This is a genomic window from Kitasatospora sp. NPDC048296 (assembly GCF_043201815.1).
In the GTDB taxonomy this organism is placed as follows: domain Bacteria; phylum Actinomycetota; class Actinomycetes; order Streptomycetales; family Streptomycetaceae; genus Kitasatospora.
In genome coordinates this window covers 55911-99479 of the sequence record NZ_JBICZB010000001.1, presented here as the reverse complement: position 1 = coordinate 99479, position 43569 = coordinate 55911, and the positions used below count along the sequence as shown (strand labels likewise).

36 protein-coding genes, 5 tRNA genes and 1 riboswitch (1 of these 42 cut by a window edge) are annotated in these 43569 nt (G+C 73.5%); of the genes, 24 read left to right on the top strand and 17 right to left on the bottom strand.

The features are described 5' to 3' along the window. Nucleotides 1-97: 97 nt before the first annotated feature. Together dcd and ACGF12_RS00470 are read right to left on the bottom strand one after the other, a co-directional pair. Nucleotides 98-673: a dCTP deaminase gene (gene dcd / locus ACGF12_RS00475; protein WP_393023345.1), complete on the bottom strand. Its 576-nt coding sequence runs from the start codon at nucleotides 671-673 to the stop codon at nucleotides 98-100. A gap of 72 nt (nucleotides 674-745) precedes the next feature. After that, nucleotides 746-967, bottom strand: coding sequence for a hypothetical protein (locus ACGF12_RS00470; protein WP_393023342.1), 222 nt, complete (start codon nucleotides 965-967; stop codon nucleotides 746-748). A gap of 278 nt (nucleotides 968-1245) precedes the next feature. Between ACGF12_RS00470 and ACGF12_RS00465 the strand changes: the two genes are divergently transcribed. Next, nucleotides 1246-1319: transfer RNA gene (locus tag ACGF12_RS00465), tRNA-Gly, on the top strand. 80 nt (nucleotides 1320-1399) lie between these two features. Here ACGF12_RS00465 and ACGF12_RS00460 read toward each other — a convergent pair. Continuing rightward, entirely contained in the window at nucleotides 1400-2518 is a 1119-nt protein-coding gene (locus tag ACGF12_RS00460; RefSeq protein ID WP_393023339.1) for a nucleotide disphospho-sugar-binding domain-containing protein, read from the bottom strand. Nucleotides 2519-3276: 758 nt separating this feature from the next. Here ACGF12_RS00460 and ACGF12_RS00455 point away from each other — a divergent pair. Further along, on the top strand, nucleotides 3277-3738 hold the full coding sequence (locus tag ACGF12_RS00455; protein ID WP_393023337.1) for a hypothetical protein: 462 nt from the start codon (nucleotides 3277-3279) through the stop codon (nucleotides 3736-3738). Between the two features lie 462 nt (nucleotides 3739-4200). On the opposite strand, the gene ACGF12_RS00450 is transcribed toward ACGF12_RS00455, so the two are convergent. Both ACGF12_RS00450 and ACGF12_RS00445 read right to left on the bottom strand, forming a co-directional pair. Further along, nucleotides 4201-4833 carry a response regulator gene (locus ACGF12_RS00450; protein WP_393023334.1) on the bottom strand — a complete coding sequence of 211 codons (633 nt, stop codon included), beginning with the start codon at nucleotides 4831-4833 and terminating at the stop codon, nucleotides 4201-4203. Then, on the bottom strand, nucleotides 4830-6059 hold the full coding sequence (locus ACGF12_RS00445; RefSeq protein WP_393023931.1) for a sensor histidine kinase: 1230 nt from the start codon (nucleotides 6057-6059) through the stop codon (nucleotides 4830-4832). The genes ACGF12_RS00450 and ACGF12_RS00445 overlap by 4 nt, the downstream gene beginning before the upstream one ends. A 318-nt stretch (nucleotides 6060-6377) precedes the next feature. Between ACGF12_RS00445 and ACGF12_RS00440 the strand changes: the two genes are divergently transcribed. The 7 genes from ACGF12_RS00440 to ACGF12_RS00410 all read left to right on the top strand — a co-directional run bounded on the left by ACGF12_RS00440 (nucleotide 6378) and on the right by ACGF12_RS00410 (nucleotide 13016). Then, on the top strand, nucleotides 6378-6938 hold the full coding sequence (locus tag ACGF12_RS00440; RefSeq protein ID WP_393023332.1) for a heme-binding protein: 561 nt from the start codon (nucleotides 6378-6380) through the stop codon (nucleotides 6936-6938). A gap of 170 nt (nucleotides 6939-7108) precedes the next feature. After that, the gene (locus ACGF12_RS00435; RefSeq protein ID WP_393023329.1) at nucleotides 7109-7534 is read left to right on the top strand and encodes a hypothetical protein; all 426 of its coding nucleotides are present in this window, start codon (nucleotides 7109-7111) and stop codon (nucleotides 7532-7534) included. Between the two features lie 181 nt (nucleotides 7535-7715). Then, nucleotides 7716-8603: an NAD(P)-dependent oxidoreductase gene (locus ACGF12_RS00430; protein WP_393023326.1), complete on the top strand. Its 888-nt coding sequence runs from the start codon at nucleotides 7716-7718 to the stop codon at nucleotides 8601-8603. A 118-nt stretch (nucleotides 8604-8721) separates the two neighbouring features. Continuing rightward, complete coding sequence (locus ACGF12_RS00425) at nucleotides 8722-9300, top strand: flavodoxin family protein (protein ID WP_393023323.1); 579 nt, start codon at nucleotides 8722-8724, stop codon at nucleotides 9298-9300. 306 nt (nucleotides 9301-9606) lie between these two features. After that, nucleotides 9607-10794, top strand: a complete 1188-nt coding sequence (locus tag ACGF12_RS00420; protein WP_393023320.1) for an LPXTG cell wall anchor domain-containing protein — start codon at nucleotides 9607-9609, stop codon at nucleotides 10792-10794. A gap of 137 nt (nucleotides 10795-10931) precedes the next feature. Then, complete coding sequence (locus ACGF12_RS00415; protein ID WP_393023317.1) at nucleotides 10932-12161, top strand: hypothetical protein; 1230 nt, start codon at nucleotides 10932-10934, stop codon at nucleotides 12159-12161. A 78-nt stretch (nucleotides 12162-12239) separates the two neighbouring features. Continuing rightward, nucleotides 12240-13016 carry a MerR family transcriptional regulator gene (locus ACGF12_RS00410; protein ID WP_393023314.1) on the top strand — a complete coding sequence of 259 codons (777 nt, stop codon included), beginning with the start codon at nucleotides 12240-12242 and terminating at the stop codon, nucleotides 13014-13016. A 60-nt stretch (nucleotides 13017-13076) separates the two neighbouring features. On the opposite strand, the gene ACGF12_RS00405 is transcribed toward ACGF12_RS00410, so the two are convergent. Both ACGF12_RS00405 and ACGF12_RS00400 read right to left on the bottom strand, forming a co-directional pair. Next, complete coding sequence (locus ACGF12_RS00405) at nucleotides 13077-14165, bottom strand: helix-turn-helix domain-containing protein (RefSeq protein WP_393023311.1); 1089 nt, start codon at nucleotides 14163-14165, stop codon at nucleotides 13077-13079. A 97-nt stretch (nucleotides 14166-14262) separates the two neighbouring features. Further along, nucleotides 14263-14400 carry a hypothetical protein gene (locus ACGF12_RS00400; RefSeq protein ID WP_393023307.1) on the bottom strand — a complete coding sequence of 46 codons (138 nt, stop codon included), beginning with the start codon at nucleotides 14398-14400 and terminating at the stop codon, nucleotides 14263-14265. Between ACGF12_RS00400 and ACGF12_RS00395 the strand changes: the two genes are divergently transcribed. From ACGF12_RS00395 to ACGF12_RS00385, 3 genes are all read left to right on the top strand, one after another. Beyond that, nucleotides 14399-15085 carry an RNA polymerase sigma factor gene (locus ACGF12_RS00395; RefSeq protein ID WP_393023304.1) on the top strand — a complete coding sequence of 229 codons (687 nt, stop codon included), beginning with the start codon at nucleotides 14399-14401 and terminating at the stop codon, nucleotides 15083-15085. The two genes, ACGF12_RS00400 and ACGF12_RS00395, sit on opposite strands and share 2 nt — an antisense overlap. Beyond that, on the top strand, nucleotides 15082-16545 hold the full coding sequence (locus tag ACGF12_RS00390) for a hypothetical protein (RefSeq protein ID WP_393023301.1): 1464 nt from the start codon (nucleotides 15082-15084) through the stop codon (nucleotides 16543-16545). The genes ACGF12_RS00395 and ACGF12_RS00390 overlap by 4 nt, the downstream gene beginning before the upstream one ends. 259 nt (nucleotides 16546-16804) lie before the next feature. After that, complete coding sequence (locus ACGF12_RS00385) at nucleotides 16805-18010, top strand: hypothetical protein (protein WP_393023298.1); 1206 nt, start codon at nucleotides 16805-16807, stop codon at nucleotides 18008-18010. Nucleotides 18011-18106: 96 nt separating this feature from the next. Here ACGF12_RS00385 and ACGF12_RS00380 read toward each other — a convergent pair whose 3' ends face one another. Continuing rightward, entirely contained in the window at nucleotides 18107-19606 is a 1500-nt protein-coding gene (locus ACGF12_RS00380; RefSeq protein ID WP_393023295.1) for an aminopeptidase P family protein, read from the bottom strand. 126 nt (nucleotides 19607-19732) lie between these two features. Next, nucleotides 19733-21184, bottom strand: coding sequence for a PP2C family protein-serine/threonine phosphatase (locus tag ACGF12_RS00375; RefSeq protein ID WP_393023292.1), 1452 nt, complete (start codon nucleotides 21182-21184; stop codon nucleotides 19733-19735). A 621-nt stretch (nucleotides 21185-21805) separates the two neighbouring features. On the opposite strand from ACGF12_RS00375, the gene ACGF12_RS00370 reads away from it, so the two are divergent. Then, complete coding sequence (locus ACGF12_RS00370) at nucleotides 21806-22441, top strand: bifunctional DNA primase/polymerase (protein ID WP_393023290.1); 636 nt, start codon at nucleotides 21806-21808, stop codon at nucleotides 22439-22441. Nucleotides 22442-22657: 216 nt separating this feature from the next. On the opposite strand, the gene ACGF12_RS00365 is transcribed toward ACGF12_RS00370, so the two are convergent. The 4 genes from ACGF12_RS00365 to ACGF12_RS00350 all read right to left on the bottom strand — a co-directional run bounded on the left by ACGF12_RS00365 (nucleotide 22658) and on the right by ACGF12_RS00350 (nucleotide 26787). Further along, nucleotides 22658-23641, bottom strand: coding sequence for a DUF5926 family protein (locus ACGF12_RS00365; RefSeq protein WP_393023287.1), 984 nt, complete (start codon nucleotides 23639-23641; stop codon nucleotides 22658-22660). A 117-nt stretch (nucleotides 23642-23758) separates the two neighbouring features. After that, nucleotides 23759-24196 (bottom strand): ATP-binding protein, encoded by a 438-nt coding sequence (locus ACGF12_RS00360; RefSeq protein WP_387613539.1) that lies wholly within the window; start codon nucleotides 24194-24196, stop codon nucleotides 23759-23761. Between the two features lie 388 nt (nucleotides 24197-24584). Continuing rightward, nucleotides 24585-25409 carry a glycerophosphodiester phosphodiesterase gene (locus ACGF12_RS00355; protein ID WP_393023284.1) on the bottom strand — a complete coding sequence of 275 codons (825 nt, stop codon included), beginning with the start codon at nucleotides 25407-25409 and terminating at the stop codon, nucleotides 24585-24587. Between the two features lie 79 nt (nucleotides 25410-25488). Continuing rightward, a complete protein-coding gene (locus ACGF12_RS00350; protein WP_393023281.1) occupies nucleotides 25489-26787 on the bottom strand; it encodes a purine-cytosine permease family protein in 1299 nt (432 codons plus the stop codon). A gap of 106 nt (nucleotides 26788-26893) precedes the next feature. Continuing rightward, nucleotides 26894-27042, bottom strand: a riboswitch (TPP riboswitch). A 230-nt stretch (nucleotides 27043-27272) separates the two neighbouring features. Between ACGF12_RS00350 and ACGF12_RS00345 the strand changes: the two genes are divergently transcribed. The 6 genes from ACGF12_RS00345 to ACGF12_RS00320 all read left to right on the top strand — a co-directional run bounded on the left by ACGF12_RS00345 (nucleotide 27273) and on the right by ACGF12_RS00320 (nucleotide 34242). Next, the gene (locus ACGF12_RS00345) at nucleotides 27273-29198 is read left to right on the top strand and encodes a S1C family serine protease (RefSeq protein WP_393023278.1); all 1926 of its coding nucleotides are present in this window, start codon (nucleotides 27273-27275) and stop codon (nucleotides 29196-29198) included. Between the two features lie 63 nt (nucleotides 29199-29261). Then, nucleotides 29262-29349 (top strand) — tRNA-Ser (locus ACGF12_RS00340). A gap of 164 nt (nucleotides 29350-29513) precedes the next feature. After that, the gene (locus tag ACGF12_RS00335) at nucleotides 29514-30716 is read left to right on the top strand and encodes an MFS transporter (RefSeq protein WP_393023275.1); all 1203 of its coding nucleotides are present in this window, start codon (nucleotides 29514-29516) and stop codon (nucleotides 30714-30716) included. A gap of 122 nt (nucleotides 30717-30838) precedes the next feature. Continuing rightward, the gene (locus ACGF12_RS00330; protein ID WP_393023272.1) at nucleotides 30839-32203 is read left to right on the top strand and encodes an FAD-binding oxidoreductase; all 1365 of its coding nucleotides are present in this window, start codon (nucleotides 30839-30841) and stop codon (nucleotides 32201-32203) included. 455 nt (nucleotides 32204-32658) lie between these two features. Then, nucleotides 32659-32988 (top strand): hypothetical protein, encoded by a 330-nt coding sequence (locus ACGF12_RS00325; RefSeq protein WP_393023269.1) that lies wholly within the window; start codon nucleotides 32659-32661, stop codon nucleotides 32986-32988. A gap of 477 nt (nucleotides 32989-33465) precedes the next feature. After that, the gene (locus tag ACGF12_RS00320) at nucleotides 33466-34242 is read left to right on the top strand and encodes a pyridoxal 5'-phosphate synthase (protein WP_393023266.1); all 777 of its coding nucleotides are present in this window, start codon (nucleotides 33466-33468) and stop codon (nucleotides 34240-34242) included. 15 nt (nucleotides 34243-34257) lie between these two features. Here ACGF12_RS00320 and ACGF12_RS00315 read toward each other — a convergent pair whose 3' ends face one another. Continuing rightward, nucleotides 34258-35322 carry a DMT family transporter gene (locus tag ACGF12_RS00315; protein ID WP_393023263.1) on the bottom strand — a complete coding sequence of 355 codons (1065 nt, stop codon included), beginning with the start codon at nucleotides 35320-35322 and terminating at the stop codon, nucleotides 34258-34260. 394 nt (nucleotides 35323-35716) lie between these two features. On the opposite strand from ACGF12_RS00315, the gene ACGF12_RS00310 reads away from it, so the two are divergent. Beyond that, nucleotides 35717-37378 (top strand): long-chain fatty acid--CoA ligase, encoded by a 1662-nt coding sequence (locus ACGF12_RS00310; RefSeq protein ID WP_393023260.1) that lies wholly within the window; start codon nucleotides 35717-35719, stop codon nucleotides 37376-37378. Nucleotides 37379-37436: 58 nt separating this feature from the next. Here the strand turns inward: ACGF12_RS00310 and ACGF12_RS00305 are convergent, their stop codons facing one another. Beyond that, nucleotides 37437-40901: a PAS domain-containing protein gene (locus ACGF12_RS00305; protein WP_393023257.1), complete on the bottom strand. Its 3465-nt coding sequence runs from the start codon at nucleotides 40899-40901 to the stop codon at nucleotides 37437-37439. Between the two features lie 177 nt (nucleotides 40902-41078). On the opposite strand from ACGF12_RS00305, the gene ACGF12_RS00300 reads away from it, so the two are divergent. The 3 genes from ACGF12_RS00300 to ACGF12_RS00290 all read left to right on the top strand — a co-directional run bounded on the left by ACGF12_RS00300 (nucleotide 41079) and on the right by ACGF12_RS00290 (nucleotide 41515). Further along, nucleotides 41079-41169, top strand: a tRNA-Ser gene (locus ACGF12_RS00300). Between the two features lie 163 nt (nucleotides 41170-41332). Then, a tRNA-Arg gene (locus ACGF12_RS00295) sits at nucleotides 41333-41408 on the top strand. 31 nt (nucleotides 41409-41439) lie between these two features. Continuing rightward, a tRNA-Arg gene (locus ACGF12_RS00290) sits at nucleotides 41440-41515 on the top strand. A gap of 51 nt (nucleotides 41516-41566) precedes the next feature. Here ACGF12_RS00290 and ACGF12_RS00285 read toward each other — a convergent pair. After that, entirely contained in the window at nucleotides 41567-42769 is a 1203-nt protein-coding gene (locus tag ACGF12_RS00285; RefSeq protein WP_393023254.1) for a globin domain-containing protein, read from the bottom strand. A gap of 14 nt (nucleotides 42770-42783) precedes the next feature. Continuing rightward, entirely contained in the window at nucleotides 42784-43194 is a 411-nt protein-coding gene (locus ACGF12_RS00280; RefSeq protein WP_393023928.1) for a globin domain-containing protein, read from the bottom strand. Between the two features lie 344 nt (nucleotides 43195-43538). Here ACGF12_RS00280 and ACGF12_RS00275 point away from each other — a divergent pair, with 344 nt between their 5' ends. Continuing rightward, on the top strand, nucleotides 43539-43569 hold the start of the coding sequence (locus ACGF12_RS00275) for an Ig-like domain-containing protein (protein WP_393023251.1). 2312 nt of this gene lie beyond the right edge of the window; only the first 31 of its 2343 coding nucleotides appear in the window; its start codon is at nucleotides 43539-43541; the stop codon falls past the right edge of the window.

The window sequence follows — 43569 nt, the reverse complement described above, 5'->3', positions numbered from 1 at the left end:
GCGGCCCCCCCCCCCCGGGGGGGGCCCCCCCCCGGGGGGGGGCCCCCCCCCGGGGGGGGGGGGGCCCCCCCCCCGCCGTGCGTGCACTCTGCCGGGATCAGACCGCGGTGCGGTGGAAGTTCATGTAGGAGCGGGACGGCGTCGGGCCGCGCTGGCCCTGGTAGCGCGAGCCGTAGCGCTCGGAGCCGTACGGGTGCTCCGACGGCGAGGAGAGCCGGAACAGGCAGAGCTGCCCGATCTTCATCCCCGGGTACAGCTTGATCGGCAGCGTCGCGACGTTCGACAGCTCCAACGTCACGTGGCCGCTGAAACCGGGGTCGATGAAGCCGGCCGTGGAGTGGGTGAGCAGGCCCAGCCGGCCCAGGCTCGACTTGCCCTCCAGCCGGGAGGCCACGTCCTCGGGCAGCGTGATGACCTCGTACGTCGAGGCCAGCACGAACTCGCCCGGGTGCAGGATGAACGCCTCATCGCCGTCCGGCTCGACCAGCCGGGTCAGGTCCGGCTGCTCCTCGGAGGGGTCGATGTGCGGGTACTTGTGGTTCTCGAACACGCGGAAGAAGCGGTCGAGGCGCACGTCGATACTCGACGGCTGGATCATCGCCGGGTCGAACGGGTCGATGCCGACCCGGCCCAGGTCGATTTCGGTCCGGATGTCCTTGTCAGAGAGCAGCACGCTTCGAGGTTACGTGCACGACAGGGCCCCGGACGAATCCGCCCGGGGCCCGTTACGTCCTTCCGACGGCCGTCAGGCCAGGAACTCCGCGGCCTCCAGCCGCATCGCCCGCGCCAGTTGCGTCGTCGACAGCTCCCGTACGTCGGCCAGCACCGAGCTCCGGAGCCGTCCGCACTGCGGACAGCGGATCAACCGCCCGGGCCCGAGCCGCCCGGGACCGAGGTTCTGCATCGGGAACGTGGTGGTGCTGAACAGGTGCCCCTCGGCACAACGAACGACGGCGCGCTGCTCCATCGATCCCCTTCCCATCCCTAACCCAGTACTCACCCGTACTCATCGCGCCCCGGCGGCCAGGCCCCGGGACAGCGTCACATTAGGGGATGTTCCGGACATTCCACACCATGGCTCGCCGCCCCGACCCCACGCCCACCGGAGCACTCGCACGCGGCCCAAACAGTACGCCCCCCGCCCATCCCCACCCCGCTCCGCCACGGCCTCGGACCGGCCGTGCAACCACAGTCGCGGATGGGGTACAGTGACACTGGATCGAGCGGTCTCTGACAGCTCATCAGGCGGGCGTAGTTTAATGGTAGAACATGAGCTTCCCAAGCTTATAGCGCGAGTTCGATTCTCGTCGCCCGCTCCATACGGAAAAGCCGCAGGTCATCGACCTGCGGCTTTTCCTTTGCCCGGATACGGGCGGTTGCCGACCGTGGCCGGTGGGGGTCAGTGGGCGGTGGTGAGGGATTCGAGGGTGGGGACGAGGGCCGCAGGGGTGGGGAGGGCGGCGTTGTCGGCCTGGAGGCGGCGGGCGGCGGTGCGGAGGGCGGGGTCGGTGAGGAGCCGGTTGAGGAGGGGGGTGTCGACGGCTTCTGAGGTGGAGCTCAGGGCGGCGCCGGTGGCGGTGAGGGCCTCGGTGTTGTTGTAGTGGTCAGCGCCCTGGGGGAGGAGCAGCTGGGGCAGGCCGGCTTGAAGGGCGGTCAGCATGGTGCCCGAGCCGCCGTGGTGGATCAGCGCGTCGGCGCGGCTTAGCAGTTCGTTGAGCGGGACCCAGGGCAGTCCGCGGACGTTGGCGGGCAGGGTGCCGAGCGGGGCGAGGTCGGCGTCGCCGACGGCGAGCAGGAAGTCCGCGTCGACCTCGGCCGCGGCCTCGACCATGCGGACGACGGCCCGGACGCCGTCGAGTTCGGCGAGGACGGTGCCCAGGGTGACGACGACCCGCGGGCGGTCGGCGGGGCGGAGGAACTCGGTCGGGACCAGGCCGCCGCCGTTGTAGGGGATGTAGCGCATCCGCAGGCCGTCCGGGTCGCCGCCGAGCGGGCCGACGTTGAGCGCGGTGGCAGTGGTCGGCCCGGCCAGACCGTGCCGCTCGTAGAGGTCGGTGACGTGGGAGGCGAGCAGGTCGACCATGGGGAGGCCGGTGCTGACCCCGAAGTTGTGGACCACCGACGGGATCTTGAGCAGGGCCGCCACCAGCGGGGGAGCGGCGTGGAAGGAGTCGTGGACGAGCAGGTCGGCGCCCCAGTCGCTGGTGATCTCCAGCAGCTGGTCGACCGCGGGGCGGGAGGCGTGCGCGAAGATCGCGGCCGCCAGGTCGAAGATCTCTTCCTGCGACTTGTCCCGGTTGACGTACTCGACCTTGCCGTCGAGCCGCTCCTCGAACATCTCCCGCAGGTGCCGGCCGTCGCCGATCTCGACGACCGGGAAGCCCGCGCTGCGGAGCTGGTCGAGCGGCTGCCCGCAGGCGAACAGGACCTCGTGCCCGACGGCGCGCAGCGCCTGCGCGGTCGGCACCATCGGGAACAGGTGACCGGCCGAGGCGGGGCCGGTGAAGAGTATGCGCATGGTCTACTCCTTGCCAGTGAAGCTAACAAGGCAGTTTCATCCCAAAAGCTGACGTTCAGTCAATTTGATTCGGATCACCATGCGCGGTTATCGGCCGTTTTGATCAGGGACTTGTTACCTGGGCGGCGGTGTGCTCCAACTCCCGCTTCTGCTGCCCGCCCCGCCGCCCGTTGCCCGCAGCCCGTCGGTCATCCGGCGGCGAGGAAGTCGCGGACGGTCTTGGTGAAGGCGGCGGGCTGTTCGGCGAGGACGATGTGGCCGGTGTCGAACTCGGCGTAGCTGCTGGTGGGCAGGGCGGCGTAGCGCCCGAAGGCCTAGGGGTGGTCGGCGAGGGAGAGCCAGGTGGCCATGGAGAGTCGCAGGTACTCGTCCTGTTCGGCGCCGACTCGGCCGGCCGCGTGCGGGCGGTGCCGAGGGCGATGGTGGGCATGGCGGGTGGTTCCTCCTGGTCCGATCCGATCCGATCCGGTTCGGGCCGGCCGGTCCGGGTGGCGAGGATAAGTAAACTGCACGGTGCAGATCAGTGATTCAACTGCACCGTATAGTGCAATTCGAGGTGGAGGAACGGTGCGGGACGGAACTGTCCGCGCCCGGCCACCGTCCAAGGGGTGACGGAATGCCTGCCCGGGTTGAACGCCGGGAGGAGTGCGGAGGGCCCAGTGCAGTCAGGTGGTGCCGAACTGAACCTCGGATGCCCGGACGGTTCTCGCGACGGCTCCCCGTCCGTGCCCGCCTGGTGGCCGGTGCTGGCTCCGGAGGTGACGGCCGATCAACTCGATGCGGCGGAACGCTGCGAGGCGCTGCTCCGGGAAACCGTGGACGCCGTCCGGCCGGCGCCCGCCTGGCGCGCGGCGGCACCCCGGGCGGGCGCGCGACTGCCGCTGCCGGGTCGGGAGTCGGAGGCGCACTGGTACGTCACCCGGGGCCGGCATCTGCTCACCGTCGTATCGCCTTGCCGTCGGACGGAGTTGGCAGGGGTGGTGGAGCGGCACTGGCGGCGGCGGGGGTGGGCGATCACCTCGCTGAACGCCGGGCGGGACCGGGTGGGGGTGGCCGCCGTCGCCCGGGACGGATATCAACTGGCGCTGAGCATCGGCGAGTTCGGTGAAATCGCGCTGACCGCGAGCTCGCCCGGGACGGCCTGCCCGGAGTGGCCGGGGGTCGGCGGGTCCGCGCCGCTGCCGGACGTGCACTGCCCGTACTGGAGCGCGCTGATGTGATGCGGGGCTCACGGGGGAGGCGTGGAGCGAGTCCCCCCGGACCCGCTCCACGCCGCCTCGTCGCGCGGCTTCGGCGCTGCCGCTCCCCCCGACACCCCGGCAATCCCGCCGTCCCCCCTGGCAACACCCTCCGGCGAGAGCGGTCCGCACAGGCCCCGGCGAGCCCCCACCTCCGGGGACGTCGTGGCATCACGCTAACAAACCGCGTGGTTGGTTTGTCAATAGTGAGATCCACGAAAAATCCACAATCGTGTGGACGGGTTCTGGTTGCTCCGACGGGCGTCCCACCAGGCAGTTGTGTGCCCGTCAGGGCGGCGTACGGCAGCCGGGCGCGCGCCCGGGGCCGGCCCGGCGGGTGGGGTGCGGCGCCTGGAATCCGACATTCCGAGCATCGTGGCAGCACACAGTGACACCGCGCGAGTGCCCAGCGCAGCCACCGGCCCTCCTGGCCGTGCGGCCGGCTCAGCGCAGCAGCCGGCGCTCCTTGGCCACCGCCACCGCTCCGGCCCGGGTGTCCACGCCCAACTTGTCGTAGATCCGGCCCAGATGGGTCTTCACCGTCGCCTCGCTGATGAACAGTGCCCGCGCGATCTCCCGGTTGCCCAGGCCCTGCGCCAGCTGTTCCAGGATGTCCTGCTCGCGCTCGGTGAGCTGCGGCGCGGGCGCCCGCATCTGCGCCATCACCCGGGAGGCGACCGGTGGCGAGAGCACCGTCCGGCCCTGGGCGGCCGCGTGGACGGCGGCGAACAGCTCCTCCGGCCGTTCGGCCTTCAGCAGGTAGCCGGTGGCGCCCGCGGCGATCGCCCGGGTGATGTCGGCGTCGGTGTCGTAGGTGGTGAGCACCAGGACGTGCGGCCCGCCCGGGGCGGCGGTGATCCGCCGGGTGGCCTCCACGCCGTCGATGCCGTCGCCGAGCTGGAGGTCCATCAGCACGACCTGCGGCGCCAGCTTGGCGGCCAGCGCGACCGCCTCCTCCCCGGTGCTCGCCTCGCCGACCACCTCGATGTCGCCCGCGCTGGCGAGCAGCGCCAGCAGGCCGGCCCGTACCACCGCGTGGTCGTCGCAGACCAGCAGTCGGACAGGGGTCGTGTTCATCGGTGCTCCAGGGGGATCGCGGCGGAGACGACGGTTCCCTCGCCGGGGGTGCTCTCCACGGTCAGCCTGCCACCCAGCTGCCGCAGCCGGGCCCGCATGGCCGGCAGGCCGTACCCGCGCCCGCCGCCGGAACCGGCCGCGTCCGGGTCGAAGCCCCGTCCGTCGTCGGCGATGTCCAGCACGGCCTGGTCGCCCAGGAAGGACAGGGTGATCGCCGCCGCCGAGGCCCCGGCGTGCTCGCGGACGTTGGCCAGCGCGCCCTGGGCGATCCGCAGCAGCGCGGACTGCGTGGCGGCGGGCAGCGGTGCGGGCGTGCCGTCCAGGTGGAAGCGGACCGGCAGCCCGCTCTCGGCGGACTCCCGCTCGGCCAGCGCCCGCAGTGACCGGTCCAGGGTGGCGCCGTCGGCCAGCTCGGCCGGGGCGAGGTCGTGGACGAAGCGGCGGGCCTCGGCCAGGTTCCGGGAGGCCACCTCGGCGGCGGTCCGGACGTGGGTACGGGCGGTCGCCGGATCGGTGTCCCAGGTGCGCTCGGCGGCCTGCAGCAGCATCCGCTGGCTGGACAGGCCCTGTGCCAGGGTGTCGTGGATCTCCATCGCCAGCCGCTCGCGTTCGGCGAGGGTGCCCTCCCGTCGTTCGGTGGCGGCGAGTTCGCGCCGGGTGCGGACCAGGTCGGCGATCAGCGCCCGCTGCCGGGTGGCCTGCCGGGCCATGAACAGGAAGACCCCGGTGGCCAGCGCGGCCACCGCGGGCGGCAGCAGGACGAGGGTGGCGTCCGTCCCGCCGGGCAGCCGGACCTCGGCGATCACCACCAGCAGCGTCAGCGCCGCCACCAGCGGGATCGCCGCCTTCGCGGGCAGCGCCCGCAGCGCGGTGTAGATCAGCGGGACGGCGCACCAGGCGAAGCTCGGGGCGAGCAGCACCAACACCACCCAGAGCGCGACCACCAGGGCCAACGGCCACCGGCGCGGCCGGCCGGGCGCGGGCAGGCGGCGGTGGTCCAACCAGGAGGCGGCCGGCCGGGCGACGGCCAGGGCGGCGCTCAGCCCGATCACCCAGGGGATCCAGGGGCTCCCGGCGTGGTGGGTGAGGTAGCGGCTGAGCGAGGCGGCGAGCAGCAGCAGGAACGCGGAGTCCAGCAGCAGAGCCAGCCGGCCCGCGTCCGGGTCCCCGGCGTCGCGGCCGCCGACGGACCGGCGGGCGGACCGGCCGGTGGACGGGCGGGGCAGCTGCACGGGTGGCTCCTGGCGGTACGCGGCGCGCGGCGCGCGGCACACGGTGCGAGGTGCCAGCGCTCAGCGCACTGACCTGCGCCGATCCCTCGATGGTGACCCGTCCGGCCCGGCCCCGCATCAGCCGATCGGTTGACGGCACCGTCCCCCATCATGTCCGGACGGTCGCGCCGGAACGTCGATGCCGCGCGCCCGGATCCGGCCGGAGGATCGAAGCAGAGCCGGGCGGTCCCCCCGCCGCCCGGCCCCGAATCCGCCGCGGCCCGATCCGCCGTGCGGGCCGCGGACCCCGCAGATCCGTTGAGGAGCTGGACCATGAAGAAGACCTCCGTGCGCACCCGGGTGCTGACCGGCACCGTCGCCGTCGCCGCGCTCGCCGCCGCCGGTGTGGGCGCCGTCTCGGCCAGCGCCGAGACCACCGAGACCCCGGCCGCGCCGGCCGCCGTCAAGGTCGACACCCAGAACAAGAACCTGGCCCAGAGCGCCGGTCTGACCATCGACGCCGCCACCCGCGCCGCCCAGGCCGCCCTGGACGCGGCCACCAAGGCCGGCCAGCACGTCTCGGTCGCCGTGGTCGACCGCGACGGCGTCACCCGGGTCCTGCTCAAGGGCGACGGCGCCGGCCCGCAGGCCCCGGAGTCGGCCGAGCGCAAGGCCTTCACGGCGGTCTCCTGGAACGCCCCGACCTCGGAGCTGGCCAAGCGCCTCGCCCAGGCCCCCAACCTGAAGGACATCCCGGGCACGCTGTTCCTGGCAGGTGGTGCGCCGGTGCAGGCCAAGGGCGCTCCGGTCGCCGGCATCGGTGTCGCGGGCGCGCCCAGCGGCGACCTGGACGAGCAGTTCGCGCAGGCAGGCGTCGCCGCCCTGGCGAAGTGACGCACCCGGCCGGTCGGCCCACCCCCGTGGCCGACCGGCCGGACCCGTGTTCCGGGCTGAGCGCCGCGGTGTCCTCGTTCGGGTGAACACCGGGAGGGTCGTCGCAGAACAGGCGATGACCCTTTGAAAAGCCGGTGTCGTTGTCAGTGCCGCGTGGCAGGCTTCCCGGTATGACGGCGTGGACCCTCAACGACATCGAACGTGCGATCCGCTCCTCCTGGGGTGTCGACACCTGTGCGCCCGAGGACCTGGCCCACTGGCGTCCCGACAATCCCGCCCGCGGCCAGTGCGGGGTGACATCGCTGGTGGTGAACGACCTGCTCGGCGGCGAGCTGATGATGGGCGAGGTGCGCGTCGACGGGGTCCGGACGGACCTCCACTGGTGGAACCGCTTCGCCACCGGCTTCGAGATCGACCTCACCCGCGAGCAGTTCGGGCCGGACGAGCTGGTCGGCCCCGGCCGCCCGGTCGCCCGTCCGGGCCGCCCCGGCCGGCTCCAGGCCCAGTACGAGTTGCTGCGCCACCGGGTGGTGGCCGAGCTGGAACGCGGAACCGCCGCGAACCGCAGCCACCGGCGTGCGCGCGTCTGCGCCTGACCACCCCGGCGCCCGACCACTCCGGCCGTCCGAGCACCCCGGCGCCCGACGACTCCGGAACTGAACCACTCCGGCGCCCGACGACTCGGAAGCCGAGCCACCCCGGCACCGGGCCGCCCTGACGTACAGTCGGCCACGACCGGACGGCTGCGGATACGGCTACGGCGACGGGAGTGCGCGGATGACCGGGACGACGACGGTCGGTTTCGTGGGGCTGGGCGCGATGGGGCAGGGCATGGCCGGCAGCCTGCTGCGGGCCGGCCACGCGGTACGGGTCTGGAACCGTTCGCCCGAGCCGGTGGCCGCCCTGGTGGCCCAGGGCGCGGAGGCGGCCGGCACGGTCGCCGAGGTCTTCGCCGCCGACACGGTGGTCTCCATGCTGGCCAACGACGAGGCGTTCGAGCGGCTGCTGCTCGACCCCGGGCTGCTGGCGGGCGCGGGCGCGACCCTGCACGTCAACATGGCCACCGTCTCGCTGGCGCTCGCCGAGCGCGCCGAAGCGCTGCACGCCGAGCACGGCATCGGCTACGTCGCCGCGCCGGTCCTCGGCCGGCCCCCGGTCGCGGCGGCGGGCCGGCTCAACATCCTGGCCGCGGGCGCGCCGGAGCTGCTGGAGCGGGCCGAGCCGCTGTTCGCCGCGATGGGCGAGCGGACCTGGCGGTTCGGCGACAGCCCCCGGCAGGCCAACACCGCCAAGATCAGCACCAACTTCCTGCTGGCCTGCGCGATCGAGTCGATGGCCGAGGCGTGCAGCCTGGCCGAGGCCCACGGGGTGCGGCCCACCGACCTGGTCGAGATGCTCACCGGCACGCTCTTCCCGGGGCCGGTCTACTCCGGCTACGGCTCGATGGTCGCGGAACGCCGCTACGAGCCGGCCGGGTTCCGGCTGCCGCTCGGACTCAAGGACGTCGGCCTCGCCCTCGCGGCCGGGACCGAGCGCAACGTCCCGCTGCCGTTCGGCGGCATCCTGCGGGACGCCTTCCTGGACGCGCTGGCCCACGGCGACGGGGACAAGGACTGGGCCGCCGTCGCCGAGGTCGCCCGTCGCCGGGCCGGGCTGCCGGACTGACGGGCGACGGGCTGCCGGGCTGACCCACCTGCGGTTCTCCGGGGCGCGGGCGTGGAATAACCGGCGCGCGACGGGTGCTCGCACCTCCGTCCGCAGCACCCGACCGGGGGAGTGTCCGATGTCCGACCAGCCGTCCGGCGCCCAGGCGCCACGCCGTTTCCTGTTCCTCGACGCGAGCGCGCGCGTCGGTGGCAACTCCGAGCGACTCGCCCGGCTGGCCGCCGAGTCGAGCCTGCCGGCCGGCGCGGAGCAGCGCTGGCTGCGGCTCGCCGACCACCCGCTGCCGCCCTTCCAGGACCTGCGGCACACCGGTGACGGCCGCTACCCCGAGCCGGTCGGGCACGAGCGGACCCTGCTGGAGGCCACCCTCGAAGCCACCGACCTGGTCTTCGTCGCGCCGCTGTACTGGTACTCGCTGCCGACCACCGCCAAGCTCTACCTCGACTACTGGTCGGCCTGGTTCCGGGTGCCCGGCCTGGACTTCCGCGCCGCGCTCCGCGGCGGCACCGTCTGGGGCGTCACCGCCCTCGCCACCGGGGACGACAAGGCCGAGCCGCTCATCGGCACGCTCCGGCTGACCGCCGAGTACATGGGGATGCGCTGGGGCGGCGCGCTGCTCGGCAACGGCACCCGCCCGGGGGACGTCCTGCGCGACGAGCGGGCGCTGATCGCGGCCAAGTCCTTCTTCGCGGACTGAGGCTCCCCGGCCTCCCGCGGAGTGACGCATTCACGCCATTCCGGCCCGTGCGGTACCGTCGTCCGGACGTGTACCCGTCACTCTGCGGCCATCTCCTGGCGAAGCGCAAAAGCCTTACGGGCGGATGAAGTTGGACGATTCGGGCGCTCCGGGGCCGGGTGCGGGCCACAGCACGGCACCTGCCTTCCGGAGTGGCTGGATCGTTCGGTACTCTCCGTCGGACTTTCAGCTTCGCGGGGGGTTACGCGGCGTCTGCGGCCGCCCCCTCGCGCCCGGGCCTCGCCCGGACACTTCCGTGAGGTCTCCTTGTCCATACGTCGCAGTCTTGCCCTTGCCGGCGCCGCCGCGCTCGCGTCCTCGCTCGTGCTGGCCGGTGCCCAGGGCGCCATGGCGGTTGGTGTCACCGGCACCCCGTCCGCCACCGCCCCGGCCGAGAAGGCGGGCCACCAGGCCCTCGACCTCTCGGTGCACGGCGTTCCCGGCACCTTCATCGCCGGTGGTGACGCCCGCGAGTTCACCTACCGGATCGACAACTCGACGAAGACCGACTTCGTCGCCTTCCCGCTGCTGAAGTTCAAGAACAAGGCGGGCACGCTCAAGGCGAAGGACCTCAAGCTCGAGTACCAGCTGCTGGCCGGGCTGCCCGGCGGCGGCACCTGGAAGACCGCCGTCATCGCCCCCGGCGGCGGCGACGGCGACGACAGCGCCGTGCTGATGTTCCTCGGCGACGTCACCGCCGGCGGCGACGCCGCCGACGACGCGCTGCTCTTCATCCCCCAGGGCAAGGGCCTCGACATCAAGGTCCGCGCCTCCTTCACCAAGGACACCCCGCTGGGCAAGGCCGGTGTCGTGCCGGTGGTCTACTCCGCCGACGCCAACGACGAGAACGACCACGGTGGCTTCAGCTGTGACGGGATCAAGGGCGCCGGCTTCACCATCAAGGCCGGCGGCGGCAAGCCCACCCCGACCCCCACCCCGACCAAGACCGGCAAGCCGAGCCCGACCGCGAGCAGCTCGCCCACGGCCAGCCACACGCCGACCTCCAGCGCGTCGCCGACCGGCACGGCCACCGCCACCGCGACGGCCACCGCGACGGCCACCTCGACCCCCACCACCGCGCCGACGAAGCCCACCGCCGAGCCGACGACGCCGACCACGGCGCCGACCACCCCGGCCACCGGCACCGGTTCGCCGTCCGCCTCGCCGTCCGACTCCGGTGCGACCGGCGCCCCGGTGCCGTCCGGCGACAGCAGCACCGACGCCCCGCAGCCGATCGACTTCCCGGTGCAGAACCCGACCGTCACCCCGCCGAAGATCACCCCGGCCGGTGTCACCAAGGCCAAGACCGCCGCCGCCAACGCGGACAAGTCCCTCGCCACCACCGGTGGCGGTGATCACACCACCGCGATCGCGGCCACCGGCGGCGCCGTCCTGGTCGCCGGTGTCGGCACCCTCGTGGTGCTGCGTCGTCGCAAGTCGGGCCAGCAGAGCTGACCCCGGGGGGAGCTCCGTGAGTGCCGCCGTGTCGCCCGGCCGTCCGTTCGTACGGACAGCCGGGCGGCACGGACGGTACTTCTCCGTCACATAGGATGTCCGGCCGGAGGGGGGCGGAACGGCGGGGAGAGGGACAGGTGCGGGTAGTACGTACGGCACAGACCACCACCGACTACGAAGCCACGACCGGGCGGATCGCGGGACTTCCGCTCCGCAGGCACCACGTCCTGCTGACCGCCTGGACGATCCTCTGGTTCTTCCTGGTCGAGCCCAGCGGCGGGTTCTCCTGGCACTACCTGCGCCAGGGCGAGCAGCTGCTCTTCAGCCACCAGGCCGACGGCGGCCTCTCGCTCTACGCCCAGCACCCCGAGCTGCAGATCGGCCCGGTCAGCCTGGCCGCCGCCCGGCTCACCGCCCCGTTCTCACCGCACGTCGGCCAGCTGGTCGCCGAGGCGGTGAGCGCCGGGCTCGGCCTGGTGATGCTGGTCCTGATCGGCCGCACCGCCGCCCTGTACTACCTGGGCACCGGCACCAACCACCGCCGGCTCCAGCAGCGCCTGCTGATCGCCGGACTGGCGTTCATCCCGATGTGGGTCGAGGTCTCGGTCCGCTTCGCGCACCTGGACGACGTCCTCGCGCTGTTCTTCACCACCCTCGCCGCGCACGCCCTGGCTCGCGGCAAGCCCACCCAGGTCGCGATCTTCCTGGCCCTGGCGGTGGACTCCAAGCCCTGGGCGATAGCCTTCGCCCCGCTGATCCTGGCCCTGCCCCGGCCCGCCTGGCTGCGCACCGTGATCTGGTGCGGCGTCCTGGTGGCGGTCGCCTGGCTGCCGTTCTACCTGGGCAACCTGGACACCCTGGCGGCCGCCAAGTTCACCATCCCGAACCAGCCCGCCTCCGCGCTGCGCTGGTTCGGGGTCACCGACCCCTCCACCCCCTGGTGGGACCGCCCGACCCAGTTCGCGCTCGGCATCGGCCTCGGCTGCGTCGCCGTCTGGCGCGGCCGCTGGCCGGCCGTGGTGCTGCTCGGCGCGGACGCCCGGATCCTGCTCGACCCGAGCGTCTACACGTACTACACGGCCTCGATCCTGCTCGGCACCCTGCTCTGGGACGCGGTCGGGCAGAAGCGGCTGGTCCCGTGGTGGAGCTGGATCGCGCTGGCCGCGCTGTACGGCGGCACGCTGTTCCTCCCGTCCGACTCGGCCCGCGGCTTCGTCCGGCTCGCCTTCGTGGTGGTCTCCGCCGGGTACGTGCTGTTCTGGCCCACCCAACAGACCCGGCGACCCCGCCCCCCGGCCCAGGGCGGCGACGGACGCCGCCGCACCGCCCGGCGGCGCGAGCGGGTGCTGGTCGGCGCGGGCACCTGAGACCCTCCGCGGCGACGGCTTGACCCTCACGCGACGTGAGAGCGGAGGGTTGTGGTCAGCACCAGGGAGGGAACCCGGATGAACGAGGACCAGGGCTACTCGGTCGGCGTCGTGGCGAAGATCGCCAAGGTCACCGTCCGCACCCTGCACCACTACGACGAGATCGGACTGCTGTCCCCCGCGGGCCGCACCCGGACCGGCTACCGCCGGTACGTGGACGCCGACCTCGACCGGCTGCAGCAGATCCTGTTCTACCGCGAGCTCGGATTCCCCCTGGAGGAGATCGCGGCGATCCTGGACGACGACTCGGTCAGCCCGAGCGAACACCTCCGGCGGCAGCACCGACTGCTCACCGACCGGATCAGGCACCTCCAGGAGCTCGCCACCGCCGTCGAACACGCCATGGAGGCACGCAGGATGGGCATTCAGCTGACCCCGGAGGAGAAGTTCGAGATCTTCGGTGAGGGCTACCGCGAGGAGTGGGAGCAGGAGGCCGAGCAGCGCTGGGGCGACACCGAGGCCTGGGCCGAGTCCCAGCGCCGCACCGGCGGCTACACCAAGGCCGACTGGCAGCGCATCCAGAACGAGATGACCGAGCTCAACAACGGTCTGGTGGAGGCGGTCACCGCCGGCGAGCCCGCCGACGGCACCGCGGCCATGGACCTCGCCGAGGCCCACCGGCAGCACATCTGCCGGAACTTCTACGACTGCACGTTCACCATCCACCGCGGTCTGGCGTGCCTGTACGTCTCGGACCCGCGCTGGACCAGCACCTACGAGGACCTCGCCCCCGGCCTGGCGCAGTGGCTGCACGACGCCATCCTCGCCAACGCGGACCGGAGCGAGAAGGCGTAACCGCCGCCACGGGGGAGCCGGCGGCCACGGGGGAGCCGCCGGTGCCGGGGGAGCCGGTGGCTACGCCACCCCGCGCCCGAAGGAGCGCCGGTAGGCGGTCGGCGAGGTGCGCATCACCCGACCGAAGTGGTGGCGGAAGGTCGCCGCGCTCTCGAAGCCGACCGCCGCGGCGATCTCCTCCACCGTCCCGTCCGGGGACTCCAGCAACGACAGACTGGCCGCGATGCGCTGGGTGACGACCCAGCGCATCGGGCTGGTGCCGTTGCGCGCGGTGAAGTGCCGCAGGTACGAGCGGTCCGACATCCGGGCCGCCCGGGCCAGCACCGAGACGGTCAGCTGGCCGGCCAGGTGGTCCAGCGCCCACTGCATGCTGCGGGCGATCCCGTCGTCCTCCTCCTCGACCGGCCGGACGGCGGCCTCGATGAACTGCGCCTGCCCGCCGTCCCGGTGCGGCGCCACCACGAAGCGCCGGGCCACGGTGTTGGCCACCTTGGCGCCGTGGTCCCGCCGGACCAGGTGCAGGCACAGGTCGATCCCCGCCGCGCTGCCCGCGCTGGTGAGCACGTCACCGTTGTCCACGTACAGCACGTCCGGGTTGACCAGCACCTTCGGGTAGCGCTGCTGGAGCAGTTCGGCGTACCGCCAGTGGGTGGTGGCCTCCCGGCCGTCCAGCAGCCCGGCGGCGGCCAGCGCGAAGGCGCCCGAGCAGATCGACACGATCCGGGCGCCGCGCTCGTGCGCCGTCCGCAGCGCCTCGACCAGTTCGGGGGACACTTCGCCGCTGAAGGCGTTGCGCACCCCCGGGACCACCACGGTGTCGGCGGCCGCCAGGTCGTCCAGCCCGTACTTGGCGGTCAGCGCGAAGCCGCCCACCGCGTCCAGCTCCGTCCCGGGCCGGTCGGCGCACACCTTCAGCCCGTACCAGGGCGCGGCCAGCAGGCCGCTCAGCTCCGGCCGCGCCAGCCCGAACACCTCGACCACCACGCCGAGTTCGAACGGCGCCATGCCCTCGAAGGCGTACACCGCGACATCGTGCACGGGCTCCGGGCGACGGCCGATGACGACGGCCACCGGGCGCGACCGGACGTCCGCGCCGGTGCCCGCGCCGGCCGTGCTCTCGACGTGCTGCCCGGCGTGCTGCTCGGCCATGCGAACCCCCTGCTCACGGGTGGCGGAATCCCGGTGAGTGTAGCCGTCGCGGCCACCTCGAAACTTTTCGCGAATCCCCCTGCAACCTCTACGCCCGTCACACGTCCATTGCTACGGGGGTGGAGAGAACCGGGCCGAGGGTGGCTGCGAGGATCTCCCCGATCACGATCTTGATCAGGTGACCTGACGGTCCGGCGAACGCCGTCACCGTCCCGGGGGAAAGCAGACCGTACATGTCCATGGCCATCGGGCCGATCGCCGTGCCGGCGGGGCGGCGCGGCTTCTCCGTCCGCGGCGTGGTCGCCGCGCTGTTCGGCGCGCAGGAGGCCCAGGAAGCCGGCGCGCCGACCGCCGACCTCGGCTCCGACCGACAGGCGGCACAGCGCCGTTCCGGCTTCCGGCTGCTGCGCGGCGGGCGCAAGCCCGCGGAGGAGCGGCCCACCCTGACCGACCTGTACCACGCCCACCGGCTGGGCCTGGTGCGGATGGCCGTGCTCCTGGTGGACCACCAGGACCTGGCCGAGGACGTCGTGCAGGAAGCTTTCACCCAGCTCTACCAGCGCCATGGCGAGAACCTGGACGACCTCGACAACGCCCTTGGATACCTGCGGACCTCGGTGGTCAACGGCGCCCGCTCGATGCTGCGCCGCCGCAAGACCGCCCGGGAGTACGTGCCCCCGCACGAGGCCGACGCGCCCTCCGCCGAGGACCACGCGGTGCTCAACGACGAGCACCGGCGAGTCCTCGTCGCCCTGCAGGAGTTGACCCCCCGCCAGCGTGAGGTGCTGGTGCTGCGCTACTGGTCCGACATGTCGGAGGCGCAGATAGCCGAGACCCTGGGACTCTCCCGGGGTGCCGTGAAGTCCACCGCCAGCCGGGCCCTGGACGCCTTGGAAAAGCACCTGGAGAAGGTTCGATGACCGACAAGTTCCCCCGCCCGGGCGGCGGTGACGGCGACGGGCCGGCCGAGACCCCGACGGAACGGCTGCTCCGCGAGGCGATGAATGCCCGGGCCTCCATGGTCAACGCCCACGACCTGCGCCCGGCCGCACCCCCGAAGGGCCGGATCCGCAGGCTCCGCCCGGTGTACCTGACCACCGCGCCGATCCTCGCCCTGGCCGCGTCCCTGGCCATCGGCGTGCTCGCCATCCACGGTGACCCGGTCGCCAAGCAGGACGTCCCCCCGCCCCCGGCCGCCAGCATCACCACCTCCCCGAGCCCGACGGCCACCCCGACCCCGACGGACACCCCGAGCCCGACGCCCACCCCCACCCCCACCGACACCGGCACCCCGACCGGTGACGCGGAGACGGACGTCCCGCTCGCGGACGCCACCCCGTCCTCCGCTCCCCCGGCGACCGGCTCGGCGAGCTCGTACACCCTCCGGGGAGTCAAGTTCAAGGTCCCGGCCGGCTGGAAGGCCGTACCGGTCTCGCCCGACCGGGTCTGCGTCCTGAGCCCGGGCGCCCCCACGGACCCGCAGCAGAACTGGGAGCCGGCGCGGTGCGAGCCGTACGGCGTCCTGGTGGTGGCCTACAACAGCCCGGACGACGTCGGGAGCGGCGCCTGGCCCACGACGGCCGACCTGGCCTCCGACGGCGGCTGGGGTCACCAGCCGAACTGCCCCATCTGGGGGCGGCCCTACTTCCCGGCCAACGGCTACTCCTCGGTCGGCGCGCCGGTGCGGACCAAGCCCACCGTGGCGGGGAAGACGATCGACAAGACGCAGTGGAACGTCGGCTGCAATGCCGGTGACACCTTCACGGCCCAGCTGTGGGGCATGAGTTCGGACCTGGTCTTCGTCGTGGCGAACGGGCTCAAGGGGGACTACCAGGCGGGCCTGGCGACGATCGTCAACAGCCTGGACGTGAGCGGCCACAAGGTGCCGAGCCCGACGTCCACCCCGACCGCGGCGACCGGCAAGGACATCGCCGTCAATATCGACGCCGACGGTCTCGGCGCCGGGCAGCAGGTGTCCACGAACGGCACTCCGGTGACGTTCACGGTGACGTACCGGAACACCGGCCAGAAGACCTACGAGCAGATCCAGCCGCTGGTGTACACCAAGGAGTACTCGGGGACCCCGCCGAGCCCGGTCCTCCTGATGAACGCAGGCAAGCTGGAGCGTCAGGACGCAGGCTCCTGGTCCCAGATTCCGCTCTCGGTCGGTGGCGGCATGGACTACGCGATGGTGAACAAGGCGGCCTATTTCCGGCTCGCGCCGGGCGAGAGCCGGAAGGTGACGTACCGGATCTCCCTGGACCCGGCGGACGGGCCCGGGGAGATGCCGCTGGTGGCCCAGGCGGCGCTGCCGTACCCGTCGACGGCGCCGCTGACCGTCCTGGGAGAGGTGAGCCAGGTGGTGAGGGTCGTGAAGTAACCCTCCCGAGGGGCCGTTCTTGAGGCGCTGTGACCAGGATCTTCCCTGGTCGCGGCGCCTTTCGGCGTTCCGGGGCGAGGCCGCGAAAAAATTTCCGAACCCACCTGCAACCCCCTGCGGGGATGGACGTCTATCAGGGTGAGAGGCGGGGAGAGCGAGCCGGCGGGGCCGGAGCTCGGGCCGGCTCCTCGGGGCGCGAAGACAAGGCGCCCGTTCATCCGATCACCACCATCACCGTGTCCTCTGGGGGGACTGTCACATGAACGCGTCCGTTATCACCCGTATTGCGAAGATTGTCCCGCTCGCCGTCGTCGCCGCCATCGGCGCCGCCGCCTGCACCTCGCCCGAGACCGGCTCCCAGGCCGCTCCGACCGCCGCCCGTTCGGCCGCGCCCGCGGTGTCCGCCCCGGCGACCCCGGCCGCCACCCCCGCGGCCCCTGCTCCGTCCGCGCCTGTCACCTCGGCCCCGACCTCGGCCCCGACCTCGGCGCCCACCACGGCCGCCGCCGCAGCGCCGGTCGCCGCCAAGACCCCCAAGGCCCAGGCTCCGGCCGCCAAGTCCCCGCAGAGCGGCACCGGCACCACCGCCCCCTCCACGCGGAAGCCCGCGTCGGCCGGCGGAATCGGGATCACCTTCGACGGCCTGGGCGAGGGCCGGCGGATCCAGGTGGGTGACAAGGTCTCCTTCTCGGTGACCTGGAAGAACAACGACTCCTCGGGCAGCCGTCAGGTGGCGCCGGTGGTGGCGACCCAGCAGTACGAGGGCGCACCGTGCTCGATGGTGCTCGCGATGGCGGAGGGCACGCTGGAGCGCAAGGACGCCTCCGGCTGGAAGGCCCTGCCGTCGCTGAGCCAGGGCGGCGGCATGGACTACGCCTTCACCGGCAACGATGCGGCCTTCACCCTGGCCGCAGGAGAGAGCCGGACGGTCGAGTACCGGATGCGGCTGGACGTGAGCAACCGTCCGGGCAGCCTGGCCGTCGAGGCGGACGCCCCGGTCCCGCACGCCGCGTCGTTCAAGGACATGGCGAAGAGCGTGGTGACCACGAAGGTCGTCGACGACCACCGCCCGGTGGTGAACTCGGTCTCCGACCCGAGCCTGCTGGTCTTCGGCGGCGCCCCGACCGAGTTCTCCTACACGCTCTCCTCGCCGGACGGGGTCACCCGGCTGCACCCGTCGGTGTTCCTGTCCGCCCGGAACAGCCAGCAGCTGTCCGCGTCGGACGTGGTGGTGCAGGCGAAGGTCGGCAACGAGTGGAAGACCTTCAAGACGGTCCAGGACTGCAACGGTCGGCTCGGGGTGGAGCCGGCCGAGCTGGCGGACACCCTCTCGGGCAGCTCGGTCTCGTACACCTTCCGGGTCGCGGTGGCGCGGTTCGCCGGGCCGGTGGCCATCGAGGTCGGCGGGGTCGCGGGCGGCCACCACAGCGCGGACTCCCTGGTCCAGCCCTACAGCAAGGGCTGAGCCCGCAGCGGACGGGGTGCCCCCGCCGAAGCCGAAGGGGCCGGCCTCCCACTGCTCGGGAGGCCGGCCCCTTCATGGTGTCCGTGGTGCGGTGGCTCAGGCGAGCGAGGCCATCCACGCCTCGACGTCCTCGGAGCGGCGCGGCAGCCCCGCCGAGAGGTTCTCGTTGCCCTCGGCGGTGACCAGGATGTCGTCCTCGATCCGGACGCCGATGCCGCGGTACTCCTTGGGCACGGTCAGGTCGTCCTGCTGGAAGTACAGGCCGGGCTCGACGGTGAGCACCATGCCGGGCACCAGCAGGGCGTCGACGTGCTCCTCGCGGCGCGAGTGGGCGCAGTCGTGGACGTCCAGGCCGAGCATGTGGCCGGTGCCGTGCAGGGTCCAGCGGCGCTGCAGGCCGAGCTCCAGGACCTTCTCGACGTCGTACGCCGAGGCGTCCAGCAGGCCCCAGGCGAGCAGGCGCTCGGCGAGGACGCGCTGCGAGGCCTCGTGGAAGTCGCGGAAGCGGGCGCCCGGCTTGACCGCGGCGATGCCGGCCTCCTGGGCGTCGTACACCGCGTCGTAGATCTTGCGCTGCAGCTCGGTGAAGCGGCCGTTGATCGGCAGGCTGCGGGTGACGTCGGCGGTGTAGAGGGTGTGGGTCTCCACGCCGGCGTCCAGCAGCAGGAGCTCGCCGGGGCGCACGTCGCCGTCGTTGCGGACCCAGTGCAGGGTGGTGGCGTGCGGGCCGGCCGCGGCGATGGTGCCGTAGCCGACGTCGTTGCCCTCGACCCGGGCGCGGCGCCAGAAGGTGCCCTCGATCCAGCGCTCCGAGGTGGCGACGGCCTGGCCGAGCTCGCGGACCACGTCGGTGAAGCCGTTGACGGTGGCGTCGCAGGCGGCGCGCAGCTCGCCGATCTCCCACTCGTCCTTGACCAGCCGCAGGCCGCTGAGGAACTCCTTGAACTCGGCGTCCTTGTCGGCGTCCAGCACCTCGGCCAGCGCGGCCTCCAGGCCGGCGTCGTAGCCGCGGACGATGCGGGTCGGCACGGCGGCGTCCTTGGCCCGCTCGGCCAGCTCCTCGGCGGCCTTGCGGACGTCGCGCGCGGGCAGGCCGAGCAGCTGCTCCTGCTCGGTCAGGCTGTGTCGGCGGCCGACCCACAGCTCGCCGTAGCCGTCCAGCCAGAACTCGCCGTTCTCGCGGTTCGAGCGGGGCAGCAGGTACAGGGTGAACTCGTGGCCGGCCTCGCCGGTCGGCTCGGCGACCAGCACCGCGTCCTCGGTCTGGTCACCGGTGAGGTGCACGTACTCGCTGGCGGCGCGGAAGTTGTAGTCGGTGTCGTTGGCGCGCACCCGCAGGTTGCCGGCGGGGACGACCAGGCGCTGGCCCGGGTAGGCGGCGGAGAGCTTGGCGCGGCGCTCGGCCGCGTACGGGGCCTGGGCGATCGGGGCGAGGCCGTGCAGCTCGGTGTCGGCCCAGCCGGACTTCATCGAGGCGGACAGCTCGTCCGAGATCTCGCCGTAGAGGCCGTTCTTGCGGCCACTGAACTGCTGCGGCTCCTCGCCGCCCTCGGCCTCGGGGTTCTCGGCCACCGCGGGGGTCCGGTCCTCGGTCACGTGCAACGCCTCCTTGGGGGGTGGTACCGCCGCCCGTCGGGGGAGGTGTCGGATCGCGACACGCGCGGGCGGCCGTGCGTCCATGGTACGGACGCCCGGCCGCTCACCGATTCGGGGTTCGTATGCCTACTCGAAGCGCGCCGCCAGCATCATCAGGTCGTCGGTGGCCGGGGCGGCGTCCGGGCCGGGGCAGACGGCCAGCAGGTGGGCGCAGAGCCGGTCCGGGGCGATCCGCACGTCGCGCGGGGCGTCGGCGGCGGCCCGGCGCAGGTTGGCCTGCCCGGCGTGCAGGGTCGGGCCGCAGCGGCGGGCCAGGCCCTCGGTGTAGAGCAGCAGGGTGTCGCCGCGCTCGGCGGTGAACTCCACCCCGGGGGCCTCCCAGCAGGTCAGCATGCCGAGCGGGGCGGAGAGCGAGGTCTCGACGAACTCGGCGCCGTGCCGGCCGACCAGGATCGGCGGGCAGTGCCCGGCGCCGGCGAGGGTGATCCGGCGCTCCTCGGGCTCGACCCAGGCGTAGACGGCGGTGGCGGTGCGGCTCGGCTCGGTGGTCTTGAGCAGCAGCTCCAGGTCGCCGAGGACGGAGACCGGGTCCTCGCCCTCCAGCACCGCGTACGCCCGCAGCGCGGCCCGGACCCGGCCCATCGCGGCGGCCGCGCCGGGGGCGGAGCCGGGGCCCGCGCCGGGGCCGTCGCCGGAGACCGAGCCGACGGTGAGGCCGACGGTGCCGTCCGGCAGCGGGATGGCGTCGTACCAATCGCTGCCGCAGGAGTGGTCCAGGCCGGCCGGGAGGAGCCGGGCGGCCAGCCGCAGCCCGTCCGGCTGGGGGAGGTGGTCCGGCAGCAGACCGCGGCGCAGCGCCTCGGTGGTGCGGCGGGTGCGTTCGGCCTCCAGCTGCTTGGCGAGCAGCGGGGCGGCGATCTCGCAGTAGCGGAGGGCGAGTTCGCGCCGGCGGTCGGTGGGCTCGGCGGGCCGGTCGTAGAACCAGACGGCGGCCGCGAGCGGGCCGTCCTCGGCGGTGGCGAGCGGCAGGCCGAAGGCGCCGCCGAGGCCGAGGTGGACGGCGAGTTCGCGCAGCCGGGCGCCGATGGCCGGGTCCTCGGCGAGGTCGGCGGAGTGCAGCTGTTCGGGTCGGTCCTGTTCGCGCAGCAGCCGGGCGAGCAGGCTCTGCTCGGTCGGGACGGTCTCCAGGGCGCCGAGGCTGGCCCGGTCGAGGCCGAGGCCGACCGGCTGGCCGAGGCCGCCGTCGGGCATCAGGGTGACCAGGACGCCGCGGCCGGCGCCGAGCAGTGCGGCGCCGGAGGCGAGGACGGCGTCCAGGGTGGCGGTGAGGCCGCGGGCGCGGGCGAGCCGTCCGGTGTGCTCGTGCAGGCTGGTGATGTCGGACAGACGTCCGGCCAAACGGTCCTGCACGGTGGCGGCGGACGGTGCCGTGAGGTCGTCCGCGGTGCCCTCCGGCGGGTCGGCGGGGGCGAGCAGGCCGGGCGGGTCGAGGACGGTGAGCCCGCCCGCGCAACCGGGTTCGCCCAGCTCGGCGGTCGTCGGCGACGGGTGGGACGTCGACGCGTGGGACTCGGTCATGCCGCCACTCCTGACGCGGTGCTACGTGCCATGCGAAACCCCCAGATACGGCCCGATGAGGAGCGAGCACGGCCAAAGGGCGTGTTTCGCCTCGATTCGCTACTACTCGTCATTGATCGACAGCAATGCCACCACTTCTACACAGGCCATTCGGGGCATGTCCAGATCCAGGACGACGCGATGGCCGGTTCCACAGCGTCATCACTCCGGTCGGAGGGCGCGCGTGGTCGGTGCGCGCGCCGGTCGGGTCCGGAGGCATGGAGCGGGCCGGGAGCGGGCAGAACCGAGAGGACGGACCGGGCGGCCGTCCGGATCGTAATGTCCGTGCCGCCCGTGCGGCGGGCTGTCCGGAAGTCTCTCACTCGTACGGTGGAACCAAGCGCGCCCGGGCGGCGTCCATCCGGTCGCATACGGGATTCTCGTTCCAAGGGCTGTTCCATTGCGCGGCCCTTCTCATGTCGTGCTCCACACCGTGCTCCACGTCGTAGCCGCGCCGTCCGCCATGCCGCCCGCCCCCGCTTCGCGCCGCCCGGGGCCGTGCCGTCGCGGGCCCGCGTGGCGAGTCCCGCCGGATGCCGTGGGGCGGAGCGAACCGAGCGGTCAGGGAAAGGAACGAGCGCCATGCGTGAGAACCCGAAGAGCCGGTCGCAGGAGTCGTCCGCCCGGCTGGACGCGGCCCTGACGGCTGCCGTCGAACACCGCTGGCCCGTGGTGCCGGGAACCGTCCTGTGCGGCGGGCGCTGTTCCTGTGGCGACCCGGACTGCCCGGTGCCCGGCGCGCATCCGCACGACCCCTCGCTGCTGGCCGCCACCACGGACGCCCGGATGGTGCGCTGGTGGTGGGAGCGGCAGAGCCCGGACGCGCCGGTACTGGCCGCCACCGGCTGCGCCGTTTCGGCGGTCTCGCTGCCCGCGGCGGCCGGGGCCCGGGCCTTGGTCCATCTGGGCGCGCTGCGGCTGCCGCTCGGCCCGGTGCTGGCGATGCCGGGCCGCTACGCGTTCCTGGTGGCCCCGTACTCGCTCGACGTGCTCGGCGAGATGCTCTCCCAACTCCCCTGGGTGCCAGGCTCGTTGCGCTACCACGGGCCGGGCGGCTTCCTGCCGCTGCCGCCCGGCGGGGCGGCCGGCCGGGTGCGCTGGGTGCTGACGCCGCGGCCGTCGGTGGACGGCGGGGTCTGGCTGCCGCAGGTCGGGCCGCTGCTGGGTGAGTTGGTGGACGCGACGGTCCGGCTGGACAGTGGCCGCTCGGCGCACTGACGCGGCGCCGCCGGAAGGGTTCCGGGGCCCGCTTCGGCGGGCCGCTCCGGAAAAACAAAAGATCCGGCCGCTGGCGACGGGGGATGCACCAGCGGCCGGACTCTTTAGACAGTAACAAGGATCCGCGCCCGCGCCAATTTCCAAGGCGCCCTCCAGGCCCGGAAATTGCGGCTTCACCGCGACAATGTGACGCGTATCACCCTGATCCTGCGCGCTTTAGTTCAAGGTGACCTGACGGTTCACCAGGTTCGCGCGGGCGCGCCGCTCGTCGGCGGTCAGCGGGGTCTCGTCGGCGAGGACGGTGGCGAGCCGCTCGGCGAACTCGGCGGCCGGCTTCTCGCAGTCGGCGGCGGTCATGGCGAGCGGGAGGTCCCACACCGGGACGGTCAGGCCGTGCGCGCGGAAGGAGCCGACCAGGCGGGTGTCCGGGCCGAGCGAGGCCTCGCCGGCGGCGTTCAGCCGGGCCAGCGCGTCCAGCAGCTTCTCCTCGGGCACGGTCATCACCCAGCGCAGGTGGTTCTTGTCCGGGGTGCCGCACCAGTAGGCGGCGTCGAGGCCGGCCAGCTTCTCGGTCGGGATGGCCGAGGCGTTGGCGCGCTCCAGGGAGGCGGCGACCTCGCCGGTGGCGGACTCGGCGTCCTCCAGCCAGAACTCGAAGCCGGTGTGCACGGTGGGCGTGAACGCGGCGGTGGTGTCCAGCAGGTCCTGCAGGCGGCGCCCGCCCGGGACGGTCCGGCGGGCCGGCACCGGGGTGCCCGGCTCGGTGGCCAGGGCCAGCTCCAGGGCGTCCGCGAGGTCGCGGCTGAGGTCGCCGGAGGAGGACTGGCTCTGCAGGCCGAGCAGGATCGAGCCGTCCTGGCGGCGCAGTGCCGGCCAGGCCAGCGGCAGCACGGTGGCCAGGGTCACCGACGGGACGTCACCGGCGGCGGTCTCGGCGACCCCGGCGGCCAGCGTCAGCGGCACCGTCGCGGCCGGCACCAGCTCGCGCAGCGCCACCCAGTCGGCCTCGCCCGCCAAGCCCTCGAACGGGCGGTGCACCAGCTCCTGCACCGCGTGCGAGGCCTCCCGGCCGTGGCAGGCCTTGTACCGGCGGCCCGAGCCGCAGGGGCAGTCCTCGCGGGCCCCGACCACGGGGATCTCGCCCGTGACGGCGGTGGTGGACTGGCGCTGCGGCGCCTTCTTGGCGGCCTTCTTGCCCATGGTGCGGCTCTCCCGGGAACGGTGGTCCTTTGCTCCGGGAAGCCTACTGACGTTCCCCCGGCGCGCGGGAACGCGCCGGGGCGGGCGTCGTACGGGCGTGTGCCCGCGGACGTGCGGCTACGCGCTGCGCGCGTCGCCGCCGGTGCGCCGGGCGTGCCGGGCCCGCGCGGGCAGCGCCGCCCAGACCGTCACCTCGCCGGGCGCGTCGCGCACGCCCCAGTCGCTGGCCAGCTGGTCGACGATGCTCAGGCCGCGACCGCCCCGCGAGGTCAGCGAAGGGCTGGCGGGCAGCGGCCGGGTGGTCGCCCCGCCGTCGGTGACCTCCAGGGTGAGCACGCCGTCGGCGTGCATCTGCCAGCGGACCAGCACGCCGCCGCCCGGCTCGCCCGTACCGTCGTCGTGCTCCCGGCCGCCCGCTGCGGGGTGCGTCCCGGAGGGGACGCCGACCAGCAGTTGGTCCACCACCTCGGCCCGGGCCCCGCGGCCGAGGGCCGGCAGCGGGCCGAGCGGACGGGCGTATCGACAGGCGTTGCTCAACAGTTCGGAAAGGATCAATACGGCATCATCAATGACCGGTTCCGGTATCTGCCGGTCACCCAGATCTCGACGCAGTCGGCGCCGTACGACCCCGACACTCGCTGGGCCGTGCGGCACTGCCATGGTCGATGAAGTCGGCACTTCGCGCGCCACCATCAACGCCACCCCCGGACCTCCTTCAGCGTATGCCGAGGGATGGATGCCCCTTGGTAATGCGTCGGAAACGACTGCCGGAGGATCCCGCGAGTCCATTTCGAGCAACGCGACTCAGGGTCGACGAGAGGTCATTCCGTGCTCACCCTCCGTCGCCCGAACGCAAGAATTCCGGCAATACCGTGCGCGGAAGGTTTGACTGCCGACCAGAGTGATCAGGCTGGAGCGGTACGGCCTTCGGCCCGCCGGCCGGTCACCGCCCGAGCTGGGCCAGCACCTCCGCGGGCCGGTTGGTGATGATCGCGGACACCCCGAGCTCCAGGCAGAGCTCGACGTCGGCCGGCTCGTCCACCGTCCACACGTGCACCTGGTGCCCCAGCTCGCGCAGCCGGGGCACCAGCTGCGGCTTGGCCTTGATCAGCTCGATGCCCGGGCCGGCGATCCGCGCCCCGCCCGGCAGCGGCTTGCCCGGGCGCAGCTGGCCGAGCAGCGGCAGCATCCGTTCGATCAGGAAGACCCGCTGGTACTCCGGTGCGGCGGCGGCCACCCGGTTCAGCGCGATCGAGGAGAAGCTCATGATCCGGGCGGACGGGCGGTCGCCCTCCCGGGTCGCGCCGATCTTGAACCGCTCCAGCATCCGCAGCAGCTCGGCCTCGACCCGGCCGCGGAAGCGCACCGGGTGCTTGGTCTCGATCGCCAGGTCCACCGGGCGGCCGCAGTCCACCACCAGCTCCAGCAGGCGCTCCAGCCGCAGCACGCCGCGCAGCTCCGGGTCGGTGCTGGGACGTCCGGTCTTCCAGGCGCCAAAGTCGTACGCCTCCAGCTCGGCGAGGGTCATCGCGGAGACGGTGCCCTGGCCGTTCGAGACCCGGCCGATCCGGCGGTCGTGCACGCAGACCAGCTCGCCGTCGGCCGTCACCCGGACGTCGCACTCGACGGCGTCCGCTCCCTCGTCGAGCGCGCGCCGGTAGGCCGCGAAGGTGTGCTCGGGCAGGGCGTGGGAGGAACCGCGATGGGCGATCACCTGGACGGAGGGCGCGGTGCGCGCCGCCGACGGGGACAGGTCTGGGCTGGTCACGGGCCCAACGATAGGCGGCAGAGGTGACGCGGGGGCGAAGACGGTCCCAACCTGCGGGGCCGGTTTCGCCCCCGGTGCCTCAGGCGCCGGCGGCGCGCCGGGTCAGCGGGGTGAGCGCCCAGGTGACCAGGGCCGGCACCAGGAAGGCGAACAGCGAGGCGGAGGTCCACTCCTGCGGGGTGAAATGCAGGGCCCGCTGGGCCGAGGTCCAGAAGTCCGTCCACCAGCCGGCCACCGCGGTCGGCGCGATGAACTGGTAGACCGCGAAGCCCAGCACCCACGGCAGCAGCATCAGCCAGCGGGACGGCGCCTTCTCGGAGAGGTCCCAGCCGTGCCGGCCGGCCCCGAAGAAGTAGTCCACCGCCAGCACCGCGAGCAGCGGCACGAAGACCGAGCCGATCAGGCCGAGGAAGTTGCTGTAGGTGTCGGTGAACCTGTCGATCCGCAGTGCCAGCACGGTGGTCAGCACGCCGATCCCGCCGCTCAGCACCCGGCGGTCCACCCGCGGCAGCAGGTTCTGCAGCGACATCGCGGTCGAGTACACGTTGGCGAAGGACTGGTCGGTCTCGCGCAGCACCAGCACCAGCAGGAACAGCCAGCCGGCCCAGACGCCGAGGAAGGAGTCGAAGATCCGGCTCGGGTCGCCGTCGGACTGCAGCAGCGCCATCAGGCCGAGCACGTAGCACCAGACCTGGGCGACGGTGTAGCCGGAGAAGCTCCCCCAGAAGGACGAGCCCGCGGTGCGCGAGTGCCGGGTGTAGTCGGCGGCCATCGGGACGAAGGAGATCGACACCGCGATCATCGCGTCGGTGGCGCCCAGGAAGCCGTGCCAGTTGCCCGCGCCCGGGTCCGGTACGCCCTGACGGCCCAACTGGACGGTGAAGTACACCATCGCGACCGCGACCGCCCCGGCCACGAAGCGGCGCAGCACCGCGATCGCGCCCAGCGGCCAGATCGTCAGCGCGGTGGTCAGCGCGCCCGCGGCCAGCACGAACAGCCAGCGGTAGCCGGTGGTGTGGGCGACGGTCTGGGCGCCCGCCGAGATGGTCAGCAGCTCGAACACGCCCCAGCCGATGCACTGGACGATGTTCAGCACGGTCGGCAGGTAGGACAGCCGGGTGCCGAACAGCCCGCGCAGGTTGGCCATCGCGGGGGCGCCGGTCCGGGCGCCGATCAGCGCGGCCACGCCGAGCATCGCGGTGCCGACCGCCGTACCGGCCACGATCGCGGTCACCGCGGCGGCCAGCGACAGCTCGCTGCCCTTCTCGCCGAGCACGGTGGCGGCGGTGGAGAAGCCGATCAGGCTGACGCCCAGGTTCATCCAGAGCGCGAAGTGGTCCCGGAAGCGCAGGGTGCGCGGCGGCTCGGTGTCCAGCACCAGTGGCGCCTCGACACGCCCGTCGGTGCCGGGGGCGGTCGCGCCCGCGGGACGATCAAGGAAATCCTTGGACGTGGACGCGCTCGAAGAAGAGGATGGCGAAGCAGGCGGCATGGCCGATACTCCCTACGCCGGCATTACCCGGACAGGTTCCGGCGGTCAGCGCCCCCTCGACGGTTCGCCGGTGTCCCACTTGGCGTACGGTCGACATGCGCACTCTCAGCCTGGTCGGTCCAAGCTCCCGCGTGTCAGTTTGGAGCGACAGGCTAACCGGCACGGGTACGAACGCCAAAGGCCACGGGGTGTGCGGTCCGCATCGCGGAACGCCCGGGCGGAGGGAGGGGGGCTCCCCGACCGTCGCCGTCATCGCTGTCGTCGGTGTCGGCTAAGGATTCTTATGAGTTCTTCAGAGGGGTCCTTACGGCAATCGAATCGACAGTGCGAAAAACTATGGTCCTTGGTTCTGTCAGCTATGGAGGTCGTCCGTGAGCACCGAGCGCGAGGTTGGGCCCACCGGGCCGCAGGGGGAGCAGCCCGCGGGCCCCGAGGAGACGGCTGGGCCCGTTTCCGACGGCACCGCTCAGGGCGGCCACAAGCCGACGATGGCGTTCAGCCGGGTTCCCGAGCCCGAGCCCGAGGCCGCGCCGGAAGCCGCTGACGCGGCGTCGGCCGCCGCCGCGGGCGACGGCGGGCACAAGCCGACGATGGCGTTCAGCCGCGTCCCGGAGCCGGAGACCGCGCCGGAGGCCGGGCCCGAGCAGGTCGAGGCCGCCCCGGCTGCGGCCGCCCCGGCCGAGGGCGGTCACAAGCCCACCGTGGCCTTCACCAAGGTCCCCGCGCCGGAGGCCCCGGCGGCGCCCGCCGCCGAGGAGCACGCCGTCGACCCGGTCACCGGCTACATCGACGCCCCGCCGCCGGTCCTGCCGCCCGCGCCGCCCGTCGCGCCCGCGCCCGCTGCCGCGGCCCCCGCTGCTCCGGTCGCGGCCCCGGTGGCCCCGGCCCTGCCGCCGGCCGCCAACCCGTACGCGACCCCGTCCCACGGCGTGCCCGCCGCCGGTGCGCAGGAGCCGTACGGTGCCGCGCCCGCCGGTGCGCAGGAGCCGTACGGTGCCGCGCCCGCCGCGCACGGCCACCACCCGTTCGGCGCCGGCCAGCCGGTCGGCGGCTGGGGCGCCGCCCATGACGCCACCTCCGGCGGTGCGGGCTACCCCGGCGGCCCCGGAGGCCCCGACTACCCCGGCGGCCCGCTCGGCTACCCGGCCGACCACCCCGGCGGCCCCGGCGGCCCGCGCAAGAAGCGCGGCGGCCTGGTGGCCCTGCTCGCGGCCGTCGCGCTGGTCGCCGGTGTGGCCGGCGGCGCGATCGGCGTGGTCGCCACCAACCAGGTCAGCAGCAGCAGTTCGGCGGACGACCACCGCAGCACCACCGTCCAGGCCAGCGACACCCAGAAGAACGAGCCCGTCCCCGGCTCGATCGCCGCCATCGCGCAGAAGGCGCTGCCCAGCGTCGTCACCATCAAGGCGCAGAACAGCAGCGAGTCGGGCACCGGCACCGGCTTCGTCTTCGACACCGAGGGCCACATCCTCACCAACAACCACGTGGTCGCGCCGGCCCTCAGCGGCGGCAAACTGACCGTCAAGTTCGCCGACGGCACGTCCTACAGCGCCTCGGTGCTGGGCCACGCCGACGGCTACGACGTCGCCGTGGTCAAGATCGACAACCCGCCGAAGGGCAAGCTGGCGCCCCTGGCGCTGGCCGACTCCGACAAGGTCAACGTCGGCGACACCACGATCGCGATCGGTGCGCCGTACGGCCTGGAGTCCACCGTCACCAGCGGCATCGTCAGCGCCAAGGACCGTCCGGTCGCCTCGGGCGACGAGACCGGCGCGCAGGCCTCGTACATGAACGCCCTGCAGACCGACGCCTCGATCAACCCCGGCAACTCCGGCGGCCCGCTGCTCGACTCCAGCGGCGCGGTGATGGGCATCAACTCGGCGATCCAGTCCAACGCCTCCGCCAACGGCCGGGCCGGCAGCATCGGCCTGGGCTTCGCCATCCCGATCAACCAGGCCAAGTGGGTCGCGGACACCCTGATCAAGACCGGCAAGCCGGTCTACGCCAAGCTCGACGTGCTGCGCAACGACGACTACAAGGGCGACGGCGCGCAGATCCAGACCCGCGACATCCAGGGCCAGCCGGCCGTCACCCCCGGCGGCGCGGCCGACAAGGCCGGCCTCAAGCCGGGCGACGTGATCACCAAGCTCGGCGGCGCGCCGATCGAGAACGGCCCCGCCCTGGTCAGCCGGATCTGGACGCACAAGCCGGGCGAGACGGTGGACGTCGAGTACACCCGCAACGGCCAGACGTACACCACCAAGGTCACCCTCGGTCAGCGCGACGGCGACCAGTGACCCTCGGGAGCGCGGAATCGTGTGCGCCGAAGCCCGTCGGACCCGTTAGGCTGACCTCCGCCTGGAGAGCTGCCCGAGCGGCCTAAGGGAACAGTCTTGAAAACTGTCGTGGCGTGACCCGTCACCGTGGGTTCGAATCCCACGCTCTCCGCCGGTAGGAGAACCACCTGCTCAGGGCGGGTGCCGAGACCACTCGGCACCCGCCCTCGGTGTTTTCCGGAGCGGTCCGGCGGCCGGGGTCGTCCCTGAAGCCGGTGCTTCGCCGGTGGGCCGTGCTTGCCCTCGACCAGGTCGAGGGTCCTAGCGTCCCCCGGCATGACCACCGCCACCACCGCGCGGGCGCCGCTGCCCGGTCCGTACCTGCTCTGGCTGGCCGGCGCCCAGGCCGGGCTGCTGGGCGATGCCGCGCTGTACTTCGCTCTCGGCTGGGCCGCCTCCGCGCACGGCGGTGGGGCGGCCGGGTTGGTCCTGACGGCGATCACCGTCCCGCGCACCGTGCTGGTCCTGCTGGGTGGTGCGGTCGCGGACCGGTTCGGCGCCCGTCGGGTGATGCTCGCCGGGGACGCGGTGATGCTGGTCGCGACGGCCGCGCTGGCGGTCGCGGTGGGCGGCCGGGGTACGCCGCTGTGGCTGCTGGTCGCGGCGGCGGGCGTGATCGGGACGGTCGACGCGTTCTACCTGCCGGCGAGCGGATCGATGCCGCGCCGCCTGGTGCCCGTCGACGGGCTGCCCCGGGCGCTCGCGCTGCGGCAGGCCGGCGGGCAGAGCGCCGCCCTGCTCGGGGCGCCGCTCGGCGGCCTGCTGGTCACCGTCGGGGGGTTCGCCGGCGCCGCGGTCGCGGACGCGGTGAGCTTCGGGGTCGTCCTGCTGGTCCTGCTGAGGGTCCGGCCCCGGGAGGACGCCGGGCCGGCCGCACCGAGCGGGCTGCTGCGCGAGGCGGCGTCCGGGGTCCGGCTCGCCCTGCGCGACCCGCTGCTGCGGGCCGCGCTGCTGCTCACCGGGGCCGCAGCAGCGGGACTGCTGCCGGTGGTGTCGCTGCTCGGGCCGCTGCTCGCCCGGGCGCACGGCTGGACGGCGGGGACGGCCGGACTGGTGGCCGGCGGACAGGCGGCCGGGGTGCTCGCGGTGGCGAGTCTGGTCGCCTGGCGCGGCGCGCTGCCCCGGGCGGGGGTCGGGGCGGCGACCGGGCTCTGCACGGCCTCGGTCGGCATCGCGCTGCTGGCGCTGTCCCCGGGGCCGGCGGTGGCGGTGACGGGAGGCGCGGTGACCGGCCTCGGCTCCGGGCTGTTCGCCTGCCACCTCGGGCCGCTGGTGCTGGGTGGCGCTCCGGCGTCCCATCTCTCCCGGGTGCAGGCGCTGTTGACGCTGGTGCAGAGCCTCGCGCTGGTGCTGTCCAACGGACTGCTCGGCCTGCTCGCCGACCGTGGGGGTGCGGCCGTGGCCATGCTCGTGTGTGCCGTCGCCTCGGGGGCGGCGGGCTCGGTCGCTCTGGTGGCCCGGACCTTCCGCCGGGCGTGACCCGGGGACGTGTTCGGTCCCGTCCGGAGGCGCCCGGCGCCCCCCGAGGCCCACTTGCCCGCCCCCTCCCCGCCGGGCAGAGTGCGGAGGTGGGGGCGGTCGGGCGGCGAGCGGAGGCGGCGATGAGTGATCTGACGGACCGACTGGCGCAGGGCCTCCCGGCGGAGGCCGTCGTGGTGGATCCGGACGTGACCGCGGCCTACAGCCATGACATGGCCGGGTTCTGCGCCGCCGGTGCGCCCGCGGTGGTGGTGTTCCCGGAGACGGTGGAGCAGGTGCGGCACGTGCTGCGCACCGCCACCGAGCTGCGGGTGCCGGTGGTGCCGCAGGGGGCGCGGACCGGGCTGTCGGGGGCGGCGAACGCGGTGGACGGCTGCATCGTGCTGTCCCTGGTGAAGCTGAACCGGATCCTGGAGATCGACCCGGTGAACCGGATCGCGGTGGTGGAGCCCGGTGTGGTGAACGCCGAACTGTCCAGGGCGGTCGAGGAGCTGGGGCTGTACTACCCTCCGGACCCGTCCAGCTGGGAGTCCTGCACGATCGGCGGCAACATCGGCACCGGCGCGGGCGGGCTCTGCTGCGTGAAGTACGGGGTCACCGGCGAGTACGTGCTCGGGCTGGACGTGGTGTTGGCGGACGGACGGCTGCTGTCCACCGGGCGCCGGACGGCCAAGGGGGTGGCCGGGTACGACCTGACCCGGCTGCTGGTCGGTTCGGAGGGGACGCTCGGGGTGGTGGTCCGGGCGGTGCTGGCGCTGCGGCCCGTGCCGGCCCCGCAGCTGGCGCTGGCGGCGGAGTTCCCGAGCGCGGACGCGGCCGGTGCGGCGGTCTGCGAGGTGATGGCGCGCGGGCTGACGCCGTCGCTGATGGAGCTGATGGACGCGGTCTCGGTGCGGGCCGTCAACGAGCTGGGGCGGATGGGGCTGCCGGAGTCGACCCAGGCGCTGCTGCTGGTGGCCTTCGACGGGCCGGACCGGGAGGCCGAGTTGGCGCGGGTCGCCGGGCTGTGCCGGGAGGCCGGGGCGACCGAGGTGGTCCCGGCCGAGGACCAGGCGGAGTCCGACCTGCTGCTGGCGGCCCGGCGGCTGGCGCTGCCCGCGTTGGACCGGCTGGGCACCACGATGATCGACGACGTGGCGGTGCCGCGTTCCCGGCTGGCCGAGATGTTGAACGGCGTGGCGGCGATCGCCGAGCGGCACGCGCTGACCATCGGGGTGGTCAGCCACGCCGGGGACGGCAACACCCATCCGATCGTGATCTTCGACGGCTCGGACGAGGAGCAGACGGTACGGGCCCAGCGCTCCTTCGACGAGATCATGGCGCTCGGACTGGAGCTGGGTGGCACGATCACCGGGGAGCACGGGGTGGGGCTGCTCAAGCGGGACTGGCTGGCCCGGGAGCTGGGGCCGGTCGCGCTGGACCTGCAGCGGCAGCTGAAGGCCGTCTTCGACCCGTTGGGGATCCTCAACCCGGGCAAGATGGTCTGATTTTCCACACCTTTTGGTCCGCACCAGTCGGGCCCCTTCTGCTCGAATTTTCGGTACGACTATCAGACGGTCTATGAATGGCCGGAAAAGTCGACATGGAAGGGTGGGCGAACTTTTCGGAGGCGTGTTCGCGGGCGGACTGCGCCGGGGTGGTGAGCCCGGTGGTTCGCGAGGCATCGAAGCGCCGTTTTCTGGGGGCCGTTGTCCGGCCGCCGTCCGGGCGAAATGCCAGGTGGGCGAGGGTGTGTCGGCGCGCTGTCCGGATTCGCCGCCGTTATGCGCGGCTCGGGTGGATATCACGCTAACGGGCGAAAACGGCTCCGTCGGCTGGTGCTTTGTCGATTTGTTGCGGAAGTCTGTCTCCCGGCGTCGCAGTCCGCAGGTGTTCGTCTGGCCGGCGAACTCCCGCATCCCGAGCTCGACATTGCACGATTAACAGCTTCTTGGAGGCTCACATGGCTCGCATCAACACCCGCCGGGTGACCGGGTTCCTACTCGCCGCCCCGCTGGCGGTCGGCCTGCTGCTGGCGGGTGCCGGTGCCGCGGTTGCCGACAACGGCGCGGGTGCCGCGGGCGGCTCCAACGCCGGCGTGGTGTCCAACACCGGGACCGGGAACGTGTTCGGCGGGGTCGACGGCAACTACGTCTCCACCCAGCAGACGGCCACCGGCTCCGGTGCCTCGAACCAGAACAACACCCTCGCGTCGAAGGACAACGCGGGCAACATCCTGGCCGGCCAGGGCAACAAGAACATCAACGTCATCTTCGCCCCGATCTTCCGCTGACCTCCCCGGGCACCACCGACGGCGGGGGCGCCGGAGGTGGACGACCGCGGGTGAGCTGAGCATCCGCGAAGGGGTTCGAAGCGGTTCCCGGGCGGGTTTCCGTCCGGGGGTGGATCGGACAGAGCGCTTTGACCGGCCAAGCGGAAAGGGTCGCCGCGAAACCGGCCTCGTGGGCGGTGCCGCCATCGGCACCGCCCACGAGTGCGTCCGGGGCCCGGTCCGAAGCCGCCGGTCCGCACGAAGCCGCGGGTCCGCACGAAGCCCCGGTCCGCACGAAGCCCCCTTCGTACGGAGTCGCCCGCCCGTACGAGGCCCCGGCCCGTCCGAGCGGCTCTGATCCGTTCACCGAGGGCCCGCGCCCGGAGCCGTCGGTCCACGGCGGTACGGTTGCGCTCCGACAGCGCACCACGTGCCCGGGCCCGGAACGGACGGCCCGGCCGGCGCGACGACCGCGGCAACCGGAAGGAAGGGCGCGCGATGGCGGCGGAGGACGAGGACCTGACCGGTCCGGACGGGGCCAGGCCCGCACCGGAGCCGGAGCCGGAGGTGTGCCCGGCGCCGCTGGACGGGCACCGGCCCGAGCCGAGGTCCGTCCCCGAACTGCTGCTCGGCCGCCCGCCGATGGCCCGCCCGCTGCCCTCGTTCGACCACGAGGCCGCCCCCGCCGAGCCCGGCCCGCTGTTCGTGGACTGGCTCACCACCGCCCTGGACGCCGGGGTGCTGGACCCGCAGGCCTTCACCCTCTCCACGGTCGACGCGGACGGCATGCCGGACGCCCGGGTGCTGGTGCTGCGCGACGTCGACGCGGCCGGCACCGGCTGGAACTTCTCCGCCGCCGCCGACAGCCCGAAGGGCCGTCAGCTCGCCGGCCACCCCGCCGCCGCGCTGTCCGTCTACTGGCCGCAGCTGGGCCGCCAGGTGCGGGTCCGCGGCAGCGTGGAGCGGGCCGCCGACCTGGTCGCCGCCGCCGAGTTCGCCACCCGCTCGCCCGCCGCCCGGGTCGGCGCGCTGGTCGGGCGGCAGAGCGAGCCGCTGGGCGCGCTCACCGAGTACGACGAGGCGGTGGCGGTCGCCCGTCGCCGACTGGAGGCCACCCCGGACGCCGTCGCGCCCGGGCACGCGGTCTACACCCTGTGGGCGCACGAGGTGGAGTTCTGGCAGGGCGACGCCCAGCGCCGGCACGTCCGGCTGCGCTACACCCGCACCGGCCCGGTCCACAGCCCGGAGTGGTCGCGCACCCTGCTCTGGCCGTAGGGCCCTGACCGCGCCCTATCGCCGTCCGGTCAGCGTGGCCCCCACGCTGGCCGCCACCACGCAGCCGATCCCCGCCAGCTGCGCCGCGCCCAGCAGCTGGCCGAGCACCACCAGCCCGACCAGCGCGCTGACCGCCGGCTCCAGGCTGACCAGCACGCTGAACACCCGCTGCGGCATCCGGCGCAGCGCCGTCATCTCCAGCGCGTACGGGATCACCGGCAGCAGCAGCGACACCCCGGCCACCGCGGCCAGCAGCACCAGCGGCGAGGCGCCGGGCGCGGTCAGCCCGTCCCAGGCCTCGCCGAGCCCGAACGGCGCCAGGGTCAGCGCGCCGACCGTCATCGACACCGCGAGGCCCTGGAAACCCTGGAAGGCGGCGCCGACCTTGTCGGTGAACAGGATGTACGCCGAGTAGCAGGCGGCCGCCCCGAAGGCGTACAGCAGGCCGACCGGGTCGAGCGAGCCGCCGCCGTCGCCCTCGCCGAGCAGGGTCAGCAGCGCCACCCCGGCCGCGGCGAGCAGCGCCCAGAGCAGATGGCTGGCGCGCCGGGCGAAGACCAGGGCGACCGCGAGCGGGCCGAGGAACTCGATGGTCGCGGCGGTGCCCATCGGCAGCCGGTCGACCGCCCCGGCGAACAGGAAGGTCATCCCGGCCGAGGCCATGCCGAGCAGCGCGGCCGCGGCGAGGTCGCGCGGGCGCTTGTCGCGCAGCTTCGGCCGGGTGACGGCGAGCAGGATGACCGCGGCGAAGCCGAGCCGCAGGAAGGTCGTGCCGCTGACCCCGAGCGGGCCGAAGAGCGGCTTGGACAGCGCGATGCCGGTCTGCACCAAGAACATCGCGGCCAGACAGAGAAGCGGCGCCGGGATCCTCTCCGGGCGCCGCAGGACCTTGCCGAACCGGCCGGTGGATCGGCCGGGGTCCACCCCGGGGGGTGCCGCGGAGCCGGACTCCCCACCTCGTCGCCAGCTGCCCCGCTCGCCGGCAGGCTCGCCCTTGGGGGCGGGCGGCATGGCAAGGGCCTCGGCGACGGCGGCGGCCGAGGTGGGGGCAGCGGTTTCGCCGGTATGGGAGGTGGGCATGCTAACGAGTTTGCCGTAAGGAGTGCTGAACCAGCAAGCTCGTTACAGGAATCGGGATGGATGCGGACGGGTGTACCCGAAAGGGTGGACTCGCGCGCGGCCGGCGGCGTGGCGCGCAGGCTCCCCGTACGGGGTGCTCGGCAGCTACGTCAGCGGCTCCCCGACGTCGATCACCCGACCACCGCTGAACCACCCGGGCTCGGCACCGAGGCCGGTCGCGCCGGGCCGCGGCGACGGTTGTCGGGAGAAACCGGGGCGAATCAGTGATCCGTGCAACGGAGTCGGGATGCTGACAGCGGGCGGGCGGGGCGGCACAATCGGGCACGTCCGCGCGCATTACCGGCCGGTAGGTGTGTCGCGGGCGCCGCCAGTGCCGCCAGGTCGAGGAGGACCCGTGTTCAGCACGATGCAGGACGTACCGCTCACCGTCACCCGGATCCTGGAGCACGGGTCCACGATCCACGCCCGCTCCACCGTCTCCACCTGGGACGGCACCGGGCCGGTCGTCCGCAGCTACGCCGAGGTGGGCGCCCGCGCCGCGCAGCTCGCGTACGCGCTGCGGGACGAGCTCGGGGTGACCGGGGACGACCGCGTCGCGACCCTGATGTGGAACAACACGGAGCACCTGGAGGCGTACCTCGCCGTTCCCGCGATGGGGGCGGTGCTGCACACGCTCAACCTGCGGCTGGCCCGCCACCAGCTGTCGTTCATCGTCAACCACGCCGCCGACCGCGTGATCATCGTCAACGGCAGCGTGCTGCCGCTGCTCGCCGCCGTGCTGCCGGAGCTCGCGCCCACGCTCAAGCACGTCGTGGTGGCCGGCCCCGGCGACCGCTCGCTGCTGGCCGGCTTCGCGGGCGGTGTGCACGACTACGAGGAGCTGATCGCCGACCGGCCCGTCGACTACCCGTGGCAGCGGGACATCGACGAGCGTCAGGCCGCCGTGCTCTGCTACACCTCGGGCACCACCGGGGACCCGAAGGGCGTGCTCTACAGCCACCGCTCGATCTACCTGCACTGCATGCAGGTCAACACCGGCGACAACTTCGCCTTCACCCCGCGCGACACCGCGCTGCCGGTGGTCCCGATGTTCCACGTGAACGCCTGGGGCATCCCGCACGCCGCCTTCATGTCCGGCGCCAACCTGCTCATGCCGGATCGTTTCCTCCAGCCCAAGCCGATGGCCGAGATGATCGCCGCCGTCCGCCCCACCGTCAGCGCCGCCGTCCCCACCATCTGGAGCGGCCTGCTGGACGAGCTGGACGCGGGCGACTACGACACGTCCAGCCTGCGGATGGTCGTCATCGGCGGCAGCGCCTGCCCGCCCTCGCTGATGAAGGGCTTCGACGAGCGCCACGGCATCCGGGTGCTGCACGCCTGGGGCATGACCGAGACCTCCCCGCTCGGCTCCTTCGCCCAGCCGCCGGGCGGCCTCACCCCCGAGGAGGAGTGGCCGTACCGGATCACCCAGGGCCTCTTCCCGGCCTCCGTCGAGGCCCGGCTGATCGGCCCGGGTGGTGAGCGGATGCCGCACGACGGCGTCGCCGCGGGCGAGCTGGAGGTGCGCGGCCCGTGGATCGCCGGGGCGTACTACGGCGGCGCCGGGCAGGACCCGGTCCGCCCGGACGACAAGTTCTCCGAGGACGGCTGGCTGCGCACCGGCGACGTGGGCACCATCACCGCCGACGGTTACCTGACCCTGACCGACCGGGCCAAGGACGTGATCAAGTCCGGCGGTGAGTGGATCTCCTCGGTGCACCTGGAGAACCAGCTGATGGCCCACCCCGAGGTGGCCGAGGCCGCCGTGGTCGCCGTCCCGGACGAGAAGTGGGGCGAGCGCCCGCTGGCCACCGTCGTGCTGCGCCCCGGCGCGACCGTCGGGCTGAAGGAGCTCCGGGCCTTCCTGGCCGAGCGGGTCGCCTCCTGGGAGCTGCCGGAGCGCTGGGCGATCGTCGAGTCGGTGCCGAAGACCTCGGTCGGCAAGTTCGACAAGAAGGTGATCCGGGCCGGCTACGCGGCCGACGAATTGGACGTCACGGTGCTCGGCAAGGAGTAACGGGGCGCGACGGCGAGGGCCGGCCACCCCGATCGGGGTGGCCGGCCCTGCGACGTGCTCAGCCCGCGGCGGCGACGCCCGCCTCGCCCATCGCGCCCATCCGTCCGAGCAGGTCGACGATCCGGGACTGGACGTCTTCGCTGGTCGAGCGCTCGGCGAGGAACAGCACCGTCTCGCCGGTGCGCAGCCGGGGCAGTTCGCGCGGGTCGAGGTCCACCGAGGTGTAGACCACCAGCGGGGTGCGGTGCAGCCGGTCGTTGGCGCGCAGCCAGTCCAGCAGACCGACCCGCCGGCGGCGGATCTGGAACAGGTCCATCACCACCAGGTTGGGCTGCACGCTGGCGGCCCGGGCGACCGCGTCGTTCTCGTCCGTCGCGTGCTCGACGTGCATGCCGCGCCGCTCCAGGCTGCTGATCATGGCGGCGGCGATGTCCGGGTCGCCCTCGACCAGCAGCACGCGCGGGGCGTGGTGCTCGCCGTCGCGCGGCGCGAGGGCGCGCAGCAGCACGGCCGGGTCGGCGCCGTACGCGGCGTCCCGGGTGGCCTGGCCGAGGCCGGCGGTGACCAGCACCGGGACCCGGTTGTTGAGCGCCGCGGTGCGCAGCGACTGCAGCGCGGTGCGGGTGATCGGGCCGGTCAGCGGGTCGACGAAGAGCGCCGCCGGGAAGCCGGCGACCTGGGCGTCCACCTCCTCGCGGGAGCGGACGATCACCGGCTGGTAGCCGCGGGCCTGGAGGGCCTGGTTGGTGGCCGGGTCGGGCTCGGGCCAGACCAGCAGTCGGCGGGCGTTGGCCAGCTCACCGGCCGTGGCCTGCGGCTGCTCGGCCGAGGACGTCCCGTCGGCGGGCGGGAGCTCGGCCATCGGGCGCGGCGCGGTCCGGGCCTCGGCCGGTACGGGCGGCTGCGGCGGGACGGCGGGCACCGGCGGGGTGACGAGCGGGCGCGGCGGGGCGAGCTCGGCCAGGCCGCTGCCGACCGGGCGCGGGGCGCGCTGGTCCTCGGCGGCGGGCAGTGCGGGCCGGGCGGGCTCCAGCGCGGTGCCGGGACTCTGAGCGCCCCGAGTGCCCTGGGTGTTCTGGGCGTCCTGGGCATTCTGGGAGTCCTGGCCGGCAGCGTTCTCCGGCGCGGGACCGGGCGGCACGGAGAGCCGGCGGCGGCGGCCGGTCGGCGCGGTGGCCGGCTCGGCCGGGGCGGGCGCGGGACCGGCGGGCAGGGCGTGCTCCAGGCCCGGGTACACCGGGGCGTCGGTGATCCCGGGCAGCGCGAAGCCGCCCGAGGAGTCCTCGGCGGAGGGCAGGGCGCGGCGCCGGCGCGGCTTGGCCTCGCCGCCGTCCTCGGCGGGGGCGGCGGCCGGCTGCGCGGGGGCGTCCGAGGGCGCGGGGCCGAGCGCGAGCGGCTCGCGGCCGCCGGGTCGGCTCTGCTGCGGGCGTCCGCCCTCGACCGGCACGGCGTAGGCGGGGCCGGAGCGGCCGTCGTCCGTGCCCCACGGGTCGCTCTGCCGCGCGTCCGGGCCGGCCAGGCCCTGGCGGCCGTACGCGGGGTCGTTGCCGGTGCCGTTCCACTGTTCGGGGACGGCCCGCTCGACCCGGGCGGGGGCGTTCGGCCACTGGTCGGCCGGGACGGCCGGGGCGGTGGTGGCCGCGGGGTCGGCGGTGGGCTGCTTCTCGGGGGCGGGCCTGCCGCGGCGACCGCGCCGCTCGGCCGGGGGCTCCTCGGCGGGCGCCTGTTCCGGCTCCGGGGCCTTGCCGCCGGGCTGCTGGGGAGCGGGAGCGGCGGTAGGGGCGGCCTCGGCCGCCTCGCCGCTGCTGGGCAGCTGCGGGATGCCCGGCAGTTCGGGCAGGACGGCGCTGTCGGTCTCCTTGGGCCGGTCCGAGCGGCCCTCGGCGGCGGCGCGCTCGGCGGCGGCCTTCGCGGCGGCCGGGTCCAGCGGCAGCTCGACGACGTAGGTGGTCCCGGCCTTGCCGGGCAGCTCGTGCGGCTGGAGGACGCCACCGTGACGCTCGACCACCGCGCGGGCTATCGGCAGGTGGACGGGGCTGCCGCCGATGCCGGGGCCGCGGATCTCGACCCGGGCGACCTCGCCGCGCTGGGCGGCGGCCAGCACCACGGTCGGCGGTTCGGGGGCCGTGACCGGCGAGGTCGGGCCGCCCAGCCCGGGAACGGAGAGGCCGGGGGAGGGGGAGGCGGGGGCGTCCAGCGACAGGCCGACGCCGCTGACGTCGGCGACCAGGTGCGCCAGCGCCTGGGCGAGCCGCCGCTCGTCGGCGATCACCTCGACCGCGGCGGCGTGCACCGAGAAGCGCACCCGGCCGGGGCCGACCAGCCCGCCGGCCTCCTCGACGGCCCGGCGGACCACCTCGTCCAGGCCGACCGGCACCTGCTTCGCGGCCTTCCGTCCGCCCTTGCCGTCCTTCGAGTCCTTGCCGGCCTTGGCGTCCTTGGCGTCCTTGCCCTCCGTCGGGCCGCTCTCGCCGGCCTCGGAGCGCTGGTGTTCGAGCACGCCGTCGATCAGCTTGCCGAACCGGCGGCACTCGTCGGCAAGCCGGCGCAGGGTCCAGTTGGCCTCCGGCCAGAGCTGCCCGGCCGGGTCGGCGGCGAGGGCGTCCAGCCGCTGGTTCAGCGTGGTCAGCGCGCCGCCGAGCTCGCTCTCCAGGACGGCGGTGAGGTGCTCGTTGCGGGCGATCAGTGCGAGCTCGCGGCTGCGGTCGGTGAAGGTCATCACCGCACCGACCAGCTGGTCACCGTCCCGGACCGGGGCGGTGGTGAGGTCGACGGTGACCGGACGGCCGTCCTTGCGCCACAGCACGGTGCCGCGCACCCGGTGCTTGCGCCCGGAGGTCAGGGTGTCCAGCAGAGCGGACTCCTCCAGCGCCAGCGGGGTGCCGTCGGCCCGGGAGTGCTGGATCAGCGGGTGCAGCTCGCGCCCGCCCAGCTCGCTCGCCCGGTACTCCAGGATGTGCGCGGCGGCCGGGTTGACCAGCACGCAGCGGCCTTCGAGGTCCACGCCGAGCACGCCCTCGGCGGCGGCCCGCAGGATCATCTCGGTCTGCTTGTGCTGGCGGCGCAGCTCGGCCTCGACGCCGAGCCGGCCGGAGAGGTCGCGGACCAGCAGCAGGAGCAGGTCGGAGGAGGACGGCGGGCGCGAGCCCTCGCCGTACGGGTCGTACGGCGCGAGCGGGGAACGCGCGTAGCCGTCGTCGTCGGCGAAGTCGTTGCCGGAGACCTCGACGGGGAAGGTGGTGCCGTCGGTGCGGTGCGCGGTCATCCGGACCGGACGGTCCAGGGCGTCGCCGTCGCGGGTGGCCGGGCGCATCGAGCCGGGGATCCGGCTGGGGTCGAACTCGGGCAGCAGCCCCAGCACGCCCATGCCGACCAGTGAGGTGCCCGGCGCCTGCAGCGCCTGGACGGCCGCGCTGTTGGCGTCAACGACGGTGCCGTTGCTGTTCACCAGCAACAACGCGTCGGGCAGGGCGTCGAGTATGGCGGCGAGGCGAGCAGCGCCTCGGATCGGCCTGCTGCTCACGTCGACAGGTCTCCTCGGCTCAGGGCAGCTCCTCCGGAGTCGGCAGTATCTCATTCTTCTTTGCGGCGGGGACGACCCGCCTAGTAACGTTGGCGGTGGTTGGTGCCGAACCCCAGGGTTGTGGCATCATCACTGACACACGGAACGGGTCCGCTCACGCGGATACGGTCCATGTGGGGAGGCTTCGCCTAGTCCGGTCTATGGCGCCGCACTGCTAATGCGGTTTCGGGGTTATTCCTGATCGAGGGTTCAAATCCCTCAGCCTCCGCAGCCGGGAGCCCCGTCGACGATCTTGTCGGCGGGGCTCTTCGCATGTCCGGGGCGTGCTCGTCGGCCGGCCCGGAGGGGCCGGATCAATCGATTTCGTCCTACGTCGCAGGTCATGTAATGTTGTCCCCGCAACGCCCCGAGGACAACGTTCACCAGGGCGAGCGCTCATAGCTCAACGGATAGAGCACTTGACTACGGATCAAGAGGTTGCAGGTTCGAATCCTGCTGAGCGCACCAAACTCCGCAAGATCGGGTTCGCCCGTTCCTTGCGCTCATAGCTCAACGGATAGAGCACTTGACTACGGATCAAGAGGTTGCAGGTTCGAATCCTGCTGAGCGCACCAGCGAGAAGCCCCCGGCCACCGGCCGGGGGCTTCTTCGTTCCACGGCGCCGATCACTCCAGCTCGGTCCGGTTGATCCACGGCACGTCCCGGTGCTCCAGGAACCAGTCCGAGCTGGTCAGCGGACGGTTCCGGTTGAAGGTCACCGGCGCCGGGTCGTGCTGGACCAGCCCGGGGTCGGCGCCCAGCGCGAGCAGGAGGTCGGTGAGCTCGGCGACCAGCTCCGGCGGGCCGCTGAGGTGGACCTCCCAGTCGGTGAAGTCGCCGTGGCCGAGCAGTGTCTCCCGCAGCAGCGCGGTGGCCCCCTCCGGGCCGGCGCAGTGGTCGGGGGCGGCGGTCAGCACCTGCAGCCGCGGATTGCGGGCGAGCAGCCGCCGTACCGTGTCGAGGTCGTACTGCCCGGCCGCCGAGCGGGCCGCCAGCAGGACGGTGGCCGTGCGCTCCGGTTGTTCGGCGGCGAGCTGCTCCACCAGCGCCTTGGTCTGTCCCCAGCCGCTGCCCCCGGCCACCAGCAGCAGCGGCCGGTCCGAGGCCGGCGCGAGCACCGCGTCGCCGAGCGGCGGCCCGAGCCGCAGCAGCTCGCCGGGCATCACGTCCTCCACCAGGACGGGACTCAGCTGCCCGTCGGGCACCCGCCGTACGTGCAGCTCCAGGCTGCCGTCCGGGCGCGGCGCGTTGGCCAGCGAGTACGGCCGCCAGACCCGGGGCATCCGGGGGCTGCTGAGTGTGACGTACTGGCCGGCGGTGAAGGGGTACGGACGCATCGGGGCCAGGGTGAGCACGACCAGGTCGGCCGCGGCCCGGCGGCGGGAGGCGACCTCGGCCTCCCACCAGGCCGGGTGGTGCTCCGGGAGGTCGGCGGCGGCCTCGGTCATCACCTGGGCGATCACGGTGTAGGCCTCGGTCCAGGCCTTCTCGGTCTCCGGCGTCCAGGAGTGGCCGGAGCACTGCCGCAGCGCGGCGATCAGGCTGGCTCCGACCGCCGGGTAGTGCTCGGGCGCGGCCTGGAACTTGCGGTGGTCGCGTCCGAGCGCCCGCAGGTACTCGGTGAGCCGCCCGGGCTCGTCCAGCCGCAGCACGATCCGGGTGAGCGCGGCGAACAGCCGGTCCCGCTGCTCGTGCAGCCGGGCGGGGAAGAGCGGGCGCAGCCCGGGGTTGTGGCTGAACAGGTGGGTGTAGAAGAAGGTGGTCAGGTGGTCGGCGCGGCGCTCGACGACGGCGAAGCTGGCGCGGATGACCGCGGGGTCGTAGGGCACCGCGCGGCTCCCGGCTAGGCCGGCCGGGCTTCGGTGAGCGCCGCGCCCATGGTGTCGCTGACCACCGCGTAGACGGCGGTCCAGGCGGCCTCGGTCTCCGCGGTCCAGGCGTCCCCGGCGTAGTGCGCCAGGGTGGCGAGCAGGCTCGCGCCGACGGCCGGGAAGTGCTCGACCAGCGCGCCGTACCGGGCGTGCCGCGCGCCGAGGTCGCGGAGCAGCCCGAGCACGGTGTCGGTGTCCTCCAGGTGGGTGACGAGCGCGCCGAGCGCGGCGAACAACCGGTCCCGCTGTTCGTCCAGGTGCTCGGCGAAGAGGCCGCGGACACCGGGATCGTGCTCGAACAGATGCCGGTAGAAGTATTCGGCGACGGCCGGGCCGTGCGGTTCCACGACCGCGAAACTGCGCTTGACGAGTACGGGGTCCATAGTCACGGGGCCCGACTCTACTGAGCGGACGGGTAATTCGAACAGAGTCCCTTGACGAATGGTCAGGTACCGGACGTCGGCGTCCGCCGGACCGGCCGGGATTTCCCATTCCGGTCGTCCGGTCGGGTCCGGCCGTCCGGGTGGGACCCGTAGTCGTCCCATGGATGAAGTGCGGCCCTTTCGGCTACATCCCGTCCTGCCGCCCGGAGGGCTGCCAAACGGGTGGGACACGGTCAAAAGCGCAGGTGTCGCGGTATGACCGGTCCGGTGCCGTGATTCCGTTTTTGTCGGATCTTGTGCCCGGACTGCCCGCCACCCGGCAGCCGACCGTGAAGGAGAGCCGGATGAGCCGACGGGTTCCCCGCACAGCTGCCG

Bases quoted from the DNA above. Each gene is read 5' to 3' on its own strand.
- ACGF12_RS00400 (WP_393023307.1), bottom strand. From the start codon at position 14,400: ATGTACGGTCTGCTTTCCCCCGGGACGGTGACGGCGTTCGCCGGACCG.
- ACGF12_RS00370 (WP_393023290.1), top strand. From the start codon at position 21,806: ATGCGTGAGAACCCGAAGAGCCGGTCGCAGGAGTCGTCCGCCCGGCTG.
- ACGF12_RS00280 (WP_393023928.1), bottom strand. From the start codon at position 43,194: ATGGACCCCGTACTCGTCAAGCGCAGTTTCGCGGTCGTGGAACCGCAC.
- ACGF12_RS00375 (WP_393023292.1), bottom strand. From the start codon at position 21,184: ATGACCGAGTCCCACGCGTCGACGTCCCACCCGTCGCCGACGACCGCC.
- ACGF12_RS00460 (WP_393023339.1), bottom strand. From the start codon at position 2,518: ATGCGCATACTCTTCACCGGCCCCGCCTCGGCCGGTCACCTGTTCCCG.
- ACGF12_RS00365 (WP_393023287.1), bottom strand. From the start codon at position 23,641: ATGGGCAAGAAGGCCGCCAAGAAGGCGCCGCAGCGCCAGTCCACCACC.
- ACGF12_RS00315 (WP_393023263.1), bottom strand. From the start codon at position 35,322: ATGCCCACCTCCCATACCGGCGAAACCGCTGCCCCCACCTCGGCCGCC.
- ACGF12_RS00390 (WP_393023301.1), top strand. From the start codon at position 15,082: ATGACCGACAAGTTCCCCCGCCCGGGCGGCGGTGACGGCGACGGGCCG.
- ACGF12_RS00450 (WP_393023334.1), bottom strand. From the start codon at position 4,833: ATGAACACGACCCCTGTCCGACTGCTGGTCTGCGACGACCACGCGGTG.
- ACGF12_RS00410 (WP_393023314.1), top strand. From the start codon at position 12,240: ATGAACGAGGACCAGGGCTACTCGGTCGGCGTCGTGGCGAAGATCGCC.
- ACGF12_RS00405 (WP_393023311.1), bottom strand. From the start codon at position 14,165: ATGGCCGAGCAGCACGCCGGGCAGCACGTCGAGAGCACGGCCGGCGCG.
- ACGF12_RS00325 (WP_393023269.1), top strand. From the start codon at position 32,659: ATGGCTCGCATCAACACCCGCCGGGTGACCGGGTTCCTACTCGCCGCC.
- ACGF12_RS00470 (WP_393023342.1), bottom strand. From the start codon at position 967: ATGGAGCAGCGCGCCGTCGTTCGTTGTGCCGAGGGGCACCTGTTCAGC.
- ACGF12_RS00320 (WP_393023266.1), top strand. From the start codon at position 33,466: ATGGCGGCGGAGGACGAGGACCTGACCGGTCCGGACGGGGCCAGGCCC.
- ACGF12_RS00385 (WP_393023298.1), top strand. From the start codon at position 16,805: ATGAACGCGTCCGTTATCACCCGTATTGCGAAGATTGTCCCGCTCGCC.
- ACGF12_RS00330 (WP_393023272.1), top strand. From the start codon at position 30,839: ATGAGTGATCTGACGGACCGACTGGCGCAGGGCCTCCCGGCGGAGGCC.
- ACGF12_RS00335 (WP_393023275.1), top strand. From the start codon at position 29,514: ATGACCACCGCCACCACCGCGCGGGCGCCGCTGCCCGGTCCGTACCTG.
- ACGF12_RS00425 (WP_393023323.1), top strand. From the start codon at position 8,722: ATGTCCGACCAGCCGTCCGGCGCCCAGGCGCCACGCCGTTTCCTGTTC.
- ACGF12_RS00430 (WP_393023326.1), top strand. From the start codon at position 7,716: ATGACCGGGACGACGACGGTCGGTTTCGTGGGGCTGGGCGCGATGGGG.
- ACGF12_RS00435 (WP_393023329.1), top strand. From the start codon at position 7,109: ATGACGGCGTGGACCCTCAACGACATCGAACGTGCGATCCGCTCCTCC.
- ACGF12_RS00395 (WP_393023304.1), top strand. From the start codon at position 14,399: ATGTCCATGGCCATCGGGCCGATCGCCGTGCCGGCGGGGCGGCGCGGC.
- ACGF12_RS00440 (WP_393023332.1), top strand. From the start codon at position 6,378: ATGAAGAAGACCTCCGTGCGCACCCGGGTGCTGACCGGCACCGTCGCC.